Source organism: Comamonas sp. 4034 (genome assembly GCF_050434545.1).
In the GTDB taxonomy this organism is placed as follows: domain Bacteria; phylum Pseudomonadota; class Gammaproteobacteria; order Burkholderiales; family Burkholderiaceae_C; genus Comamonas; species Comamonas odontotermitis.
This window is the reverse complement of record NZ_JBNDIT010000018.1, coordinates 1-57671: the sequence shown is the minus strand read 5'-3', so window position 1 is coordinate 57671 and position 57671 is coordinate 1. Positions and strand designations below refer to the sequence as shown.

General features: G+C 57.8%; 48 protein-coding genes, 2 tRNA genes and 1 pseudogene (1 of these 51 running past the window's edge). 19 read left to right on the top strand and 32 right to left on the bottom strand.

The features are described from left to right. Together ABIE32_RS17545 and ABIE32_RS17540 are read left to right on the top strand one after the other, a co-directional pair. A protein-coding gene (locus ABIE32_RS17545) for a LysR family transcriptional regulator (RefSeq protein ID WP_429018015.1) crosses the window boundary here: on the top strand, nt 1-23 show its final stretch. Its footprint begins 931 nt before the window's first position; 23 of the gene's 954 nt are visible here — the last part of the coding sequence; its start codon lies off the left edge, out of view; the stop codon is at nt 21-23. A gap of 224 nt (nt 24-247) precedes the next feature. Then, entirely contained in the window at nt 248-1312 is a 1065-nt protein-coding gene (locus tag ABIE32_RS17540) for an MBL fold metallo-hydrolase (RefSeq protein ID WP_429018013.1), read from the top strand. Between the two features lie 122 nt (nt 1313-1434). On the opposite strand, the gene ABIE32_RS17535 is transcribed toward ABIE32_RS17540, so the two are convergent. The 18 genes and pseudogenes from ABIE32_RS17535 to ABIE32_RS17450 all read right to left on the bottom strand — a co-directional run bounded on the left by ABIE32_RS17535 (nt 1435) and on the right by ABIE32_RS17450 (nt 25512). Further along, nucleotides 1435-1836 (bottom strand): TssQ family T6SS-associated lipoprotein, encoded by a 402-nt coding sequence (locus ABIE32_RS17535; RefSeq protein WP_429018012.1) that lies wholly within the window; start codon nt 1834-1836, stop codon nt 1435-1437. A gap of 158 nt (nt 1837-1994) precedes the next feature. Next, the gene (locus tag ABIE32_RS17530) at nt 1995-4055 is read right to left on the bottom strand and encodes a protein kinase domain-containing protein (protein ID WP_429018010.1); all 2061 of its coding nucleotides are present in this window, start codon (nt 4053-4055) and stop codon (nt 1995-1997) included. Nucleotides 4056-4139: 84 nt separating this feature from the next. Next, nucleotides 4140-4871 carry a type VI secretion system-associated protein TagF gene (gene tagF / locus ABIE32_RS17525; RefSeq protein WP_429018009.1) on the bottom strand — a complete coding sequence of 244 codons (732 nt, stop codon included), beginning with the start codon at nt 4869-4871 and terminating at the stop codon, nt 4140-4142. Between the two features lie 47 nt (nt 4872-4918). Then, the gene (tssM, locus tag ABIE32_RS17520; RefSeq protein WP_429018007.1) at nt 4919-8524 is read right to left on the bottom strand and encodes a type VI secretion system membrane subunit TssM; all 3606 of its coding nucleotides are present in this window, start codon (nt 8522-8524) and stop codon (nt 4919-4921) included. Then, nucleotides 8524-9777: a DotU family type VI secretion system protein gene (locus tag ABIE32_RS17515; protein WP_429018006.1), complete on the bottom strand. Its 1254-nt coding sequence runs from the start codon at nt 9775-9777 to the stop codon at nt 8524-8526. The genes tssM and ABIE32_RS17515 overlap by 1 nt, the downstream gene beginning before the upstream one ends. A 102-nt stretch (nt 9778-9879) precedes the next feature. Beyond that, the gene (gene tssK / locus ABIE32_RS17510) at nt 9880-11208 is read right to left on the bottom strand and encodes a type VI secretion system baseplate subunit TssK (RefSeq protein WP_429018004.1); all 1329 of its coding nucleotides are present in this window, start codon (nt 11206-11208) and stop codon (nt 9880-9882) included. Nucleotides 11209-11229: 21 nt separating this feature from the next. After that, nucleotides 11230-11799, bottom strand: a complete 570-nt coding sequence (gene tssJ, locus ABIE32_RS17505) for a type VI secretion system lipoprotein TssJ (RefSeq protein WP_429018002.1) — start codon at nt 11797-11799, stop codon at nt 11230-11232. A gap of 545 nt (nt 11800-12344) precedes the next feature. Beyond that, on the bottom strand, nt 12345-12782 hold the full coding sequence (locus tag ABIE32_RS17500; protein ID WP_429018000.1) for a hypothetical protein: 438 nt from the start codon (nt 12780-12782) through the stop codon (nt 12345-12347). Nucleotides 12783-12794: 12 nt separating this feature from the next. Beyond that, nucleotides 12795-13562, bottom strand: a complete 768-nt coding sequence (locus tag ABIE32_RS17495) for a M35 family metallo-endopeptidase (RefSeq protein WP_429017998.1) — start codon at nt 13560-13562, stop codon at nt 12795-12797. Nucleotides 13563-13648: 86 nt separating this feature from the next. Further along, nucleotides 13649-14014, bottom strand: coding sequence for an RHS domain-containing protein (locus ABIE32_RS17490; protein ID WP_429017996.1), 366 nt, complete (start codon nt 14012-14014; stop codon nt 13649-13651). 456 nt (nt 14015-14470) lie between these two features. Beyond that, nucleotides 14471-14803 carry a hypothetical protein gene (locus tag ABIE32_RS17485; protein ID WP_429017994.1) on the bottom strand — a complete coding sequence of 111 codons (333 nt, stop codon included), beginning with the start codon at nt 14801-14803 and terminating at the stop codon, nt 14471-14473. Between the two features lie 12 nt (nt 14804-14815). Continuing rightward, nucleotides 14816-15190, bottom strand: coding sequence for a hypothetical protein (locus ABIE32_RS17480; RefSeq protein WP_429017993.1), 375 nt, complete (start codon nt 15188-15190; stop codon nt 14816-14818). Next, nucleotides 15167-15352 (bottom strand): annotated as a pseudogene (locus ABIE32_RS17475) (RHS repeat-associated core domain-containing protein); the annotation flags it as partial. The gene ABIE32_RS17480 and the pseudogene ABIE32_RS17475, both read right to left, overlap by 24 nt. A 163-nt stretch (nt 15353-15515) precedes the next feature. Further along, a complete protein-coding gene (locus ABIE32_RS17470; RefSeq protein ID WP_429017991.1) occupies nt 15516-16463 on the bottom strand; it encodes an IS481 family transposase in 948 nt (315 codons plus the stop codon). 241 nt (nt 16464-16704) lie between these two features. After that, nucleotides 16705-17346 carry a hypothetical protein gene (locus ABIE32_RS17465; RefSeq protein WP_429017989.1) on the bottom strand — a complete coding sequence of 214 codons (642 nt, stop codon included), beginning with the start codon at nt 17344-17346 and terminating at the stop codon, nt 16705-16707. Nucleotides 17347-17354: 8 nt separating this feature from the next. Then, nucleotides 17355-22412: an RHS repeat-associated core domain-containing protein gene (locus ABIE32_RS17460; RefSeq protein ID WP_429017988.1), complete on the bottom strand. Its 5058-nt coding sequence runs from the start codon at nt 22410-22412 to the stop codon at nt 17355-17357. Beyond that, nucleotides 22412-22852, bottom strand: coding sequence for a DcrB-related protein (locus ABIE32_RS17455; RefSeq protein ID WP_429017986.1), 441 nt, complete (start codon nt 22850-22852; stop codon nt 22412-22414). The genes ABIE32_RS17460 and ABIE32_RS17455 overlap by 1 nt, the downstream gene beginning before the upstream one ends. 29 nt (nt 22853-22881) lie before the next feature. Continuing rightward, on the bottom strand, nt 22882-25512 hold the full coding sequence (locus ABIE32_RS17450; protein ID WP_429017984.1) for a type VI secretion system Vgr family protein: 2631 nt from the start codon (nt 25510-25512) through the stop codon (nt 22882-22884). A 231-nt stretch (nt 25513-25743) separates the two neighbouring features. Between ABIE32_RS17450 and tssB the strand changes: the two genes are divergently transcribed. The 8 genes from tssB (at nt 25744) to ABIE32_RS17410 (ending at nt 33834) form a co-directional block, all read left to right on the top strand. After that, entirely contained in the window at nt 25744-26304 is a 561-nt protein-coding gene (gene tssB / locus ABIE32_RS17445) for a type VI secretion system contractile sheath small subunit (RefSeq protein WP_429017982.1), read from the top strand. A 38-nt stretch (nt 26305-26342) separates the two neighbouring features. Further along, on the top strand, nt 26343-27842 hold the full coding sequence (gene tssC, locus ABIE32_RS17440) for a type VI secretion system contractile sheath large subunit (protein ID WP_429017980.1): 1500 nt from the start codon (nt 26343-26345) through the stop codon (nt 27840-27842). Nucleotides 27843-27887: 45 nt separating this feature from the next. Continuing rightward, the gene (locus tag ABIE32_RS17435; RefSeq protein ID WP_429017978.1) at nt 27888-28427 is read left to right on the top strand and encodes an Hcp family type VI secretion system effector; all 540 of its coding nucleotides are present in this window, start codon (nt 27888-27890) and stop codon (nt 28425-28427) included. A 79-nt stretch (nt 28428-28506) separates the two neighbouring features. Beyond that, nucleotides 28507-29292: a type VI secretion system accessory protein TagJ gene (locus tag ABIE32_RS17430; protein WP_429017976.1), complete on the top strand. Its 786-nt coding sequence runs from the start codon at nt 28507-28509 to the stop codon at nt 29290-29292. Nucleotides 29293-29306: 14 nt separating this feature from the next. Next, complete coding sequence (gene tssE, locus ABIE32_RS17425; protein WP_429017975.1) at nt 29307-29840, top strand: type VI secretion system baseplate subunit TssE; 534 nt, start codon at nt 29307-29309, stop codon at nt 29838-29840. After that, a complete protein-coding gene (tssF, locus tag ABIE32_RS17420) occupies nt 29840-31708 on the top strand; it encodes a type VI secretion system baseplate subunit TssF (RefSeq protein WP_429017973.1) in 1869 nt (622 codons plus the stop codon). Before tssE ends, tssF begins: the two co-directional genes overlap by 1 nt. A gap of 13 nt (nt 31709-31721) precedes the next feature. Next, the gene (gene tssG / locus ABIE32_RS17415; RefSeq protein ID WP_429017971.1) at nt 31722-32807 is read left to right on the top strand and encodes a type VI secretion system baseplate subunit TssG; all 1086 of its coding nucleotides are present in this window, start codon (nt 31722-31724) and stop codon (nt 32805-32807) included. Between the two features lie 76 nt (nt 32808-32883). Continuing rightward, complete coding sequence (locus tag ABIE32_RS17410; RefSeq protein ID WP_429017969.1) at nt 32884-33834, top strand: IS481 family transposase; 951 nt, start codon at nt 32884-32886, stop codon at nt 33832-33834. Here the strand turns inward: ABIE32_RS17410 and tssH are convergent. After that, entirely contained in the window at nt 33831-36605 is a 2775-nt protein-coding gene (gene tssH / locus ABIE32_RS17405) for a type VI secretion system ATPase TssH (RefSeq protein WP_429017967.1), read from the bottom strand. The two genes, ABIE32_RS17410 and tssH, sit on opposite strands and share 4 nt — an antisense overlap. A gap of 236 nt (nt 36606-36841) precedes the next feature. On the opposite strand from tssH, the gene tssA reads away from it, so the two are divergent. From tssA to ABIE32_RS17390, 3 genes are read left to right on the top strand one after another with little or no spacing between them, the layout of a single operon-like run. After that, nucleotides 36842-37867 (top strand): type VI secretion system protein TssA, encoded by a 1026-nt coding sequence (tssA, locus tag ABIE32_RS17400; protein WP_429017965.1) that lies wholly within the window; start codon nt 36842-36844, stop codon nt 37865-37867. 59 nt (nt 37868-37926) lie between these two features. Beyond that, complete coding sequence (gene tagH / locus ABIE32_RS17395; RefSeq protein ID WP_429017964.1) at nt 37927-40050, top strand: type VI secretion system-associated FHA domain protein TagH; 2124 nt, start codon at nt 37927-37929, stop codon at nt 40048-40050. Next, a complete protein-coding gene (locus tag ABIE32_RS17390; RefSeq protein WP_429017963.1) occupies nt 40047-40877 on the top strand; it encodes a PP2C family protein-serine/threonine phosphatase in 831 nt (276 codons plus the stop codon). The genes tagH and ABIE32_RS17390 overlap by 4 nt, the downstream gene beginning before the upstream one ends. Nucleotides 40878-41080: 203 nt before the next feature. On the opposite strand, the gene ABIE32_RS17385 is transcribed toward ABIE32_RS17390, so the two are convergent. From ABIE32_RS17385 to infA, 9 genes are all read right to left on the bottom strand, one after another. Continuing rightward, nucleotides 41081-42367 (bottom strand): complex I 51 kDa subunit family protein, encoded by a 1287-nt coding sequence (locus ABIE32_RS17385; protein WP_429017961.1) that lies wholly within the window; start codon nt 42365-42367, stop codon nt 41081-41083. Further along, a complete protein-coding gene (locus ABIE32_RS17380; RefSeq protein WP_429017959.1) occupies nt 42364-43965 on the bottom strand; it encodes an FAD-dependent oxidoreductase in 1602 nt (533 codons plus the stop codon). The genes ABIE32_RS17385 and ABIE32_RS17380 overlap by 4 nt, the downstream gene beginning before the upstream one ends. 20 nt (nt 43966-43985) lie before the next feature. Further along, complete coding sequence (locus tag ABIE32_RS17375; protein WP_429017957.1) at nt 43986-44681, bottom strand: 2Fe-2S iron-sulfur cluster-binding protein; 696 nt, start codon at nt 44679-44681, stop codon at nt 43986-43988. 13 nt (nt 44682-44694) lie between these two features. Beyond that, nucleotides 44695-46203 (bottom strand): DASS family sodium-coupled anion symporter, encoded by a 1509-nt coding sequence (locus ABIE32_RS17370; protein WP_429017955.1) that lies wholly within the window; start codon nt 46201-46203, stop codon nt 44695-44697. A gap of 110 nt (nt 46204-46313) precedes the next feature. Then, the gene (locus ABIE32_RS17365; protein WP_429017954.1) at nt 46314-46763 is read right to left on the bottom strand and encodes a universal stress protein; all 450 of its coding nucleotides are present in this window, start codon (nt 46761-46763) and stop codon (nt 46314-46316) included. Between the two features lie 380 nt (nt 46764-47143). Then, on the bottom strand, nt 47144-47362 hold the full coding sequence (locus ABIE32_RS17360; protein WP_429017952.1) for a YdcH family protein: 219 nt from the start codon (nt 47360-47362) through the stop codon (nt 47144-47146). A gap of 714 nt (nt 47363-48076) precedes the next feature. Further along, a tRNA-Pro gene (locus tag ABIE32_RS17355) sits at nt 48077-48153 on the bottom strand. A 114-nt stretch (nt 48154-48267) separates the two neighbouring features. After that, nucleotides 48268-48344 (bottom strand) — tRNA-Pro (locus tag ABIE32_RS17350). 133 nt (nt 48345-48477) lie between these two features. Beyond that, nucleotides 48478-48729 carry a translation initiation factor IF-1 gene (gene infA, locus ABIE32_RS17345; protein ID WP_395027583.1) on the bottom strand — a complete coding sequence of 84 codons (252 nt, stop codon included), beginning with the start codon at nt 48727-48729 and terminating at the stop codon, nt 48478-48480. 384 nt (nt 48730-49113) lie between these two features. Between infA and ABIE32_RS17340 the strand changes: the two genes are divergently transcribed. From ABIE32_RS17340 to ABIE32_RS17325, 4 genes are all read left to right on the top strand, one after another. Then, complete coding sequence (locus ABIE32_RS17340) at nt 49114-49908, top strand: hypothetical protein (protein ID WP_429017950.1); 795 nt, start codon at nt 49114-49116, stop codon at nt 49906-49908. A 113-nt stretch (nt 49909-50021) separates the two neighbouring features. Beyond that, nucleotides 50022-50510 carry an EVE domain-containing protein gene (locus tag ABIE32_RS17335; protein WP_429017948.1) on the top strand — a complete coding sequence of 163 codons (489 nt, stop codon included), beginning with the start codon at nt 50022-50024 and terminating at the stop codon, nt 50508-50510. Nucleotides 50511-50714: 204 nt separating this feature from the next. Next, nucleotides 50715-51968 (top strand): chromate efflux transporter, encoded by a 1254-nt coding sequence (chrA, locus tag ABIE32_RS17330; protein WP_429017947.1) that lies wholly within the window; start codon nt 50715-50717, stop codon nt 51966-51968. A gap of 76 nt (nt 51969-52044) precedes the next feature. Next, nucleotides 52045-52359 carry a DUF2322 family protein gene (locus ABIE32_RS17325; RefSeq protein ID WP_429017945.1) on the top strand — a complete coding sequence of 105 codons (315 nt, stop codon included), beginning with the start codon at nt 52045-52047 and terminating at the stop codon, nt 52357-52359. A gap of 90 nt (nt 52360-52449) precedes the next feature. Here the strand turns inward: ABIE32_RS17325 and ABIE32_RS17320 are convergent, their stop codons facing one another. Next, nucleotides 52450-53568 (bottom strand): YbdK family carboxylate-amine ligase, encoded by a 1119-nt coding sequence (locus tag ABIE32_RS17320; RefSeq protein WP_429017944.1) that lies wholly within the window; start codon nt 53566-53568, stop codon nt 52450-52452. After that, nucleotides 53558-54880 (bottom strand): cation:proton antiporter, encoded by a 1323-nt coding sequence (locus ABIE32_RS17315; RefSeq protein ID WP_429017942.1) that lies wholly within the window; start codon nt 54878-54880, stop codon nt 53558-53560. The genes ABIE32_RS17320 and ABIE32_RS17315 overlap by 11 nt, the downstream gene beginning before the upstream one ends. A gap of 150 nt (nt 54881-55030) precedes the next feature. Between ABIE32_RS17315 and ABIE32_RS17310 the strand changes: the two genes are divergently transcribed. Next, nucleotides 55031-55264, top strand: a complete 234-nt coding sequence (locus ABIE32_RS17310) for a hypothetical protein (protein WP_429017940.1) — start codon at nt 55031-55033, stop codon at nt 55262-55264. A gap of 363 nt (nt 55265-55627) precedes the next feature. After that, nucleotides 55628-56602 (top strand): Bug family tripartite tricarboxylate transporter substrate binding protein, encoded by a 975-nt coding sequence (locus ABIE32_RS17305; RefSeq protein ID WP_429017939.1) that lies wholly within the window; start codon nt 55628-55630, stop codon nt 56600-56602. A 40-nt stretch (nt 56603-56642) separates the two neighbouring features. Here ABIE32_RS17305 and ABIE32_RS17300 read toward each other — a convergent pair whose 3' ends face one another. Together ABIE32_RS17300 and ABIE32_RS17295 are read right to left on the bottom strand one after the other, a co-directional pair. Next, nucleotides 56643-57233 carry a hypothetical protein gene (locus tag ABIE32_RS17300; RefSeq protein WP_429017937.1) on the bottom strand — a complete coding sequence of 197 codons (591 nt, stop codon included), beginning with the start codon at nt 57231-57233 and terminating at the stop codon, nt 56643-56645. A gap of 134 nt (nt 57234-57367) precedes the next feature. Beyond that, nucleotides 57368-57671: hypothetical protein (locus tag ABIE32_RS17295; protein ID WP_429017935.1), on the bottom strand; the 304-nt coding region annotated here is incomplete at its 5' end.

The window sequence follows — 57671 nt, the reverse complement described above, 5'->3', positions numbered from 1 at the left end:
CGCCCCCCCAGCCAACACCGTAGAGAAAGAGCCCTGCGAACATGGACCTTGCAGGACTCCACGGTCTGGCTCCAGCTTCCGCACATCCAGGCCGCCAGAGTTCATGCCACACCAAGATAAGGAGTGGCCGTGCGAGGCGTTTTTCCGCAAAGATACAAATTAAAACGAAATGAAAGGACGCAGCACAAAGTCATTAATGGTCAATAGCTGATAAATTCTTAGACGCGAATATCAATTGATTTAAGCAATGATCACCTGGACTCTGACTTTACAACGCGGTCGCCATTTCGTCTTCGTCGCTCTGGCTGCGTCACTGCTTGCTGGTTGCGCAAGCTTTGAGAGCGATAAAAAAGCCGACCCGGTTGACCTGAACAATCCTGCGGACGCTTCGGAGGCAGCGCCAAGCTTTGGCAAAGCGGATCAGAGCCCTGGTTTTTTCCGAATGAAGCTGGGCGACTACACGGTGACCTCTCTGTATGACGGGTATGTGGAGTTGAACGGCAAGCTGTTCAAAGGCCGTCCAACCGCCACCATCGCCAATTTGCTGAAACAGTCCAGGCAGACACAAAGTATCTACACCTCCATCAACGCCTTTTTGCTGGACACCGGCAAGCAGGTCGTATTGATCGATGCCGGCGGGTCTGCAGCCCTGAGTGGTTCGATGGGCAAACTGCTCAGCAGCCTGAAAATGTCCGGGTACGAGCCCGAGGACGTTTCCGTCATTTTCCTGACCCATTTGCATCCCGACCATATTGGTGCGCTGGCCCAGGACGGGAAGATGACCTTCCCCAACGCCCACCTCTATGTCTCCGAGGCGGAGGCCGCACATTGGCTCGCGCCCAGCAGAAACAGCGGAGAGTTGCCTTATTTCCAGGGCACGCAACAGGCAATCGCACCCTACCAGCAGGCCTCGCGGTTTCATACACTGCCTTCCTCGAACCGTACGCCGGTTGCCGGAGTGCAGGCCGTGAATCTCCCCGGCCACACGCCCGGGCATCTGGCTTACCGGGTCAGCTCCGGCAATGAATCGCTGCTGTTCTGGGGTGATGTGGTGCACAACTTTGTGCTCCAATTCAGCGACCCGGCCATTTATATTGATTTTGATCAAGATTCGAAAAAGGCCAGAATCTCCAGAACCAAGATTTTGCAGGACGCGCAAAAATCAGGAGAATGGATTGCCGGCGCGCACATGCCGTTCCCAGGTATTGGCCAGGTGCTGGCGGCGGGAAAGAACAGCTACCGCTGGCTCCCGATTGATTACTCAAGAACCCTGAACGGCCACCCCAAAGAGGCGCAGCCAGAGAAGAAATGACAATCTGAAAACCTGAAAGCTCGATTTTCCGATTGCCCGGTTTTCAATTCCCGCCCTCTCAAGCAAAAAAGCCTGACCGGTAGAACCAGTCAGGCTTTTGATTGTGTGCTGGTTGCTGCCAGTTACTTCGCAGATTTAGCAACCTCGGCCTTGGCCTCCTGAAATACCGGCCCCCACAATGGATGGCCGCGCTCCGCGCTCGACAGGTCAAAACCCGGCTCGAGCCTGAGTAGATCGACAAAGGTCTTTCTGCATTGGGCGCCATTGCCGCTTACACAGTAGCTGAATGCCAGGTATTTCAAGGACCGGTAGCGCAGCTCCGGCCAGGCGCGATCAAATGCGGGGTCCTTGAATATCTTGATTGCCTCGGGAAAATTGCCGTCGTTGTACTTCGCAAGGCCGTCTGCAAACCTGCGCTCCACAGCCGTCAGGTTGGGGTCGGCTGGATCGACCTCGTTGGTGATCTGAGCCGCGCGGGACTCGGGAGGCTTGGGTGGCGCTGGCTCTGCAGGCGCAATTGTCACTACCGGTTTGCTATCTCCGTCCTTTTTCGCTTCATTGGTTGTACAGGCTGACACTGCAATTGCAACGCCCAGAATCGCCAGCGTGGGTGCCAAATTTCTGCATTTCGACATAGGTAAATTTCCAATTGAACTCAATGTTAGCGGCTCTTAGAACGTGTTTAGAACTTGTGGGCCAGCACAACGTCTTTTTTATCCAGTATCTTGATGGACCCTGTGAACCTTGGAAGGTCGCCATTTTCAATGACCACACGGTGCTCTCCTTCCGGAAGCCAGATACGCACAACCGGGGGGGAGATTCCCTTGTCCTGCCCATCGATGACAATGCGGCCCCAAGGCTGAACCGAGAATTTGATGTAGGCCCCTGGTTTTTCCTGCCTCGTCTCTGCAGCGGCTCTTTGCTCGCCGCCGGCAGGAGGATGCGCCGGCACATTCTTTCCTGTGGCTGGCCGAGCGCCAGACAGAAGGTCTCCCACAGCGTCCTTGGTCTTGGGAGTTTCGGAGGCCTTGTTGGGCGGCTGGGTGGATGCAGAGGCAACGGTGCTTTCCGGCGCCTTGGGCGCCGTGGTAGGCAACGCAATCTCAGGAGTTTTTGCGGGCCCCGTTTTTTCAGGCTCTGCCTGCTTTACCTGGCTCTGCGCGGGCTCTTTGCCTGCGGCAGCCGTGACGGCCACAGGTTGGCCTGCGGGCGGATTCGCTGGCTGGCCCGCAGACGGGCCATTTGCGGGCGCGACCTGCCCTTCCCCTGTGGCATTGCCAGAATCCTTCGCGGCGGGGCGGCCTGCATTTGCGCCGTTGGCACCATTTGCGACAGCAGCGCCGGTTGCAGCAATTGCTCCAGCGGCTCCAATTGCACCACTTGTGCCGCCTGCAACTTCAGTCGCAGCCACCGGCGGAATGACGACAGGTGCGGCTTGCTGCGCGCTCTCTTGCGGTCTGGCCTCGGCCGGCGGTTCGGTTCCGCCTGAGGCTTGCGCCATGCCCGAGTGCGTGGTGGAGGCATCACCTCTTGTCGTCCACCACGACACGAGAGCACCGAGCACCAACACCCCGCCGACACCGGCGGCCACCAACGGCCAACGGCGAACCGGAGGAGTGACCCTGGGGGCCGCTACCGCAGCCGGGCGTTCAACAGGAGGAACGGGCGCCGGATCCATATCCGCCATGGGTGGCTGCTCGCTTGCAACAGGCTCGGCGCTGGGTACAGCCACAGGTTCATGGGGGATCGCCTCGCTGGAGGCGATTTCTTCCACAACGCTCTGTGGGGCCACTTCCGGGCCAACAACAGCAGATTCCAGGATTGCGTTCGTCTCTGCAAGGGGGCTTTCAACCGGTGTTTCTTCGGACGTCTGCGCCGCTGGTGACAGTCCGGCCTGGAAATCATCGATCGATTGAGGGCGGTCATTGGGGAATACCGCCAGCGAATGGTCAATTGCCTGGGCAAAGGATGGTGAAATCGGGTAATCGGCTGAAAGATGAAGTTTTTTCAGCGGGTCCTTCACCAGCCGGGCCACAGATGCCACTGGCGCCTTGCCCGTCACCACGAAGTACAGGACAGCGCCCACGCCGTAGATATCCGTCCAGGGGCCCTGGCGCATGGATTCATCATCCGCATACTGCTCGATCGGCGCAAATCCCGGTTTGAGGATGACGGTGAGGGCCTGCGTCATGTCCCCTATCACCTGCCTTGCCGCACCAAAATCGAGCAACATCGGAGCGCCGGTGTCCAGAACCATGATGTTGTCGGGCGACAGATCGCGGTGGTAGTAGTTTTTGGCATGCAGCAGGCGCAAGGCATCCAGAACCGGCGCTATCACCTGGTGCTTTATCCATGGCTCCTGGGTACGCCGGTCCGGCTCTTCCTGCAATACCTTGCGCAGGGTTCGGCCCTTGCAGTACTGCATGACCATGTACGCCGTCCCGTTCTGCTCCCAGAATCGGTGAATGCGGATCAGTGCAGGATGCTCGAACTGCGCCAGTATTCGTGCTTCATTGAGAAAGCTCTGCAGGCCAGTCTTGAAGGTTCCTTCGTATTTTTCAAATCGAGGGCGCACGATCCCTTCGCTGTCGCGAAAAGCAATTGCGCCGGGCAGATATTCCTTGATCGCCACCGTTCGCTGCAAGGAATGGTCGTAGGCCAGGTAGACGATGGAGAACCCGCCTTCACCGATGATGCTGAGAAGCTCAAACTCGCTCAGCCGGGTTCCGACGGGAAGGCTCATCGCCGCTCCTGCAGTGGGTGAGCCGTCAGGCATTTCTTGTTCCATATTCTTCAGTCAAGGTTCGTATTTCGATCGCTGCGCCGATCAGCGGGTATTGCGGCCAAACAGCCAGGTCATCAAGGTTCCATCCATTCCCGACTCGTAGGAGAATGCCTTCAGGCGGGCGCCTCCTGCAGGATGCGTCCACCAGAATGAGGGGCAGTCCTTTTCCAGCAGTGAACGGGCAATGTCCGGCCATGGATAGGATGCGCCACGCACCACCGGCCGCGTTCTCTGCTCTTCGCTCTCAAGGGTGGAGGCGTGCCCCAGAATCTCCAGAATATCGGAGCCCTCAGGCGGATCGACCGCTGCGGAAGCTGGAAACACGGAACTCCATTGCGCCATGACGTTCATCCAGACATCGTCGATGCCGCTTCTAGGCAAGGATCGCTGGATCACTGAATGAATATGGTGTCCCGTCATGTTCAGCAAGGAGGGAAGCTCCATCAGCACCGCCGTGGACGTCAGGACAACGGACTCGGGAAGCGCATAGCCCACAACAAATGGATATCTGCGCCCCACTCTGTCCATGCTGGGCGCTATGCAACCCACCATGATCCTGTTGTCGCCGGCAATCCTGCTGGGCAACAACATATTCCATGTGGGCGAATGCGCGAGCTGCTCCCCCCAGCCGTCGCCAAACTGGGAGCGGCCCTGCAGCATTCCTGCCTGCAACCATTCTTCCAGCACCACTCGGGCGCCGTCCCTTCGAGCGCTCCACACAAAATCACCGTGGCTCGGAAGCTTTCCGCCCCACACCACATCGATAGGTGCCATTCCCATGAAGTTCACGTTTCTGCGCTCCTCAGGCTTCAGAAAATTGTTCAAAACTGGCTCGGACAGCCAAATGTCTGCATCTGCGTGAGCCTGAACGGGTTTTGCACGCTGCTGGTGTGCACTTCGAACACGACCTTTTTCCCATTCACCATTGCAGTGGCCGTGAAGGAGTCGGGTCTCACGCCCGAAGCCAGTGTCAGCTTGTCGAAGAACCGGTGCAGGGCCCAGCTGCCATCTGCGCTCATGGCGCTCTGGCCACCGGTCTTGTCCGAAACCTGCAACGAGACCTGCTGCCGCCCCCTGGGGCCAGGCCAGACGACGTTCTGGCTCATTTGGGGGCCGTGCGCATAGCGAATCACCGTTCCATCCACATCCAGCGCCATGCTCGAAATAGCGGGGTCCATTTCCACCACCTTCATCTCCAGGCGAAGCTTGGGAATGGAATCACCATTTCCAAAGAACACACTGCGGATGACGCTGGCCTTCTGAAAGGCGCTGAGCGAGCCGTGGCCGCCAGTTTGACTTCCATCAATATTCTTCTTGAAGGTCCAGGTCGTGGTATCCACGATCGGCGCAAGCGTCTTGTTGAAAAAATCGTCCATCAGCCCCCCGGGCCCGAACAGCCGGGCGAAGTCCTGCGGCGTCACATCCTCTGATGCGCCCGGGTTGATGGGATAGCGCCCCGCCACGGCCTTGCGGCAGAAATCGCCTACGGTGGCGTTCAGGTTGGCGCCAATCTGGCTGCGCACCAGGCTCGTGGTCTGCTGGCTGCTTGCAGTGGCTATGCTGCCAATCATCTGCCCCAGCGGAACTGGCAGGCGGGATGCTTCCGTCTTCAACCGGATGGCAGCGTCTGGTGGCGGCGGAGTGCCGCCGGAGCGCACTGCGGCATCGGTCGCCACCAACGTTCCGTAGTACTCGTCCAGGGTTTTCATGATGGCGTCGATAGGCATGGAGCCGGGGTTCTGGGTTCCTGGGGCTCCTACCAGGCGGCGCAGTGGTTCAAAGTAGTTGTCGACGATCATCTCGTCCTTGTCTTCCTTGCGGGTATGCGCTGCAGCCACCGGGCCGATCACCCGCTCGATGTCGTCACGGGTGTTTTTGATGCTTTTGGTGACCTTGTCCACGACGGTCTGCTGCCCTTTGTCGGGCTCACGCAGCAAGGTAGTTTCCCGAACCACGCCCCGCAGGAAAAGAGGCAGCGGTGAATCGGGAGCCGACAATACGCTCAAGCGCTGAATCGACGCCTGCAACGATCCGCTGGGAATCAGCTGCACATCCTGGATGTACTGTGCCCAGGTCTGCTGGTATTCACGCAGATACAGCATGCGCACCTCCCGGACCAGCTTGCCCTGGGCTGCATCTCCCAGCTGGGTCTTGATGCTTTGCGCGGGCAGGCCAAGAACCCATCCCTCGTCGTCCGCCACTTCCGTCACGACGCTCCCGACCGACTTGTCGAACAGGTCCCAGTAGCCCTGGTAGGTAAAAAGGCCGGGAACGCCGCGGTTCAACGGCTGGCCGCCCTTGCGGACAAAGACATTGGCCGCCCGCGGACCGGCGACGTCCAGCACATTGAACTCCCTCAGGTCATTGCGCTGGAGGCGGCTGCGCAAGCGGTAGTAGGCACGCTGTGCCGTGGAGAGCGTCGAAAGCCTGCCACGCACCTGGCTTACCAGCGCGTCGTTCATGGGGTATGGCGAGCTGACGACTTTTTCGCTCGAGAACAGCGCGCTCAGATGCCTGTCTATGCTGGCCGCAGTCTTGGGGTCGGCATCCGGCAGTACAAAGCGCTTGAAATCGCTGCTCATCCACTGGCGCAGAAAGCCGGGTGAATAGTGCGCGCTTTGCTGCAGCATCAAGTAGGCCTTCAGTGCCTCGTACAAGTACTCCAGATTGTCGACCGGCGGGCGCTGGAGCTGCGCCTCCACACGCTTGGCCACAAACGGCAGCAGCCCGTTCTCCAGCATGCGCTGGTAGGCCAGGCTCGAAGCGGCTTCCACCTTTTCGCCCTGGAACAGGCCGTAGCGGTAGTCCATGGGCGGGTTCGTGATCGGGAAGTCAGGCATGTCGCCTATTCCCTTCACCTGTCCCAACAGCGCCATCAATCCAGCCAGATCGCCAGCATTGCTGTTGTATGCATCGACCGATTTCGAGACATCATCCGCATTGCTGCCGACATGATCCATATAGCCGTTGTTGTTGTTGTAGCTGATAAGCCATGCGGACAAGGCGCCAATCAACAACAGGACGGATGCCGCATATCCCAGGTAGGTAAAGAACCGGGTACGGCGCTCCCAGACCAGGTTGCGCCCCGCCAGATGCGATTCGGCAAAGATTACCTTCACCAGAAGGTCATACAGGAAATAGCTCTTGCCCCCCTCCTGGGCGCGGGCTACCGGCACGCTGCCTGCCGTGGCAAATGCCTTGCGCAAGCTGCCAAGCACCCGGTCAAAGACGGTGCCTTCCTGAGTGCCGCTGCTGAAGTACACGCCACGCAGCAGTGGCTGGTGCATGATGCGTGACTCCGCAAATACAAAGTCGACAGCCTTGGAAACCCGTGCCCGCAGCCCTGCAAATTGCTGTGGGAATGCATAGATGTAGTTGCGCCTGCGCTGGTCCATTTCCTGCGCCAGATGCGCATCCTGAACACTGAACAGCGTTTTTTCCAGGGCCGCCCATTCCTGGGCAAACAGCGATGGGGTGGGCCGGTTGTTCTTTGATTTCTCGGAGTACGGAAAGGTGAAACCCCAGACCTGATTGCGCTGCTCCCGGCTGTATCCGCCAAAGAACTCGTTGAAACCGGCCAGCAGATCGACCTTGGTCACCCACAGGTACACCGGCAGTTCGATAGAGAGGGCCTTTTGCAGCTCGTTCAGGCGCTCGCGCAGTGCCGTCAGATGCTGGATCAGTTCGTCATCCGTATAGGTGAGCAGATCCGACGCGCTCAGCGTCAGCATCACGCCATTGATGGGCTGGCGCGGGCGGTATTTCTTCAGAAGGCCAAGAAATCCCTCCCATTCGGTCTTGTCCACCGACTCGTTGCTGTCCTGCGTGGTGTAGCGCCCTGCCGTGTCGATCACCACCGCCTGGTCGGTGAACCACCAGTCGCAATTGCGTGTTCCCCCCACCCCTTGCAGCGCTGCTTTTCCGTACTGGCCGGCCAGCGGAAAATCAAGGCCGGAATTGATCAGGGCGGTTGTTTTGCCGGAGCCCGGTGCCCCCACAATGACGTACCACGGCAACTCGTAGATGAATTTGCGGCCCAGGCCGCTGCGCGACTGGCCTTCCACCCGCAAGGACTTGAGTGTCTTGGCAGCCTCCGAAAAACGGCCCTGCAGCTCCAGGACTTCATCGCTGACGTCGCCGCTCTTGCGCTGAGCATCCACGGATTCGCGCATCTGGCCGATGCGCTCAAACAGCAACCGGTTGATGCTGCGCCGACGCCAGAAGGACACCAGCAGCCACAGCACATACAGTGCCGCCAGAGTGCCGATACACCACCAGCGCACGCGCTCGGGCTCCAGTGGCCGGTACTCCGCAAAGGCAAACAGCGGCCCGGCAAACCAGATGAAAAGCGACAGCGCAATCACCCCCACCAGCACCCAGAACGCGCGACTCGCAAAAAAGCTGAAGAAACGTCGAATCCAATACATCATTTGTTGTCGCCCGCAGTTGGTGCAGCAAAAAGAACGACCTCTACCCGTCGATTGCGGGCACGTCCTTCTGCGGTCTTGTTATCGGCAACGGGTTGTGCATCGCCCATGCCCTGCGCCTGTAGCCGCTGGGGCGCCACTCCACGGCCGCGCAGGATGGAGGCAACCTGCTCCGCACGGTCCTTGGAAAGCTCGAAGTTGGATGGGTAGCGCGCAGTCCGGATGGGTACGTTGTCCGTATAGCCGCTCACCATCACATTTCCACGTTCGGCAACCAGGGCATCTGCCACGCGCTGCAGAACTGGCAGGTAGGCAGGAAGCACTGTGTTGGAGCCTGACGCAAACAAGCCATCTCCCCGCAACACGATCGTGCTGCGGTCAGCCTCGTCATGCACCGTGACCAGGCCTTCTCGAACCTCCGGCTCCAGGAATTTGCTGAATCTTGCGGGGCCTGGCCTGGAGACTGCGGCTACGGGCCGGTTCAGTTGCAAGCCACTGATCTTGTTGAAAAGCGCGTCAGAGCGCCCCGCCAGGGAAAAGGAAAACCAGAGGTAGCACCCCAGGCCGATCAGTGCCGCAAGGCACGCCACCACCCAGACCGGCAGCAACCGCCAGCCTTGGGGCCCGCCACCCACAGCACCGCGCCAATGAGGAGACAACTGGTCATCACTGCCCACGCCCAGATCACGCAGAATGGTCCAGAGGCGCTGGCGCAACGTCTCCAGCTGTGAGCGACCATTGTCGACGACCCGAAAGCGCCCTTCCAGCCCCAGTGAGATGCAGTAGTACATCAACTCCAGCAGATCGCGGTACTGCTGCGGGTTCTGGGCGAGTTTGGAGAGCAGTTGAAAGAACTTCTCCCCTCCCCAGGTCTCGTTGTGAAAGGTGACCAGCAGGCTGTGGCGCGACCAGACCCCCGAGCCTCCCCATGGCGTCTGCGCGGCGGATTCATCCACAAGGGTACAGAGGCAATAGCGCGCACCGACGATGGTCTCGGGCGGAACGCCAAGCTCCCGGGCCTTGCGCTCGAATTCGTGAATTCTTCCGATCAGGAACTCTCGCAGACTGGCTGCATCGGCCAGTTGCACCGTGCTTCTGATCTGCGGCACCAGATTGAGCACCGGGTTTGCTGCAACAACCAAGGGGTTGGAGCCGCTCACGACATCGGGCAGATCCAGCACCTGCGGGGCAGCACCGGCGAGAGGGTTGTGCGAAGATGGCGCGCCACCGGCCCCCTCACCGGAGGGAAACATGTCTGTGATTATTGTCGTCGTTGGATTGGACACAGCTTCTCTTTGTTAATTACTTGGCAACCGGGCCGGCCGCTTCGCCGCGACGGCCTTCTTGGAGGACGATCAAGGCTTGATGGCCCAAAACTCCATACGCAACCCCGGAAAATCACCCGCCACATGCATGGCTACGCCGCCTGAGCGCTCCAACTGCTCCCAGAGCTCATTGGTGGTATCGAGCTGGAAATAGTTGTAATTTGCGTGGTATGGAAGCTCCCGCGGCGCGATGGGCATGGGATTGATGCGTACCCCTGGCAAATGCAGATTGACCAGATCGCGAATCTTTTCCACCGGGCCGATCTTGACCTGTGTAGGAAAGCGTGCGCGCACCACATCCGTTGGCAGTTCTGCAAACACAGCCAGAACAAAATTCGCCTGCCTGACCAACCCAAGGTCTGGAATCACCCCGACCCGCACCCCATACTGGCGCTCGTGCAGTTCGATCGGAATGGCGTTCTGCTCCAGCACCATCGACAACGAACGGCGGATGTCGTTCACAACCGTTGTAAACGGTGGGCTTGGTTCGTCATGGTTGTAGACCGGATACGCAATCGGCCTGCGATCATCCCGCGTGAAAGTGGACAACTCTCCGGCCAGCTCCAGCAGATGACCGTAGACCCGCTCGGGGTGCAGGATCTTGTGATCGCGCAAATGGGTGATCCTGGGCTGCCAGCGATTGATGATGTTCAGCATCATGAAATCGCCCACTTCGGCAATGCCGCCCCGCCCGGGTTGCAGCACCCGCATGGCCAGTGCCTCTCCCCGCTGCTGCAGCAGGCCTGCGATGTCGTCCACCATGGCGTGCAGCAGCCGGCTCTGACCATAGGTGATGGACGGCTGGATGAAGCGCTCGTCCAGCACCACGGTGCCGTCGTTCCGCCGCTCCAGCACATGCACGACGCCCAGGCGCAGCCAGTTGTCCGAGATATCGGACTCGGAAATCAGCCGCGCACGCATATGCGCCACCTGTGCAAGTGCTGGCTCGCCCGCACCTTCGTTGGAGTCGGCCAGTTCCGCATCTTCGGCCACATAGCGGGCCAATGCCTCATCACCCTCAAAGCTCAGCTCGGTGGCGAGCGGACGGCGCATAGGCAAGGCCAGATAAATACGTTCGTCCTTGCAGGCCTTGTCGATCTCCAAGGGCTCCACCATGGAATCCTGCCCGGGAAAACTGAAAGGCGTTCCGTCGGGAAACACTCCCACAGCCTTCAGCAAGGCCAGCTTGCCCAGCGCCAAGGCTTCGACATCCAGGACCAGCTCCCGGAATCCCCAGAAATAAGGCTCGGCAGCCAATGCCCTGGCATGCGAGAAAAACTCCAGATACCGCTCTTGCTGCTGGAAATGCTGGGGGCGCAAAAACATGCCCTCCGACCACACGACCTTGCGCGTAAACATCTTGTGATCCCCTCGACCTTGTTAAAACGGCAACCGTATGCCACCAGGCAGGCTGGGCATGCTTGGCATGCCGCCACCCGTTGGCACCGGTACCTCGGTAACGTTGGAGCTCACCGAGACCTTGTTGGGCCCCACATAAACTTTCACGTAGGACGATTCGAACGACGGATTGAACACCGAAAAGCGCCCCATCTCCTTGGGCGCCGGCAACGGTGCAATTCCGCGCCAAACCGCCGTATCCAGATCGCGATAGGCCACGAACACACCGAGTACACGCTCATCCACGGAAGCCTTTCCAAGCACCACCTTCGCCTCACCGGGCTGCAGGATGAAGCTCTCCTTGGACACCAACTCGGACGCCAGGATCTGGTCGTCCTTCTCATACATGCTGAAGAAATCGCTGCCGTTGAAAGCCGTGACGCCCTTCAAACGGTAAATCTTTACCTGCACCGGCGTTGGTTTGCCATTGCGGTCGGGGTTAAGCTTGTCATCGGCAGTGATCACCACCGTATAGGGCGCAGGCATGACGGGGCCCTGGCCTGCGCAGCCAACCAACACAACACTCGCCAGAATCGCAATCAGACTTTTCATAGCAGACACTTCTATGGATGAAGTTTTACCAATAGACAATCATTATTCTGCCAGAGCAATGTGCCATCGGGGCGCTATCTGCATGAATACAGGGGTTTGTTGTCAGAATTCAACCGCGTCGGGTTGTACGCTCACGATGAGTGCCCGGGATGAACGAAGCACACGGAAAGCTCCGCGGCTTGAGCCCATCGATGCCATTGGTGTGTGCCAGATGCACAGGCGACTTCCCTGCCCTGAGAACGTGTTTACGATCTCCTTGCGCCACAACAGCGGCTTTGCGGGGCGCCCCTAGCCGGGCGCCCCTGGCCGGGTGCCCCAAAATCCACTGTCCCCCTACGGGTTGGAGTGAAATCGGGCGATTTCTGTGCAAGGCCCGCAGAAACGAAAAGGATGCACGATGCCTGCTATCAGCCATCCTGACCGTATTGGCCCCGAAAACGCCGCGTATCGGCATCGACTGCGCGCTTCTTCGGCGAATCATCCCATTGCACAAGAGCTCTGGAGCCCCCGCCTTGCCCCAACCATCCACCTGCGGGCAAGGCCTTCTATCGAATCTCTGCGTTGCTGCCCCGGCAGCATGTTCCAGACTTCAAACAAGCAGGCTGAACGCTGACATCGAGGGAATTCAGGTACCGAGTATCCGGAAACGCCTCGCTGCGAAGTTCGACCTCGTAGCTGATGGGGGCCTTGCCGGTATTCAGTCCCTCCAGAATTCTGGAAACATTTTGGAGCCGTGCATCAGCAATTTGTTTTTGAGGCTTGACAGCGGGTGCTACAACAATCAGCGATTCAATACCGAGACCGTCGCGCCACTGGACGAACCACTCCGCCAGAACACGCGCATTCTGTGCGCCCAACTCTGCGCGCCCATGGTCCAGTTGAATGGTCAGCTGACGATCACCGAGACTGCAAGCCTGTGCATTCAGCGGCGCTCCCAAAACAAGTCCCATGAACAACCCTGGTAGCACGGTCAGCAAACGCATCGTCGATTCCTGCTACTTGATGGTGATTCCCAAGACATAGGCCGCCAGCGAGTCGGCATTGACTTTGGCTGCTTCCGTCTTGTCGGAAATGGACTTCGCATTGCGGATACCGTAGTAGGCATCGTTCGAGCTGGCCACATCGTTGAAATGCGTAACCTCATGGAGCAGGATCGATAGCTGCGAGTCTCTCGGCAGAAACTCCTTGGTGCCATGGATGCGATTGAATGCATCTCTCTTGAAGAACTTGGCCGCCAAAAGAATCCGGTGTCCCTTGGTGTCGACCGGGCAAGCAGCAGCATCTGCATTCTGATCAACCTGGGGGGAACAGCCTACCGATTGTGCGCTTTCACTGTTGTGGGGCAAGAAGCTCTTGGGGCTGAGGCCACGTAGCACGCGCAGGATGGAGGCCATGATGGGGATCAGGTGCGCCTTGATTGCATCGTCCGAGGCACCAAACCAGTACTGGGTCAACTTCCTGGCCTCGGCATCCCAGCGCGCCAGACTGGCCTGCCGCACCTCTGCCAGCGCAATTGCTTCCTTGACCAATCCCATGATGTGCTCGGCAAAACGCTCATCCGACAGGCTTTCGCTCACCAGATCAGGCATCTCTGGCGCGGCTTCCTGGGGCCACTCCTTGGTCCCGGACTTCTTGTTTGCCAGCTCAGGCGCATTCAGGTTGCTGCGGCTGAGCAAATGATCGTGCCACCCCAGCCCTGGCTCCTGGTGCCAGACCGGCGACCTTGCAGCATTGGAACTACCACCGCTGGAGAATTTTCTCATTGGCGCAATGCCATTCACAGGCCCTGGAACTTTGAAAAATGGCATGGCTTGTCACCTTCTTCCTCAACATGCAGATCTCGCTAGTCTCACCCAACAAATGCACCGCAAAACTGCGATAGATAAAATTCATAAAAGAACCTCGGCGTTGCGCATTGGCAGCTTGATCTTCTTCCTCTTTCAAATTTATTGCCTGTCTCATCTGTCAGCACTTTGGTTTCTCCGCTAGTTGCCCCAACGGCCCAGCTCAGGCATGTTGTCGCCCAGTCAGGCACCTGCCCTTGGGCATTGGTCAGCTCTTGCGGCATGCCTACCTGGTCGGTGTGGAAGTAGTAGACCTTGCATAGCTGGGCTCGGCCAGCGCTTGCCGCCAGCCCCTCTGTCCCTGTACGCGCCGCATTTCCCCAGTCCTGGATTTGCAGCGCTTGCGCCTTTTGCCGCGCCGTTTCGTTCAATGATGCCCAGTAGCGGCTTTCCGGCTGGGGGTTGTAGTCGCTTGCGTCCAGGCGCCGGCAAGGCACCCTATAAAGTCGTGACTGTAGCGGGTGTGGACTCGGCCCTAACTACGCAGTATTTCTTGGTGCAAGTCATCACGCTCGATGTCGCAGATAAGTTGGAGCATTGCCGCGCATCTGCAGCCGCAGTGTTCTGCTGGCTGTAGTTGATCTGATGCAGATGGCTTGAGCCATAGTAAATGGTTGCCAATATTTACTGAAAATCAATAGATTGCAATACCGATTGATTTTATTGCCACTTAAATACCACTAAAAGCAAAGACTGCAAACTTCGGTTTGTGTTTTTTGCTTTTTGGGTATTGACCTCTTGGCATCAGAGTAGTGCAGGATATTCCATTTACTGCAAGGCATCAATAAATAGTGCCCCCTACAGCAATGATCACGCCCTGCGTGATACTACTCAATAGAATTCTTTTCTTTGATATTATTTAATCCATTTTTCAATATAGATACATTTTCAAGATTTCCATCTTTATCCCTTGCTTTCTGCCAATTAGGTATGATTTTATTAAACATTTCATCACCAACATCTGTTAAATGCGACCTCATAAGCGATAACTCCATATTAACTTCTCCGTTTTTCAAAAATGGATCAATCAAAATTAAATTATTATCTTTTAAAAATTGAAAAATAACCCTTCTCTTATCGAGAACCTGTTTTCTCCAGGTCAAATTTTTAGAGGATTGATAGATTTCATTAACGGGTGGACAAACGAGATAATCTTGCATATATATCCTATATTAGTTAACCCTAGCAACTCTAGAACTGCCTCCAACCGGTATCAATTTTTTTGTTTTGGGATCTCTTACGTAGACACCTCCAGCAGCCCTAATTCTGCCTTCTTTATCTAGCTGGGATTGCTTGTCAGCGGTGCGACTTGTCACTTCTACGGCAGTTCCTTTTCCATTCTTATCTGTAATGACGAAATCAACCCTTCGCGCCTCCCCCGTCTTTGGGTCTCGCACAATCTTACCATTTGCATCTCGCAAATATCTCTCTCTTAATACATTGGATTCACCGAATTTTCCGTCTAGTTTTTCACCAACTCGTTTTTCTCGCGCTGTTCCTGCTTCTTTGTTGGGAATACAAGCCCACCCCCAAGGATCAATCCACATCAGCGGATTAGGCGAATAACTCCCTAAATTGATCCCACCAGCCAACCCAATCGGATCAGGGCAGATGAACCGCCCTACATCCGGGTCATAGTACCGGAATGTGTTGTAGTGCAGCCCGGTGTCGCGGTCAAGGTACTGGCCCTGGAAGCGCAGGTTTTGCTGATGATCGGCTTTGGCAGGGCTGTCGCCTTCATCGAGTTTGTGAACCGGGTTGCCTGCAAGTGTCTTGACCTCCCACTCTTCCGCAACCGTCGAGCCCCAGGTTTTAGCTGGCCTGCCAAATCACCTGCCCTTGGGCATTGGTCATGCTTTGCGGAATACCTAGCTAGTTGTGTACTGTTAGGAAGCTGTTTGCAGATTTGAGTCTGGCCATCGGGGCAATTCGACCAATGCCGCTGTGAGGCCTGTGCCAGTTGTAGTGATGCTGCCAGCTATGTAAGGCTTGTGTTCGCTCAGCTGAATTTTGGTATGTCCAACCATAGGCCCACTCGCGCAGCGCCGATTGGATGAAGCCCTCGGCCTTGCCGTTGGTCTGTGGCCGGTACGGCCTGGTGAACTTGTGCTGCACGCCCAAGGCCTTGCAGGCCGCAGCGAATTCTCTCGAACGGAATGCCGCGCCGTTGTCGGTCAGCAGGCGTTTGATGCTCACTCCAAGCCCCTCGTAGTACGCCATGGCGTTGCGCAGGAAGACGACGGCTTGCGGCGTTTTCTCGTCCGGATGCATAGCTGTAAAGGCAATGCGTGCGTGGTCGTCAATGGCCACGAACAGTATCTCCCATCCCGCACCATCGACCGAATCGCGCCGATTGCCTGTGACGCGGTGGCTGGGCCGAACGATGCGCCCGAGCTTCTTGGTATCGATGTGCAGCATGTCTCCAGGCGCATCGTGCTCGTATCGAACCACGGGCTCGGTGGGCTGCAGATCGCTGAGTCGAGACAGGCCCGCACGGGCCAATACCCGACTCACGGTGGGCGCCGAGACGCCTGCGTAGCTGGCAATGCGCGATTGCAGCATGCGGCGTTTGCGTAACTCAACAATGAGCAAGGCCTTGGACTCGCAGATGGCTTTGGGAGAGCAAATGAGCCTGGAGGAAGCATCGGCCAGGGCGGCTTCGCCGCCCGAGAGGTAGCGGCCCAGCCACTTGCGAGCGGTCTGTGCGGTGACGCCTTGAAGGGCTCCGGCCAGAGAGGCATCCAGGCCTTGCAAGGTCATCTGTTTGACCATCTCCAGTCGCCGGGCAAAGGTAAGTCGGGCATGCTTATGAGTGTTCATCCGGTTGACTATCCTGAGTGGGTTGGGTGTTTGGCGACTTCCAGTCTCTCAAATCCAACCCGGCTGAACACCAGATACAACCTATTGAAGCTTCACACCTAGTCGGTTAAAAAGCAGTAGAGCCAATTTGATCGCTATTATTGCCAACCACTCTACATCTCTGTAGTCCTCAATGTGCAAGGTTTACATCTTCTGCCTAATTATTCTAAAAATAAAAATCGCTCAATCTTAATTATATTTATTACTTCATTAGCCCCAATTTTACCAACTCATTAAAAATAGAATTCACTTTATCCATCTCACCCGGCCTAGGTTGAAATTTATCCTTCAACAGCTTGACTTTTTCATAGGCAAAATTAATCTTACTCAAATCATTATTCTTAATTGCATATCCAATCATAAAAAGAACAAACTGCATATATGGCTGAGATGGCCATTTCCAATGAAAAGAGCTCATATTTTTCTTTACCACATTAGATTCATCAGAATATGGTTCATAAAAGGTAGATTCAGCCTCTTTAATTTTATCCCTAAAAAAATCAACCAACAACTTCACATCAGATTCTGTTGTTAACTTAAAAGAACTAAAATCAATATTCCTGGAAACAACTCCAATGATCAAAGGATTGTCTTGGGTAAAAATTGAATCGAGTTTGGTTTTTAAAATAGAACTATATTCGTTATAGGAAACATCCTGAGATGAATATATGGAATACTCTTCCCTGCCAGATAAATTAAAGCTCACCCCCCATGTGTTTGCGCCATTTTTTTTTCTTAACCCATAAATTTCTGGATTACCCAAATCTTTCTCCCACCCACTTTTCTTTAACTCATCGAAGAGTAAATCACCTATTTTTCTTTGAAAATCACCCCTTTTACTCATGGCAACTCCTATTTTCTTAATATCTTTCCTGTAGCAGGGTCAACAGTAACTTCAACTGTTCGCACAGGACCTGTTGAATCTCCCTTTTTTATTCCCGTAGATGGTTCTCCTGGTCGACCCTCTACACGTCGGCTACCCCATACTGTTCCCTCGCCAGAAGCAATTTCTTTATCTCGTGCGATTTGCTTCGGGTCTCTTGTTGCATTTCCTGTCTTGGTTTCAATCTGAATAATCTCACCTGTCTTACGGTCTCTAACGATAATATCCCCTTGCCTCCAATTCCCCTCTTTGGGGGTCCTTATTCTAACTTCTGTATTGATCAATTCATATCTTCTAGAGCGACTTAGTCGATCTGCCAATTTATCTCTACCTGCATCGCCTTGTATTTTATTATCGGTGCAATTTAATCCCAAAGGATCAATCCACCCTATCGGGTTGAATCCATAAGAACTTAAATTAATACCTCCCATTAACCCAATCGGATCAGGGCAGATGAACCGCCCTACATCCGGGTCATAGTACCGGAATGTGTTGTAGTGCAGCCCGGTGTCGCGGTCAAGGTACTGGCCCTGGAAGCGCAGGTTTTGCTGTTGATCGGCTTTGGCAGGGCTGTCGCCTTCATCGAGTTTGTGAACCGGGTTGCCTGCAAGTGTCTTGACCTCCCACTCTTCCGCAACCGTCGAGCCCCAGGTTTTGTAGCTGGCCTGCCAGATCACCTGCCCTTGGGCATTAGTCAGCTCTTGCGGCATGCCTACCTGGTCGGCGTGGAAGTAGTAGACCTTGCATAGCTGGGCTCGGCCAGTGCTTGCCGCCAGCCCCTCTGTCCCTGTACTCGCCGCATTTCCCCAGTCCTGGATTTGCAACGCTTGCGCCTTTTGCCGCGCTGTTTCGTTCAGCGATTCCCAGTAGCGGCTTTCCGCATCGTTGGCCGCAGATTTTGAATAGTTTTTGGCTCTTGCGCTTTCAGAGCTTGCACTAGGTGCTATTGTTTCTGATGCAGTGTTGTTACCTGCTCCCTCAACCCTGCCCTCTCCCGCAGGCGAGTGAGGGAGCAAGGCTGCATCGGCCTGGGTGCCCAGCCCCCCTTGGTCTGTTATCTCTCCGTCTGCATCCAGCCTTGCCAGTGGCACGTAGCTGCCAGGCTCGTACACATAGCTGATCGTGTTGCCGCCCCGCCTCTCTTCGATCAGCCGCATCCCCTCCCAGATGAAGGTGGTGGTGCCAAAGCTGTCATGTTTGGCGACTCTGCGGCCTATGGCGTCATAGTCAAACCGTGTGGTTTGTGTTGCCTGGTGTTCGGTGCCAGGGCGTCGGGTTGTGATGACTTCGATCAGGTGGTTTTCTTCATCCCACCTGAATTGCTGATCGGTGTGTCTGCCTGCGAGTTTGCGGATCAATCTGCCATGGCCATCGTAGAAGTAGCGCTTGTCTTCAAACACCCGCACCAGATTGTCACGCACGTAGCCGCGTTGTGACAGCGCCGTGCTGCTGCGCACCGCCTGCTGTGTAGCGGTATCCTGGATGTTGCCAGCCGGATCGTAGCCAAAGCTTTCATTGGCCGCCTGCGCAAATGGCTGGCGTACACCGGCCAGAGGGGCGTGCTGGGTGTGCAGGATGCGGCCCGTGGCGTCGTACTGGTGGCCGGTGTCGCCTTGCAGGCTGTGGCGGCTGGCTCGCAGCTCTCCTACCTTGTCGTACTGCCAGGCCTTGAGCAGCCCTTGCGGGCGTTGTACCTGGCTGGCGGGATCTTGCTGCAACGCGGCCAGCGCGCTGCGCCATTGGCCTGCTGCAGCATCGTGGGGCCCAAACGGCTGGCTGGGCGTGTCGGCCGCTTGTGTCCAGGCGCCGGCAAGGCGCCCTACAGGGTCGTGGCTGTAGCGGGTATGGGCGCGGCCCTGGCTGCGCAGTATTTCCTGGTGCAGGTCATCACGCTCGATATCGCAGATGAGTTGGTGTATGGATTGCGCGTCTGCCGCTGCCGTGTTTTGCTGGCTGTAGTTGACCTGGTGGAGGTGGCCCGAGCCATAGTAGAGGTAGTTGAGGGCTCGCTTGTACAGCGGCTGATGAGGCAACTGCGGCAGCACGGTCTGCGTGCGGTTGCCCAGAAGGTCGTGCTGGTGCCCAAGGGTGTGGCACTGGCCAGTGGTGTGGTCAATGCTCTCTTCCTGCACCACGTCGCCCATCAGGTTGTAGGCAATGCGTGTGGTGTGCAGGGGTTGGGTTTGCGGACTGCTGCCGGGGGAGATAGCGTCTGCGGGGCCGGTGTCGATGATTTTGAGTTTGACAGCCTCCACCAGTTGGTCAAGCAGGTCGTACTGATAGCGGTAGATGTATTCTGCAGTTCGCTTTTCTACCAGCCTGCCTACTTTGTCGCGCACCAGCTCGATGCGACGAGGCTGAGCGCCTGGCGCGGCAGCCTGGCCAGCATGGGTTGTCCCCCAACCGGGCACCTCGGGCGTCGCACCTGCGCCAGTGGTGCCAGTTGCGCTGCCGATGTCATCGCCCAGCCCTGGGTGGTAGGTGACAGCAATGGGCATGCCTGTCAGGTTGTATTCGATGTCCACCTTGACACCGCCAACGCGCGTTTCCTGTACCAAGCGATCGGCCTGGTCGTAGGCAAATTCAAAGGATTCACCGTTTTCGTTGACGAGCCTTTGCAGCCGCAGCGCGCTGTCGTAACCAAAGTTGACTTCTCGCTGCTCCTTGTCGATGGTGCGCAGCAACTGGCCGCGGCTGTTGAACGAGAAGCCGGTGACGCGGCTCAATGCGTCGGCAATGCTTTGCAGCATGCCGCTTTCGTCGTAACCATAGTTGGTGTTGGCGCCGTCTGCCGTGGTGGATGCCAGCAGGCGCCCTTGTGCATCGTGCACATAGCGCGTGACTGCGCCGCGCGCATCGGTGGCAGTGCTCAGGTTTCCCCAGCCGTCATAGGTGAAGCGCGTGGTTTTGTCGGAGCAATCGGTGTATGACGCAAGCTGGGCCCTGGGCGTCCAGGTCAGATACTTGACGCCGCCTTTGGCATCCACGATCTTGGTGGCCAGGCCTTTGTCGTCGTACACATACTGGGTAAGACTGCCATCGGGTGCTTTGATGCTGGTGAGATCGCCCGAATCGCTATAGGTGTAGAGGTAGGATTGGCCACTCGGGAGGCCTCGAAGCCAAGGCAGGCCCATGTCGTTCCAACCCGTGGCGGTAATCCGGCCAATGGGGTCGGTCACGCCGCTGACGTTGCCTTTGGCATCATAGCGTACCAGCGAGGTATTGCCACCGGGCTCTGTGTATTTGCTAACCAGCCAGCGGTCGTTGTATTCGAGCTTCCAGTGCTGCTGCTCTGGCCGGATGGCCTCCAATAATTCGTAGTGCGGATTCCAGGTGCACAGGTAGCGCCTGCCCAGGTGATCCACGACCTCGGTTCCCCCAAAGACGTCGTTGGGCCCAGGAGCCTGCGCGCCCCACTGGTCCTGGAGCAGTCGATAGGCAAAATGGTAGGTTTCACCATCGTTGGTCCAGTTCTTGACGACCCGGGGCCTGTCTTCAAACTGCTGCCATTCGTAGTAACTCTCCAGTCCCGAAGCATGCGCGTGCATGCTCATCAGCCGTTGGGTGTTGTAGGCAAAGCGCCGTGAGATTTTCTGGGTGCGGTCAATAACATGTTGCAGCTGACCGTGAGCATCGTAGCGGTACTGTACGAGCGGGCCCACATTCTCGCCAGGTGCTGCCTTGGTGATGGCAATGCTTTGGAGCTTGCCGCCGGGCTGGGGGGCATAGTTGAAACGCAGAACGCGCCCGGTACTATCCGTGCATTCCTCCAGCTTACCTGTGCCTGGTTGGCGGCGTAGCGATATGTAGTTGGCATGCCGGTCTTCGATGCGTTCCAGATCGTGAACCAGCGCATTTTTGGTTGAGTCGGCATGTGCCTGTTCTTCGAACAGGTAGTACATGCCATCGGCTGCGGACACAAAATACCGGTCGCCCTCTGTGCGGTACAGAGACAGTTGCTCTACCTCGTGGTACCACCCTTGTGCGCGCGGGAGATCAGGAAATTCGATTTCCCGTCCGCCATAGCTGATGAACTTGAGCGTACGCTCGCCATCTTGGGCCGTTTCGATCTTGAGCTGCAGGCACAAAGGGGAGCTCCAGCCTTGGCCGAGCAGCGGGTTGTCTCTTGTATCCGCACTGCTGTAGATGCGGTGCCAGTCAAGCGGCAGGGGACCTGGCAATGAAAAATCCACTTCAGGTTGCAAGACCTTGATGCCTGTCGCCAGATGCACCGGGTTGCCCATGACTTGCTCGACCTCGGTCAAGATACCGTTGACGGCAAAACCAACTGACGCACCAGCCTGAAAAAGGCACGGCAGGTTTTTGGCGAGCCGCGGTACTGCAGTCAAGCACTTCCAGGCCTTTCTGAGGTTATGCAACTGCCATAACACATTGGCAACCCGCAGGATCGTAGACACCTCGCTCGCAACATCGCGCACGCGGGCCTTGGGATCCCCTATGAATACATCCGGAGAGCCACTCTCGATACGCGCGCCGCATTCAACTTTGTCTCCAACCCGAGATGCCACGCAGGTGTTGACGAATACCGTCTCCGCTCCTTCGGCAATCAGTATCTGCGGGGTATGCTTGCTACAAATAACTTCGTCGATGGGAGCGTCGGGCGTTGCTCTTGCCGCGCCGGTGGATTCGCTGTTGATGAATACATCCAGCGAAGCCGTAATGATCTCTCCAGTGATCTCGTATTCTTCGGGGCATAGCTCGTCGACGAGCGGCTCCATGGCCTCAGCCCCTAACGACGCCCCATACACGCTGCCAGCCACTCGTGCCGCTACCACCACCAGACCCACGGCGACCACCGCGCCGGTACCCAGCGAGATCCCGGTCAAGAAAGTACCCAGGGCCACAGCACCCGTCACCAGTGCCGCTGCGGCAATTCCCCCCAGCATGCCGCCTATGGCTCCGCCGATACCGCCGACGACAAGTTTGGTAAGGTAACGCCAATTGGGGTTTTTCTGGTGCGCAATCGGATCGTGCAGCCGCGCTGCTGGGTGGCTGGCTACCGACATCAAGCACCCTCTCTAAGCCTGAAGCTATGAAGTATTTTTTGCCAATACTCTTCATCGGCTGCAGACGTCGCACCTCCCGTGCTGGCCGTGAAAATGAGCAAGTCATCGGATGCAGGCAGCTGCATTACCACCTGCTGCTGAAAAGTTGCCACCCCGCTTTGCTTGAATTGCAGTTTCAGCAAATAGCCCTGCATCTTCTTGGTGGATGAGGCTTGCATCGCCAAAGGCACCTGACCATTCGATTTGAAGCCACTCAAATAGGATTTCATCTTCTTGAGCTGCCGCTCAATGAACAGCTCCAGGCTCTCACCAGCTTCAAGCACATCCCTGGTCACCACGATGGAGATACCTACGCCATCTGCGGGCATCAACACATTGGTGGTGCGATCGATATGCGGTTTAGGCAGGTCAAGCGTGCCTTCTTGGATATGGAATTTCATAGACATCAACTGGTCCCAAATATCGGTCTTCAGCCGGCCGCCCCGCCCCCGCCGCCGCCTTCTTCCTGAATCGCAACGGTCACGGGAGTTGCACAATTGAGCAGAATTTTTCCCGCCCGCTCATCCAGCTGCTCCGTAAAACTGATGAGGCCGCTTTTCTTGCCCACAATCTCGATCTCTCCAGTATCTTTGAGCGTCAACGATGCGGCGCCTTTTCCAACGACCAAGGTGATACTGTTGCCCGCCTCCAGCCGGATGTGCTGGCCCGCCTTGATAAGCACCGAGTCATCATTGGCCCGGATATTGACGTTTTGCTTGGCCAGGACAGATGCATCGTTGTTTGTCGACGCCATGGTGATGCGCTCTTTGGCGGTGAGATTGAAGTTGCCCGTTTGTGCGTCGTGAGCAATATCGCCGCCCGTCACCGTCGTGCGCTGCCCACCAGCAGTGACGTGAGTGAGCATGCCTGCTTTTGCAAGCAAACTCAGCTGATCCTGCGTGGAAGAGACAGTGACGCTGCCCGTGCCACGCATCGTGACAGACTGCCCCGAACTGATCACCACGGGCTTGGGACTGATCATGGAATGCCCTTCGGGGCTCACGATCGACACAATGGGTTTATTGATGTCCTTGGATCGCGCATGCAAGTCATTGGCGCCCGGCAGCGCCGGGTCGGTATTGAGCGGCATCTGCATCTCAGGCCCGGTTCCCGATTTGCTCCCTGCTGCCGCAAAAGCCTGCATGGCAGCAGCCATGCCGCCCAGTGAGGTCTTGGCCGCCGCTTGCCCAACCATCGAAAGGATGCCGGATGCAAGCTCCGACATGTGCTCCTTCTTGACTTCGTTGAGACTGCTGATGACGGCGTCCATGGCAGAAACTGCCGATGATGCTTCCTGCATCAGGGTCTTGCTGTCTGCCAGATGTTCGCCCAGATGCTCAAAGCCGTCCGGATTGTCATGGGTGATTTTGTTCTTGAAATCCTGCGTATAGGTGGTGATCAGAAGCCCTTTGTCTGCTCGGATGGCCCCCCACTCATTGGTCCGCAACTCAAAGCCGTAACTGCGTTTGGCCTCGGTACCTTGGTTCATCAGGTAGCCCATGTGCAGATGGGTGTTGCCATGGTCGCTGGACAGTTCCAGATGCTCAATGCCTTTCTGGTCCTCAAAGCGCAGCATGTTCTTGCCCCCGCCGCCCTTGCTCCAGTTGGTTTGCGTGCCCGATTGGGTCTTGTGCTTGGGCAGCTCCCACGGCGGCATCTGCATGGCGTTGTACACGCGCCCGGTGATGATGGGGTAGTCCGGGTCACCGTTCAGAAAGTCCACAATCACTTCCTGCCCGATGCGCGGGATGTGCATGCTGCCGTAGTTGCTGCCCGCCCAGGTCTGGGAGACGCGTATCCAGCAGCTGCTGTTTTCATCAAAGCTGCCGTACCGGTCCCAGTGGAACTGCACTTTGACCCGCCCGTATTTGTCCGTGTAGATTTCCTCGCCCGCCGGGCCTGTGATGACCGCCGTCTGCGGCCCCGTGGTGTGGGGCTTGGGGGTTGCGCGCTGGCTGCGGTAGGCCGTGCTTTTGGGCATGACCGCAAAGCTGATGCGATACGTGGTGCCGCTGTCGATGCCCCCGCGCTTGGCTGCCCCCGAGCCCCCTGCTCCGTCGCTTCTGCGCACGTTCTCTTCAAACCGGTAGTGGGCCGATTCGATGAGGTATTCCTTGTTCTGGTCCCCCCGCGGGTATTTGCTGAAGGTAAAGAGGTAGCCGGGGGCGATGTTGCGGGCATTGCCCTCGCCTTGGGCTATTTCCCGCTGGGCCTTTTGCTGCTCGATGCGGATGCGCGCATAGTTCTCGCCGTCCCCGGACTCGGTGTAGCCCCCCGGCCACTCGTATTGCTCTCTGCTGTCTTCGCTGTGGCCTGCGGGCTGCTGCTGGCGGGTGTCCAGAATGGCCTTGGGCTTTTCGAAGTCGTAGTCGTCAGCGGCAAAGTTTCCGCTGGCTATGTCTTCTGCAAAGGCCCAGCCGTCGATGAAGTCTTCGTCGTGGACGTGCGCTGCCCGACTTTCGGGGTAGTACGCGATGGTGCTGGGGCCATTGGGCAGCGGGCTGTGGCTGCCGATGTCATCGGCCAGCACCAGGGTGTGGCTGCCCATGCTGTGGCTGAAGTAGTAGTAGCCGCCTTCGAGTTCCAAGAGGCGCGAGATGAAGTTGAAGTCGCTCTCTCCGTACTGAACGATGTAGGGCCACTCGCGGTAGCTGCCGGTGAGCTTGTCTTCGATGGAGAAGCCGTACTTGCCCAGCACTTCCTTGATGATGTCGGGCGCTTTTCTGAACTGGAAGATTTTGAAATCAGAACGGCGTGTGGCATGCCACAGCCAAGGGCGCAATATGCTTTCGTAGAGGTAGAAGTCACCATCTCGCCCGATGTAGGTGAACTGGGTGACTTGCCCGGAGATGAACCGCTTGCCCCCGCCGCCCTTCTCCGTGGTGAGGTCCACCTCGATGCTCATGTCCTTGCCCAGCAGGCTTTTGGCAGAGATGGATGAGTTCTGGCTGATCAGCCGCACCCGGAACTCGAACAGCCGTGACATCTGCTCGGTCCCCTCCATCGAGCGAAATTCCAGCTGTTCGCCCAATGGGCTGTGGGCAACAAAGGTGCGCTTCATGTACCGAAACTCCTCAAAGCTATGCTATCAATTTATTTAACTTCATGGCCCCTATCGAAAGGATTGAAGCAATAAATAATTGATCTTATGATAGCTAAAAAATTTTGGAAAATTTCCAACGATAGCCAGTGGTCTAGTTGCAATTTTTGAACGAAAATGATGTAAATTGCAAACTCAATTGCAGATAGCTATCAAGAATTTTGACTTGGCCAATCACTGCGGGGCACAGATATGACGACAAGCATGAACATCAAGCAGCGCCTGGCTGCACGAGGCAAAAGCGGGCAAAAATTCATCGCCCGCAACCGCGCCCCACGCGTTCAGATCGAGTACGACGTTGAGGTCTACGGGTCTGAAAAGAAAATACAGCTTCCCTTTGTCATGGGCGTGATGGCCGACTTGTCAGGCAAGCCTGCAGAGCCACTGCCTGAGATCGGTGATCGCAAATTTCTTGAAATCGATGTCGACAACTTCGACAGCCGCATGAAGGCCATCAAGCCCCGTGTGTCCTTTCAGGTTCCCAACACCCTGACTGGCGAAGGCAACATGGCCATCGACATCACGTTCGACAGCATGGACGACTTCTCTCCCGATGCCGTTGCAAAGAAGGTGGACTCGCTCAACAAGTTGCTGGAAGCGCGCACGCAACTGGCCAATCTGCTGTCGTACATGGATGGTAAATCCGGCGCAGAAGACCTGATCGCAAAGGTACTCGCCGACCCCGCACTGATGAAGGCGCTGTCTTCCACCCCTAATCAGTCAACCGACAAGCCTGCAACCGAAGAGCAGTAAACGCGCTTCGCTGCCAGCAACCAATTAGAGGACGAAGTATGGCGACCACTGAAAAACAAGGCCTGAGTCAGACCGTGGCTTTGGAGCGCGATGAATTCGCAGCCTTGCTCAACAAGGAATTCAAGCCAAAGACCGACCAGGCGCAAGAAGCGGTTGTCTCTGCCGTGCGCACCTTGGCCGAGCATGCATTGGCCAATACCAACATCATCTCCGGAGACGCGTATCGAACCGTCGAAGGAATGATTGCCGAGATCGACCGCAAGCTGTCCGAGCAGGTCAACCAGATCATTCATCACCAGGATTTCCAGCGCCTCGAAGGCAGCTGGCGTGGCCTGCACTACCTGGTTAACAACACCGAAACTGATGAGATGCTGAAGATCCAGATCTTCAACATCAGCAAGAAGGAGCTGGGGCGCACATTGCAGCGCCACAAAGGCATCCTGTGGGATCAGAGCCCGATCTTCAAGAAGGTCTATGAAGCCGAGTATGGCCAGTTCGGTGGCGAGCCCTTTGGCTGCCTCGTCGGCGACTATTTCTTTGACCACAATCCGCAAGACGTCGCATTGCTGACGGAGATGTCCAAGATTGCAGCTTCTGCGCATTGCCCGTTCATCTCCGGCGCAGATTCCAGCCTGATGCAGATGGAATCCTGGCAGGAGCTTGCAAACCCGCGCGATCTGACCAAGATCTTTGGAAACACCGAGTACATCAAATGGCGTGCTCTGCGGGACTCCGATGACTCCCGCTATCTGGGCCTGACCATGCCGCGCTATCTTGCGCGTCTGCCTTACAGCACCAAGGACAATCCGGTAGACGGCTTCGACTTCGAAGAAGATACGGCAGGCGCCCACCACAACAATTTCTGCTGGTCGAATTCTGCCTACGCCATGGCGACCAATATCAACCGTTCTTTCAAATACTACGGTTGGTGTACCTCCATTCGAGGCGTCGAGTCCGGCGGCATTGTGGAAGACCTGCCCGTTCATATCTTCCCCAGCGATGATGGTGGGGTCGACATCAAATGTCCTACCGAGATTGCCATCAGTGATCGCCGCGAAGCAGAACTGGCCAAGAACGGTCTGATGCCTCTGGTCTATCGCAAGAACAGCGATGTGGCAGCCTTCATTGGCGCCCAGTCGCTGCAAAAACCTGCCGAATACTACGACGCGGATGCGACTGCCAATGCCAATCTGTCCGCCCGGCTCCCCTATCTGTTCGCCTGCTGCCGGTTTGCGCACTATCTCAAATGCATCGTCCGCGACAAGATTGGCTCGTTCAAGGAACGCGACGATGTGGAGCGCTGGCTGAACAACTGGATCATGAACTATGTCGATGGGGATCCAGCCAACTCTTCCGAAGGCATCAAGGCCATGAAGCCACTGGCTGCTGCTGAAGTTGTGGTGGAGGAGATTGAAGACAACCCCGGCTATTACGCCGCCAAGTTCTTCCTGCGTCCTCACTATCAGCTTGAAGGCCTCACCGTCTCCTTGAGACTAGTCTCGAAGCTGCCTTCGGTCAAACAAGCAGTTACCCAATAATTTTCCCGCTAGCAGTTATTAATCAATTTATCTGGAGGTTGAGAGATGGCAATTAATCGTTTGAACAGCCCTGTCGCCAATGTAGCGCCTGAGCAGCGCCTGGGCGGCATTGTTGATATCTATTGCAAGATTGATGGCGTTGATGGCGAGTCGCAAGACGCAAAGCACCAGGGCTGGATCCATGTAGAAGCTATCGCCGGTGGCGTTGCCAATGCCGGTGCCTTTGCATACGGCGGTGGTGGCGGTTCGGGCAAGGCTCAGTGGCAGGACATCACCGTCCGCGGCAAGTTCGACAAGTGCTTTGCGACCCTGATGCAGAAGTGCGCAACCGGCGAGCATATCGGCAAAGTTGAAATCTCTGCCTGCAAGGCTGGCGGTGAGCAACAGGAGTTCCTGAACATCAAGATGGAAGATGTGATCATCTCTTCTCTGAATCTGTCGGGTGCTGAATCCACTGAGCCTATGTTCGACTGCGGCTTCAACTTTGCCAAGGTGACCGTCACCGGCAAGGGCCAGGACAACAAGGGCAGCATGGGCGGTGCAGTCACTGCTGGCTACAACGTCAAGCTCAACCAGAAGATTTGAGCGCATCACACTCCCGCTCGATGGAGGGGCTTTATGCCCCTCTTTTTTTCTTATCACGTCTCACACCACTGCACACACCATGTCCGAACAATCACTTGTAGAAAAGGTCTCGCAGGTTCAAGGCTTGATCCGTCAAAGGCCTTCGGACGACAAACTGCGAATCCATCTTTTTCAGTTGTATGTTCAGGATGGCAAGTGGCAGAAGGCGCTGGCACAGTTGCAGATGGCCGCGCAACTCAATGCCGCACACAAGATGATGGCGCAAGCATATCGCCTCGCCATCCGGGCAGAAATGCTGCGTGAAGATGTGTTCCGGGGGAATCGGTCGCCCAATGTACTGGGCCAGCCTCTGCAGTGGATCAGCTATCTCATCGAGGCGCTGCAAGAAGATGCCAAGGGCAATGCCGAGCCTGCGCTGGAGTTGCGGCTTGAGGCCCTCGACGAAGCCAATGCAGTATCGGGCAGGCTGGATGACCAGCCGTTTGGCTGGATTGCCGACACCGACTCTCGGCTTGGCCCCATCCTGGAAGTATTTGTCAACGGCGACTACTACTGGCTGCCGTTTGAGGCCATCAGTGAAGTCAAGATCGATGCGCCAGCGGACCTGCGGGATCTGGTGTGGATTCCTGCACACGTGAAGCTGGTGAATGAGGGGCACCACCCCATGCTTTTGCCTGCGCGCTACCCGCTTCTTGAGGCAAACCCGGAGGACGCGCACCTCCAGTCGAGAATTTCAACCTGGACTTCCATGGAAGGAGACCTGCTGCGTGGTCTGGGAGTGAAGGTTCTTTCAACGGATACCTGTGAAGCCTCGCTTCTGGACGTTCGGTCCATTCACCTGCAAAGCGCATTGCCAGAGAACTGAAGGCAGCTCCGTTCATGAGTCAGAACGATCATTCGCTTCCCAGCCACGGAAATGCAGACAACCTGCTTCCGACGCTGCTGGATCGCCTCACAGACCATGCCCCGCAGCGTGAAAAGGATACGTTGTCGGAAATAGTCGTCTCTCGCAAACAGCTACGACAGATCATTCTGCGAGACCTCTCCTGGCTGCTCAACGCGACCAATGCGGATTCCGATTCCGCGTTTCAAGAATTTCCGCAGGTACGGCTTTCCGCACTGAACTTCGGGCTGCCGGCGTTTTCGGGCAAGCGCGCGTCGGATGTGAAGCTGGGGGACCTGGAAGAAGAGATTCGCCGGGCGATCGCACTGTTTGAACCCCGCGTGATGAGCAGCACGCTCTCCGTCCGGGGAATTGTGTCTTCGGACAATGAAGCGGCCCACAACATGGTGGTGTTCGAGATTCGCGGCCAGATCTGGGCGCACCCCTACCCGATTGAAATGCTACTCAAATCAAGCATTGATCTGGAGACGGGGTCCGTATCGCTGCTGGATCAGTTAGGAGACAACTGATGGATCCCCGCCTGCTGGATTACTACAACCGCGAGCTGTCCTATATGCGTGAGCTGGGGCAGGAGTTCGCGCAGGAACATCCCAAGATCGCCGGGCGTCTGGGAATAAAGGGGATGGAGGTGTCCGACCCCTTCGTCGAGCGGCTGCTGGAAGGTTTTGCGCTGCTGACGGGCCGTATCCAGCTGAAGATGGATGCCGAGTTCCCCCGATTCTCGCAGCGTCTGCTCGAACTCATCTACCCGCACTATCTCGCGCCAACACCCTCCATGGGCATCGTGCGCATGCATCCTGGCAAGGCCGACAGCGGAATCACGGGACCCTTTCTAGTCCCGCGCCATACGCTCCTGCGAGCCCCCATCTCTCCCGGCCAAGTGACTGCCTGCCAGTTTCGGACTGCACACGATGTGGAGTTGCTCCCCATCTCCATCCAACAGGCCTGGGTCGAGGGGAAAGCAAGCGACGTACGCATTCCCCAAAGCAGCAAGAAGGTCGCCAGCAGCCTGCACCTGAGCTTTGCATCCGTTGACAACCGTCCCATCAGCAAAGCAGGGTTTGACAGGCTTCCCATCTATATTGGTGGCCCGTTGGAGCGTGCACTCTTCATTCTCGAGCTCATCTGCGGCCGCAGGGTCGCAGCAGCCCTTCAGTGGAGCGAGGGTGGCAAGGAGCAGCAGATCTGGCTGTCACCCGATCAGATCGAAGGCATGGGATTCGACGCAGACGAGGCACTGATACCCTATGGCGCCCAGGGCTTCAGCGGTTACCGCGTTCTGCAGGAGTTCTTTGCGTGTCCTGATCGGTACCGGTTCTTCAATATCAAGGGGCTCGGGCCGCTGCTGCACAGGATTTCGGGTTCCCAGTTCAGGCTGGTGCTGCATTTCGACCGGCCCGCAACAGAGCTGGAAAAGCTCATTGACGAGCATAGCTTTCACCTTTTCTGTACGCCCGTCATCAACCTGTTTCCCAAGCGCGGTGATCGCATCGATATTTCGATGGCTCACTTTGAGCATCATCTTCTGGGAGACAGAACCCGGCCGCTCGACTATGAGGTGTACTCCGTATCGGCGATCCATGGTTTTTCCGCGAACAATACCGAAATTCAGACATTCCTGCCGATTTACGAGACACTCGGCTCGCTCCAGCAAACCGATTCCCAGGCCTATTTCTCACTGCGCAGAGAGCCACGCAAGCTCTCTGAAGTGGCAAAACGGCATGGTCCGCGAACGGGGTACATCGGCAGCGAAATCTTTGCACAGTTGGTGGACCGGCAAGATACGCCCTATCCCCAGGCGCTCAACCGGATTGCTCCCGACATGCTCTGCACCAACAGAGATTTGGCTTTATTGATCAGTGCTTCGGGAGAGCGGGATCTGCAGCTGGCCGTTTCCGCGCCGGTCAAACAAGTGGAGCTGGTGACGAATCTGACCCGGCCAGCGCCTGCGATTGCTGAAATGCGTGCCACGTGGCGCCTGCTGAGCCATCTGCAACTGAACTACCAGACCCTGACGGATTCAAGCCCGGAAGAAGGTGCAAAGGTTATGCGCGAGCTGCTGAACCTGTATGCACTGCTGAGCCAGCAGGACGGGATGCAGCAGGCCGATTCAGTCTCGTCGATGCGTGTCTCTCCCATGCATGTCAGAGCGCCGCAGCCCGGCCCCATTCTCTTTGGCCGAGGGGTCGAGATTCAGGTCGTGATTGACCAATCGAAATTTGGCGGAAGCAGCCCGTGGCTGTTTGGCGCGGTGCTGGAGCGGTTTCTGTCTCGCCATGTCAGCATCAACTGTGCGACCCGTCTGAAGATGGACACGCTGCAGCATGGCTCCTTTGCAACCTGGCCCACACGGATGGGCTTGCGCCCCAACGCATGAAGCCACCCCTGCCATGCCTGTAGATATCGATCCACCACCGCCCCGCCCCGACTCCAGGGCGGACAAGTTCGGTCCCGTTGCACAGATGCTGGCACGCAACACCCTGCCTGCAGAGGCCCTGGATCTGTTTGCGCTCCTGCGGCATATCGATGCGTCCAGCAAAGGGGCCAAGCTCGGCTACTCGCATACGCCACGCGAAGATGGCGTACGCCTTGGCCAGAACCCCTCCACCTTGTTTGCACCATCCACCATCTACAGCATCGGTGGCACCAGGCGCGACCAGCGTCCCGTCGTCAAGATCCTGAGCTTTGGCGTGTTTGGCCCCAATGGTGCCTTGCCACTGCACCTGACGGAGTACATACGGGAGCGTCTCCATAACAATCTGGACAGCTCGCCAGCAGACTTCATTGATATTTTCCACCACCGCCTCATTTCGCTGTTCTACCGCGCCTGGTCCGATTCGCAATCCGTCGTCCAGCTGGACCAGCCAGGAATCGACAAGTTCAGCTTCTATGCCGGGGCATTGGTTGGAATGGGGTTTGAGGGCAGCTGGAAGCGGAACACCATCGAAGACAGCGCCAAGCTCTATGCGGCAGGCCATCTTTTGCGCCTGACGCGAAATCCGGAGGGGCTGGAGAACCTGTTGGCCCACTATTTCGGCACATCAGCCGGAATCACGGAGTTCAACCGCACCTGGATTCGCATTGACGAAAGCGAGCAGACGCGCCTGTCAGGGCTGGGCATGAACAACCAGCTGGGCGTGAATGCGGTTGCCGGGGCCAGGGTACAGGACGTACAGAGCAAGTTCAGGATCGCACTGGGCGCCATGCCGCTTTCCCTGTACGAGAGCTTTCTGCCGACGTTCCGCAACAACCGAAAGATCAGGGACTGGGTTCGGGACTATATAGGCATTGAGCTGGACTGGGATTTGCAGCTGCTTCTTGCGCCCGAGGAGGTTCCTCCAAGCAAGCTGGGCGGTTCTACACGCCTGGGGTGGACGAGCTGGCTTGGGGAGAGAAAAACCAGGATGCCGGCAGACGATCTGCGCCTGAACCCCGAAAAGGATGCGACACGGTTCGCCAAGCCAGCACCCGCTTGACGAACCGCCGAGTGCCTAGGTGTATGGTCCCAGATTTTGATGGTGCAATCTTCTCTCATGAATGGAAGGAAGCACTATGGGCCAGGTTCTGCACGGCAGCGCCACAACGACGGAGGCGATCCGTCGAGCGATACAACATAGTCAAGAGAGCCTGAGAACGCTTTCTGCACGCTATGGCATCAATCAGAAGACGGTGGTGAAGTGGAAGAATCGGCCTTCGGTCACCGATCTGCCGACAGGGCCCAGGCAGCCGCGCTCCACCGTTTTGTCCGTTGAGGATGAGGCAGCGATCGTCGCCTTTCGCAGGCATACCATGCTGCCGCTGGACGACTGTCTCTACGCGCTGCAGCCGACTATCCCGCATCTGACGCGCTCGTCTCTGCACCGCTGCTTGCAGCGGCAGGGTATCTCGCGGCTGCCCGAGGTGCAGGGCGATAAGCCAGCCAAGAAGCGGTTCAAGAGCTACCCCATTGGCTACTTCCATGTCGACATCGCCGAAGTGCAGACAGCCGAGGGCAAGCTCTATCTCTTCGTGGCCATCGACAGGACGTCCAAGTTCGCACTCACCGAACTCCATCCCTCGGCTGACAAGATGACTGCGGCGCAGTTCTTGCGCAATGTGATCGCAGCGGTGCCGTACACCCTCCATACGGTGCTCACCGATAACGGTATTCAGTTTGCCAACCGCAGTTCAGACCGGTACGCCTTCCAGCACATCTTTGGTCGAGTCTGCGAGGAACACGGTATCGAACATCGCCTCACCAAGGTCAAGCATCCGTGGACCAATGGGCAGGTCGAGCGAATGAACCGGACCATCAAGGAAGCCACCGTCAAGCGCTTCCACTATGACGATCACGCGCAGTTGCGGCAGCACCTCGCCAACTTCATCGATGCATACAACTTCGGCCGCAGGCTCAAGACCCTCAAAGGCCTGACACCCTACGAATTCATCTGCAAACAGTGGACATCCGAACCTGAACGGTTCAGGATAGATCCGATCCATCAAATGCCGGGACTGAACACCTAGTCGAACTGCAGCACCAGCCCCTGGTCCGCTGTAGCGGCGAGCTGCACGTTGGAGAGCGCTTGCCCGTTCATCGTCCGGTGCAGAACCTCTTTGCTGATTCCGGCCAGTACATGGGTTGAGAGGATGGCATCGACCATCCGCCCCCCCGACTCGATATCGGATGCCCGCCCGATGATGGCCTTCACTGCGTCCTCCTGCCAATGGAAGTGCGCACCGTGATTGTCGAGAATTCGAGACTGGATACGCCCCAGCTTGAGCGCCACGATCTTCGCCATGACATCGGGAGCCAGCGGGAAGTACGGGACCACGGTCATGCGGCCCAGGAAGGCAGCCGGAAACACTTTCAGCAAGGGCTCGCGCATGGAGCTGGCGAGCACCCCGGGGTCAGGAATCAGATCCGGATCACCGCACATGTTCATGATCAGGTCGGACCCGACGTTGGAGGTCAGAATGATGACCGTGTTCTTGAAGTCGATGAGACGACCCTCACCATCTTCCATGAAACCCTTGTCAAAAACCTGGAAGAAGATTTCGTGAACGTCCTGGTGGGCCTTCTCGATTTCATCCAGCAGCACCACACTGTACGGTTTGCGGCGAACCGCTTCCGTCAGCACGCCGCCTTCACCGTACCCGACATAGCCCGGCGGCGCCCCCTTGAGGGTTGATACCGTATGGGCCTCCTGGAATTCGCTCATATTGATGGTGATCAGGTTTTGCTCACCACCATACAAGGACTCTGCCAGCGCCAAGGCAGTTTCCGTCTTGCCCACGCCACTGGGGCCCACCAGCATGAAGACTCCGATGGGCTTGGAAGCATCCTCCACCCGGGCACGCGAGATCTGGATGCGCTCTGCAATGGTTTCAAGACTGTGGCCCTGCCCCACCACGCGCCTGCCCAAGGTGTCGGCCAAGGCAAGTACTGCGGCGATCTCGTCTTTGACCATGCGGCCAACGGGAATCCCCGTCCACTCGGAAACCACTGTCGCCACGGCCTGTTCATCGACCGATGGCAGAACCAGCGGCTGCTCGCCCTGTACCTGGGCAAGTTCCGCCTGCGCCTGCTCCAACTGCTCCACCAGTTGCGCACGCTCCTCTTCGGACAACGGCAGCTCCACGGCCATGTCAGGATCACCCGGGACGGATGCAGCCGATGTCGGCGTGGGCGCAGCATCCGAAGCCGCGTCCGTCTCCGGTCTGGGGATCGGCGAAAGGCTTCCGAACGCAGCCTGCGGATTGAGTTTCTGGCGCAGCTCGAAGACCCTGGCTACGACGGCATGCTCCCGCTCCCAGCGTTCTCTGCTCTCGCGCAGAGCACCGTCCAACGCACCGAGCCGGGAGGCGATGAACTGCGCGCGCTCTGCATGCCCGATGCCGATCGATTCCTCACGCAGAAGAATGTCTCTTTCCGTGCGAAGCAATGCGATTTCGCGCTCAATGGCCTCGATGGGAACGGGCGTGGCATGCTGCGTCAATGAGACACGCGCGCACGCAGTGTCCAGCAGGCTGACGGCTTTGTCCGGCAACTGACGCGCAGGAATATAGCGATGCGATAGCTGCACTGCCGCTGCAATGGCCTCATCCAGAATCAATATCTTGTGGTGCGCTTCCATCTGCTCGGTGATGCCTCGCAGCATCGCAATGGCCTTCTCTTCGGAAGGCTCATGAATCTGCACCACCTGGAAGCGGCGGGTCAGTGCCGGATCCTTTTCGATGTATTTCTTGTACTCCGCCCAGGTGGTTGCACCAATCGTGCGCAGATTGCCACGGGCCAATGCGGGTTTGAGCAAGTTTGCGGCGTCTCCTGTGCCCTGCGCGCCACCTGCGCCCACCAGCGTATGCACCTCGTCGATGAACAGGATAATCTTGTTGGCACTTGCCTGGACTTCGTCGATAACCTGGCGCAACCGTTGTTCGAACTCGCCTTTCATGCTCGCGCCGGCCTGGAGCAAGCCCACATCGAGCGTGTATACCGAGACATCTCTGAGCGGTGGAGGCACATCCCCGGCCGCAACGCGGGCGGCAAAGCCCTCCACCACGGCCGTCTTGCCAACGCCTGCCTCGCCTGTCAGCAATGGATTGTTCTGCCGGCGGCGGAGCAATATATCCACAATCTGGCGAATTTCATCATCACGCCCGGTGATCGGGTCGAGCTTGCCCTCTTTGGCCTTGGCGGTCAGATCCACCGCATATTTCTTCAGCGCGCTACCTTTGGAATGAGCGGCGCCGAGCGCCTGACTCGCTTCCCCAGGCTGGACGCCCGACGCGCCGGAGCCATCGGTGGCCGGCTGTGCGTCCTCGGGAGAGCCTTGGGCCCATTGCGTCAGCCCATCTGCAACCTGATCGGGCTGGAGTTTGCGAAACTCCGCAGACATCCGGTGCAGAACGGCTCGGAGGTTGGTCGTTTTCAGGATGCCGACCAGCAGGTATCCGCTTCGGATGACCTCATCGCCATACAGCAAGGTCGAATAGATCCACGAACGCTCGATGGCCAGATCGATATGCTCGGAAAAATCCACGATGGCGGTGGCGCCCCGGGGAAGGCGATCGAGTTCGACAACGATGTCCTTTTCCAGTGCCGCCGGGTTGACGCCAAAGTGCTTCAAGGCACGGCGGAAATCCGAATCCTGATCCTGCAGGATTTGCTGAATCCAGTGCACGAGTTCCACATACGGGTTGCCCCGGATCTTGCATGCAACAGTAGCAGCCTCAGCCGCGCGAAAGAGTTGCTCGTTCAACTTACCAAACAAATGGCTTCGGCTGATCTCCGACATTTCGTCCCCCAAAAAATGTCTCTCCACAAACATGGCACCCTGCTACCCGTTCACTGGAGCGGGAATGGACCGCTCCGGTCTCGGTTGCAGGCGCTCTACCCGGCAGATGCATGCGGTGCTTCTGCCCCTGTTCAAAATAAACATCGGCTATTGAATCAACAAACCAACATACATCTACACTATCATATTCGAATCTAGGCATTGAGCGCACGTGGCGCGCGGCGGGAGCAAGCAAAGTGGAAGATTTCAATGTAGACGTCAATTGGGCAGTGCCTATTTCGGACACTGAGCCAGCAGGAAAGAACACTGAATTCGAAACGAAGTACGCAGAACTGGAGACTGCGGCGCTTTTCAGCCCGGAGCAGCAATACGGCGATACCGTGATCGCCGGCAAGGAGCCAGACTGGCAGCAGGTACTCAGACTGGCCACCGATCTCTCGGCGGAAACAAAAGACCTGAGAGTCATGCTCCTCCTCACCCGCGCACTGACACGCATGCACGGTCTGCAGGGACTGCACTACGGGCTCAAGAGCGTGAACACGGTGTGCCAGCTTTTCTGGTTCTCCCTGCATCCACAACTGGAGGTTGACGGCGCTCAAGATCCTCAGATGCGCTATAGCGTATTCAGCGACTTTGGTGACATCGGCGCCCTTGTGGCAGATATGCGCCAAAGCGTCGTGCTCCCAAGCCATATAGGTGCTTTCAGCATCAAGGATCTGGAGCGGCTGTCAGACAACGGCTCCATCGATATCAACGGCATATCTGTCACCCCCACCCAGATCTCGCACATCGTGCAGGAGCAGGCAAAGACTTCCGATGCCGGCTTGCTGGGTTTGCCCGAGCAGATCATCGCGGAAATTGCGGCAATACAGCACAGATGCCAGCAGGAGCTTGGAAGCGAATTCGAGCCGGATCTCCAGGCCCTGTCCCGCCCGCTTCAAAAGATTCTGAAGCTGATTCGCGCAGACGGCGCGGGCGCGGATACAGCCCTGGCAGGCGACACAGGTATACCCGGGGCGGCAGAGGCGATGCCGATGCCTGTGGCCCACGGAGATATCCGGTCCCGCAAGGATGCGGTCAGGCAACTGGAACTGGTTTGCCAGTACCTCGAAAGGAATGAACCGACCAACCCGGCGCCGCTGCTGATCCAGCGAGCGATCAAGGTCATGGAGATGAGCTTCATGGACATTGTGAAGAACATGGCGCCCGATGGGCTCAACCAGGCCATGTTCATCACCGGTGCCGAGGCCTCGGAGGACTGAATGCCGCGCTCTGCCGCCCTCGCCCTTTCAGAGACCGCAGATGGACATAGGGAATCGCCATGTTTTTGCAGTTAAGAGCCAATGTCGTCTATGCCAATGGTGCCGAGAACATCGTTCAGTATGTCTTCGACTCCCAAGGCGGCACCATTGGACGCGACACGCACTGCCAAATGGTTCTCCAGGACCCGTTCCGCAGAATTTCCCGCATTCAGGCGCAGATCGTTTTTGATTCCGGACAGTTCTCGCTTATCAATGCAAGCACGTCCAATCCCATCTACGTGGATGGCCAGGAACTGAGTCCGGGTCAGACCTGCGCGATTCGTTCCAGCTCCAGTTGGCAGACGGGCAATTACACGATCACCGTGGAGCATATCGGAGAGACACGACAAGCCAGCCAGCACCCGGCTCAGGCTCTAGCACCGAGGCAGCCCGATGCACTGCCTGCGGCAGGCACCCCTCCATCTCATGTCCCTCGCGGTCCCTTCGATGATCTGCTTGGTGCGCCGGTTCAAGCGCCTCCTGAGCCCTCGTCTCCTCCAGAAACATTGGCTGGTGGCGCTAGTCTTCCTTCGGCTTTTTCCGATCCGCTTGCGCCAACCGCCAGCCCTGCGCCCCCGCCCGTGCAGCCATCTGCAGGCATTCAGCACCTTGGAGCCGATCCATTCGCCGATCTGCTGGCGACGCCGCTGAGCAACCAGCTTGCATCGGCACCTGCACGTTTGCATGCGGGTGCTGCAGCCAATGGCCAGTCCCTGATTCCAGAAGACTTCAACCCATTGGCGCTGCACGGCATATCGCCCCGCAATACTGCGGACCCGCTTGCGCATGTGCACGATGAGCAGAGCTTTCAGGAAATGTTCCCTGGCCGTTCTGTCGATGCGATTTTTCAGCCGACAGAAGGCAACATCGGAGAGCTGATTCAAGACCCGCTGAATGCCAGCCAGAACCAGGCGCTTGTGGATGCCAATCTTCATCTCGATCCGCTCGAACTCTTTGCCAGTCATACATCGCAAGACCGGCTTGATCCGTCCGTCCTGTTTCAGGAGCGTACCGAGCAGTCTCACTCCGTCTCGGACCACCGGGTGGAAGTCGGGTCGTTCTTCCGAGCGCCACGCGCCTACGACCCATCCCTGGGCAACACCACCCCGCAACCGCCTCCTGCTGAGCTGGTTGCGGCGCCCCCTGAGTCCCACCAGGCATATGCGCCTGCCGTTGATCCAACGCTCCCCAGGAAGGACTCCCTGGAGTCACTTTTCAATATCGACTCGGCGCCCATCGATCTGGGTTTGCAGAGCATCGCATCCGTTGAATCTCCACAAGGCGGCAATGGCGCGCAGAGCATAGGCCAATCCGGGGTGGAGCACTCCGCGCCCAGCTTCCAGCCTCGCCCGCAGGCGCATCCCCTTGTCGCACCAGCCGAGCAGGCACCACAACCGGTGGCGATACCTGTTGCGGATGCAACGGCTGCGCCGCCTACACTGCCTGTACCGGCTGGAAGTGCACCTGTTCCCGATCCCGCAGTGGCCGGCACAGAGGCAAACAGCAATGGCACCCTGGCCCACAGCCCTGTGCATTCTCATTCTGCGGAAGACCTGCTCAACAGTTTCAAGGCCGGAGCGGGTCTTGCCGACTGCAGGTATCCGGAAAACCTGACCCCTGAGCTGATGCACATGATCGGGCAAATGCTCGGCGCCTCGGTACAGGGCTGCATGGACCTTCTTAGCTCACGCGCTGCAGCCAAGCAGGAAGTCCGGGTTTCAGTGACGCTCATCAATGCAGAAGCCAACAACCCGCTGAAATTTCTCCCTGCGGGCCCTTCGGCGCTTGCGCAGATCTTTGGACCACGCATGCCCGGCTTCCAGGCCGGACCTGCCGCCATAGAAAGTGCCTTTCAAGACCTGCGTGGCCATGAAATGGCCATGATGGCGGGCATTCAGGCTGCAGTGCAGGGGTTGTTTGATCGATTTGATCCTGCACAGCTTGAAGAACAGCTTCAGGCCCTGGGCAGATCCAAGGCGCTTTTCAGCAGCCAGCGCAATGCACGGCTGTGGGAACTGTATTGCAGCCGCTATGAATGGCTCAAGGAAGAGATGAAGAACCAGAGCCCAGCAGCATGGGGCACGGAATTCCTGAGCGCCTACCAGGCCGAAGTATCACAAAACAGAGAAGGCAATATCACGTGAGTCAACAAGAAAATAGCCCTTCGGGATCGTCGCTGGGGCTGGTGCACCATTCGCAGACCCACAAGGGGGACCGCAGCTATAACGAAGACGCCTATTGCCACGCCAGGGACAAGCATATCGTGTCATTCGCGGTGGCAGATGGCATGGGCGGTGCAGCGGGCGGACTGCAAGCCTCTCACCTCGCCATGCAGGCGGTAAGAACCTATCCACTGACCATGGTGCCGGAGGCATTCAATGACCAGCTATTGGCTATCTCGGACATGATTCAGGCCGAGCAGCTGGCCAACCCGAAACATGGCAGCATGAGTACGACCGTGGTGGAATTGCGGATCGACACCTATGCCCAAAAGGCCGTATGGGGGCACTGGGGGGATTCGCGGGTCTACTGGTTCCGAGCCAAGGAGCTCGTGAGCATGACCGTCGACCATAGTGTCGTGCAAAGCCTTGTCAGTGCAGGACTGCTGTCTGAAGAAGAGGCAAAGACCTACCCGCAGAGAAACATCCTGCTGGGCGCTGCTGGTGCCAACAGCGAAGTCGGGCCGGAAGTGCTGCATCAGCCGATTGACATCTCGACTGAAGATGCCTTCCTGCTGTGCACGGACGGCGTCTGGAACTGCCTCAGCCCGGATGAAATCGAACAATCCCTGAAGCAATCGCCTTCCGTGCAGGATTGGATATCGGACCTCATGGCGCGGGTGGAGCGATCGGCGCAAGGGCCGAACGACAATTTCACAGCCACCGGAATCTGGATCACCAGTGACAGCGAGAAGACCTTGCTGCTGAAACGAGAAACAAGGGACGATATTGCCGACAGCAGGACTCTGTAGCCGCTACGGTTTGTCAGTCACGCTTGCTGGAGCGAATCTACAAACCTGTCTCGTGTGGCAGATGTTCCTGCTGCTTATACCTGGCTCGTGACAATTGATTTTCTCTCGCGCCATTTCATTGGTGGGTTAATGAGGCGTCGCTTTAATGCCATTGCCAAGAGCTTCCTCATGCTGCTCAAACCTGCACGAATGCAGCAACAGGTCTAACCCATATGCGAGCGGCCCTCGTTACGGCCCCCTGATGACTGACTCCGCAGAGCCCCTTCATACTCGCTGCGAAAGGTCGCCAACGAGCTTCCCAAAACTGTTGCGGCACCATCGACAAGGCCGCATCGCCCAGATCCTGGCAATAAGCGTGCGAGGTTCTCCAGGGCCGCCAGATCTGTAGGGCGTCCGGCGCCCGTTTCGATGCGCTCCAATATGCGAGATACTTGGTAGGTACCGATTTTGCAGGACGGGCACTGCCCGCAGGAATTCGCTGCAAAAAAGCCAACATATTCAGCCGTCTTGCGCAAAATACTGGTTCCAACCCCAACCACGATCATCGCGCCAGTGCCCAGCCTCGATCCACGGGCACACAGGCTGTCAAAGTCCAGAGCAACATCAAGCTCGCGCTCCGTAAGCAATGTGTTGGACGGACCACCGGTGAAAACAGCTTTGAACTGCTTGCCAGCCAATATGCCGCCGCCATGGTCAAAAACCAATTCGCGCAAGGTCGTTCCCATGGGCAATTCATGCAGACCCGGGCGCAGAACATCGCCTGACAGAGAATAAAGCTTGGTTCCCACAGCCTTGCCGACGCCAAGCGCTTGGTACCAGGTGGGCCCATGCCGCAGGATATGCGTCACATGTGCAAAGGTCTCCACATTGTTCAGCAAGGTGGGGGCACCGTGTACCCCCTTTTCTGCCGGAAATGGCGGTTTGAGAGAAGGAAAGGGAAATTTCCCCATAACGCTTGAGACCGCCGCTGTCTCCTCTCCGCCGACGTAGAGGCCGGAGCTAGGACAGACCTGCAACTGCACCGACGCACCTACCACCTGGGCCACTCGCGCCAGAATCGGATGCCCACGCCACGCATCTACGGCAGCGCGAAGCGCCGACAGCATCTTCGCCTCATGCGCATTGACGTACAGCACAATCTGGTTGGCCTTCACAGCCACAGCACCAATCAAAGCGCCCTCGATCACCTGATGTGGTGTACTGGAAAGCAGAAATCTATCCTTGAATGTACCTGGCTCATCTTCATTGCCATTGCAGACGAGCCATTTGCCACCACCATCAGGGCATGGTGGTTGAGCCGCCACGGCGGCCCATTTTTTCCACGTTGGAAAGCCAGCCCCTCCCAGCCCGCGCAGGCCGGCAGATTCCAGGCAGGAAATGATGCCTGTCGGATTAGCCAGGGCTTGCTCCAGTCCCTGGCCTCCACCAGCGTCAAACCAGGCAGCCAGATCGGATCCGACTTGTACGGATTTTGCGGTAAGCACCTTCATTGTGTTGTCCCGCTTCGGCAACTGGTGGGATCGAAATTGCCATAAGGCGGAAAGAGAAGCGGCGCTTTTTTCTCCAGCGGCAGTGAATGTGCGATGAGACCACGGCGCCAGTTGGCCAAATGGGAAAGCCCGATGTTGCACGGTAGCCCGGCTCGCGCCTGTGCTGCTGCAGCTGCACCAGCGCGCCTACCAAACACCACCAGCTCCAGCAGCGCATTCCCCATCATTCGATTGCGACCGTGCAGTCCGCCAGTCATCTCTCCGGCGCAAAGCAGACCGGGAACGCTGGTGTGACCAGCTTCGTCGATTGCAACACCACCGTTTTGATAATGAAGCGTGGGCCGAATCAACAACGGCTCCAGGGCGGGGTCGATGCCGCAGCGCTGCGCCAGATGAGAAAGCGTCACCAGACTGTCCTTCAGAATGCCGGGATGGCTGCGCTCCAGCGTAGGGGTATCCAGAAAAATACCAAGTTTGCCATCGCGATCAACGCCACGTCCTTCCGCAAGCTCACGCAGAATGGCCGAGGCGACGACGTCGCGTGGCTGCAGTTCATCTACGAAGCGCTCGCCTTGGCCATTGACCAGATAGGCACCCGCCGAGCGCGCAGCCTCGCTCACCAGGGCGCCCTCCATGTGCAGGGGCCAGGCAATTCCTGTTGGATGGTATTGGAAGCTGTCCATTTCGCGCAGCCTTGCGCCGAGCCTGTAGGCCATGACCAGTCCATCGGCCATCGCTCCGTAATGGTTGGACGTCGGAAACCCACCAAGATGGAGCCGTCCTGCTCCTCCTGTCGCCAGGAGTGTGGCACTTGCGCGCGCCAATATCGGACGGGTCCGGGCAAGGTCGTGCAGAACAGCTCCTGCGCAGCGCCCGTGGTCATCCGCCAGCAATTCCAGTGCCGGGTGGCGATCCAGCACCTTGATACCTGGTTGCAGCAGCACTGCTTCGCGAAGCGTCCGCATCAATTCCAGACCCGTAAAGTCCTTATATGAGAGCAGCCGTGCCGCCGTGGCCCCTCCCGGGGTTTTGCGCAAAAGCGTTCCCCCCATATGAGGGCTGTCCTTGGTCAGATCAAAGCTCATGCCTTCCTGAATCAGCCAGCGAATCGCAGCCGGCCCTTCGGAGACCAGTGCCGCAACCAATGCCTTGTCGGCAGCAAAGTGCCCTGTACGCAATGTGTCTTCAAAATGCCGCTGCAGGCTGTCTTCTGCACCGACTGCAGCCTGAATACCCCCCTCCGCCATCACCGTGTTGCTGTCACCGATGCGTAGCTTGGTCGCCAGCAATACCCTCGCCCCTGCGCGTGCAGCAGTCAAGGCCGCCACGCACCCTGCCCCGCCTCCGCCAATGATCAGCACATCGGCGTCCAAAGCAGGCGCACCTGCGATATCCACATCTTCCAGCAACGAATCGGCCTGCAACAATTCAGCCAACGCCGCAGGACACCGCGCTCCCGCACTGACACCTACGCGCAGAGTCTCCATGGCACCAGCCTGGTGATCGGGGTGGTATCGCGCCAGCAATTCCGGTATAGGGAGATTCAGGGCCTTGGGAGCGACCGGGTAAGCCGCACGCCAGGCTTGCAGGGCCTGCAAAATGGGAACTCCAACCTGTTTCAAGAGGCAATCTCCTTCACCAAGGGAAGATTCGCTCCTTCTGCATCGAGTTGTATGGGTTGAAACCCCGCTTCAATTTCATGAATGCGCATGATCAGGTCTGACGGGCGCAGAGTGAGTGCAGCGTTCATTCGCCGCACAAACTGCCCCAGATGGGCAGGATCGATATGCTCTGGACAAGCGGCTACGCACAAATTGCACAGCACGCATTGCTCAAACAGCGCTCCAGCAGCGCTGGCCTGACCCGTGCAAGCCAAATTGACCATGCGCTGCACCTCCACCCCTTTCGGGCACGCACGGTCACAGCCGCCACAATGCCTGCAATGCTGCGCTTCCGGGAAGGCGGTGTTGATCTGGCGAATGGCCTCCCAACTGTCCGTCATGGCGTGCAGGTCATATGGATGCTGGCGACGCGCCGGGAAATGGTCAATGAATGCAACCTGCATTCCATCCTCAGCAAGCGTTGTGCAGGCGAGTGCTGCCGTGGCCAGCCGCATGCCGGGCCGGCTGACCAGCACACGGCATGCACCGCATACGCCCTGCCCCAAACAACCAACGTTTTCAGTGAGTGGCAGCCCTGCAGCCATCCAGGCTTCAAGCAGCGAAGCGCCTCTGCTTGCCTGGATGTGATGACCATCGAAATGCAATCCGATCGAATCGGGTTGCGCATTTTTGGCACTTTTTTTGGCTTGCATTCTTGCTACCGCCTCACCACAGTCCGAGAAGCTTCCACCAGGAATTACCCAGGACTGCATACATCGCCAATTCGCCAATGCACATCAAAAATCCGACACGCCACCACTGCCCCAGCGGCACATAGCCGCTGCCGAAAATAATGGGTGAAGTTCCTGTCGCATAGTGCGTCAGGGTCATCATGATGGTGGACGCTGCCACCATCATCAGCAGGAACGGCACCAGATACGCTGGAGGAACAAGCGCTGCACCGACGGTGAGAAAGGCCAGCATCATGGCGCTGATATGGGCTGTGGTACTGGCAAAGCAATAGTGAGAAAACACGAAAAGCAGCACAAGAAGCGAGGCTGCTGCCTGCCAGCTCAACCCTGAGGCCAACAGGCTATCGCGCAGCAGGTTGGAAAACCACGCGATAACGCCGGTCTTGTTCAATTGCTCAGCCATCATGACCAGAGCGCCAAACCAGATCAAAGTGTCCCAGGCGCTCTTTTCTGAAAGCACATCGTCCCAGTCAATCGTACCGGTGATGATCAGGACAAAAAGACCGACGAAGGCCACAACGGTTGGGTCCAGCAGGAAGGCCGGACCAAAGATCATGGCCGGCACATTGGCCCAGAGCAACAGCAGCAAGACAAAGGTGCCGATCATGACCTTTTCGCTACCTGCCAGTTTGCCCATACGCTTGAGCTCAGTCTTCGCATACTCGACTGCATGCGGTGTGACCTTGACCTCGGGAGGTGCTATCACAGCCAGTGCCAATGGCATCAGCAGCAGGCATGCGAGGCCTGGAACAAGCATGTACAAAGCCCAGGTAGTCCAAGATAGATGAAAGCTCTGATTCGTTACCTTGGCGAGGTAATCAACCACCAGTGGATTGGGTGCGGTCGCTGTGAGAAACATGCCCGAGGTGATTGTGTTGGCATGCATGTTCACCAGTGACAGGTAGGTGCCCATCTTGCGCTCGGTGCCACTCGCTGGGTCGGAGTTGAATGCGGAGGCGATCGATTTCATGATTGGATGAACGATCCCACCGCCGCGCGCGGTGTTGCTGGGCGTAAAAGGTGCCAGGACGAGCTCACATATCGCGATACCGTAACCGATACCAATGGTTCGCCGACCAAGCAAAGAAATAAAGAGCAAGCCAATACGGTTGCCGAGCCCGGTCTTTTTCAGACCTCGCGAGATAAGAATCGCGACAACGATCAACCAGATCAGCGGGTTGGAGAGACTGGCCAGCGCGTCACTGATGGCGCCTTTGGATGAGGTGGACGTCACCTGCGTCAGCGCAACAATGGTCATGGCCATCATGGCCATTACACCTATTGGCATGACTTTGAGAATGATGGCAACAATAGTGGTCAAAAAGATTGCCAAGAGTGTCCAAGCTTTGGTACTAAGACCATCTGGAGCTGGAATCAGAAGCAGTGTGACGAGAACTGCTGTGGTGACAAGGGCGGGCTTAATACGAAATGGCACAACCTGTTCAAAGTATCGGAACAGTGCGCTTGGTCGGCTCCGTTGCATGGGGACCTTCTTCAATTAAAAATTATTCTGACCCTGCCTGATACGGCAAGGCTGTATTTGTGGGAGACCGCTGTCGCCCCTTTATTGATTTCTGACCAATACCGAACCTTTCAGTCTTCTAGCGCGCTGCGTACCAGCAACACAGGTTTGGCGGTCTTGCTGATGACACCCTCTGACACACTGCCCAAGACCATTCGGTTTACACCGCGACGACCGTGGGTCCCCATCACGACAAGGTCTGCATTCCACGCATCAGCCTCGGCGACGATGACCTCATGGATTTGGTCCGGCAAAACATGGCTCTCGCTCAATTTCGTGAGATGGATGATTCCAGCGGCCTGAAGCAATTTCGCGGCATCTGCAAGCGCGCGCTGGCCGGTAGCAGATATCTCCGGTTCCGTGGAGGTACCCTCCTTCCGGATCAAGCCCCCGGTCTCGCTGCTCACCACAAACAATGCCTTCACCTCGCTGCCTGTCGACCTGGCCAAAATGATTGCCTGAGACAAGGCCAACTCCGAGGCATGGCTGTCATCGACGGCGAGCAATATCTTTTGGTACATGGGGATTACTTCGTTGTTTGAATAAAAAGACGCGCAGACTGGAAACCTCTGGCATCCTGGGCCGCATGCGGAGAGACATACGCCCCCTGCGCGAGATTCTGCAAATCTGCCCTCGATCGCTGTTGCTTCATGGAAGCCTAGACCTGACGGCGCCTGAACTTGTGTTGTACACGCCTGCTGCTCCACTTTGCCTCCCCTCCTTCCCGGCATTCATTTTTTCGTGATTGCTCAGGCTGAGTGGGTGAGTCTGAATCCGCAGGCAGAATCAGCAGCGAAAGATGAAGCACGGCGCACAATTGCTCAATCCACTTTGCATTCAGGCGCGAAAGTCCTTCTGCAATAGCGTGCCGATTGGCAGAGTGCAGCCCTTCCGCCTGCGCTCACATCCCCCGGGATTTGAGGAGAATCCCATAGAGCTCATCCTTGAGGTGGAGCTTTTCTTTCTTTAGCGTTTCGATGGTGCCCTGCGCTGCTGGCAAAAGGCTCGCCTCACTGTTTTTGATCTCTTGATCAAGCGCATTGTGGCGATGAAAGAGCTTGGCGAAACGGGCATCCTCGATCTTGAGACGGGAGATCTCTTCGCGAAGTTCTGGAAACATTCAATTACCCTTCAATTTAAGATACTGCACAGTCAATAGGTATTAATACCTGATTCCTGACGCAATTCTGAAGGGGCCCACCCTGTGAGGATTTGATATGCATCAGGTCTTGATCCACCAAAACACCATGGTGTTTTGGATCAAATAGATCCAAATAACTAATGCAAATTGACTCTTGAATTTGCAATGCTCGGTGACAGTTGCGGGATGAGCTCTGTCACTGGTAGCTAGAGTTGGAATCGATTGACGCAAGGCGTGCGCCCAACGCTCGGAGTCGGGAGAACCTTACAAGCAGCGCAATGGTGCACAGGAATTGCGCCTGGGACTCAATGGATTTTTGGCGCTGCCGACCGGCGTAGCCGATGTCATATCGTGTCATCCATCCCAAGCACTCCTCGTCGCTGCTCATATGCCCACAAGCGGAGCCCAAGACGGGCAGCGACTGCTACTTTTTTCACCTTGGTTGCAGTGAAGCGGTATTGGCGCGACAAAGACGGATTTCAATTTCGACGGCGGACGGAGAAGGGATTGGAGTTCCCCTGTCTTGAAGCTGGTGCGCTACCGTGCTGTTCCACACTCCGAAGAATGGCAACGCTGAATTCTCCACATCCCCATGGCGCATGTGCTGCCATGAACGACAAGTTGAATACATAGCAGTGCGGACAGTGCACATGAAAAAACCCGCTGCAATTGCTTGCAGCGGGCATTCAATGGTGGTCGGAGCGGCGGGATTCGAACTCGCGACCCTCTGCTCCCAAAGCAGATGCGCTACCAGACTGCGCTACGCTCCGACAAGCCGCTATTCTAATCGCTGCAAGGCAGCCTCAAGACAAAATCGAGGCCCTTCTTCAAATATTTTGGCAAAGAAAAACCCGCTGCAACTGCTTGCAGCGGGTGTTCAATAGTGGTCGGAGCGGCGGGATTCGAACTCGCGACCCTCTGCTCCCAAAGCAGATGCGCTACCAGACTGCGCTACGCTCCGACATGTGATGATTGTAACCAGCTTCCGGGCTGCTTTTGGGAAAACTTGCCACAATTTTTGCAGCATGCTTTGCAGCACTGGTTTACGCTACAGACCCAAAAGACCTCGGTTCTTCCGGCGCTGCAGCTCTCCATTAACGGTTGGAGGTAGGCGCCGGGCCACGGCCTGGCAGATGGCGGAACGTGATACGACCCTTGGTCAGGTCGTAGGGCGACATTTCCAGCGACACCTTGTCACCGGCCAGAATGCGGATGTGGTGTTTGCGCATCTTGCCACCGGTGTATGCAATCAGCTCGTGGCCATTGTCCAGAGTCACGCGAAAGCGTGAATCGGGCAACACTTCGGTCACAGAGCCTTGCATCTCGATCAGTTCTTCTTTAGCCATAAAAGTCGATGAATCCTTGTCCTAGTTGTGCAGTACAGCGCCTGCTCCGTTGCATGCCTACCGGCTGACGCTCCTTGGACCAGCCCATCTGACACAGCGATGGGCGGTTGGCGGGGCGCGGTAGGCAACGGACGCGGCATGTTCTAAAGCATTCATGGCCGCAGGCGAATCAGGAGCAGCACACTCCCTAAAATCCGTCTGCAGGCACTGGAACTACGCCGTAAGCTGCCGCACTCCTAAATGCATTAGTTTGCAAAGCCCTATATTGTACTATGCATGCGGTTTTTATGCATGCGCGGCATGCGGCATTTCCGTATGGGCCTTTGATTTTTCAGCCCTTTGCCGCTGTGCTGTGTTGCAATGCGGCAATACCGGTTCAATCCCATGCGCAACTCTCTTGATTTCAGTTCCTGGCAATCGCTGCTGTCGACCGTGCTCGGGCTTTTGTTTGCGACATTGCTGATGCTGGGCATTCGCCTCGTATTCATGCAGACCATGCAGCGCAAGCGAGAGCGGGAAAACCGCCAGATCAACGAGAGGCTTAAGACGCTGATTGCCGCGTACAAGACCTTGGGCAGTTCATTCACCGGCGAGTTGTCGGTGGACCCGAGCCACCTGAAGGAGCTGCGCTCCTCAGGCGAGACGGACGAAGCCCCCATTGAGGACTGGGAAGCGTTCAAGGCCCAGACGGAGCGCCGCAGGCGCATGCGTGATGCAGTAGAGGCGGCGTTGTCCGACATCATCTTGCTGGGCACGGAGGAACAGGTGGCACTCGCAGCCCGAGCTGCGCAAGACATGGTGGCAGGCCGCACCGTGCGCACGAGCGAGTTGGTGATGTCGCTGCGCAACTTCATCCGGCAGGCGCTCGATCTGGAAGCAATCGCAGAGTCCACCGACATTCCCGAGCAGGGCCCGCAGCGCATTGCAGCAGGTAGTGGATCGGGTCGACGCAACGGTGGAAACGGAGGCAGCACCGCCAGCGGCGGTGCCGGGGGCGGCCGTGGTAGTGGTGGTGGAAGTAACGGTAGTGGGGCCGGAATGGGCGCCGGAGGCCTCGCTGTGGGCGCAGGTGCGGGCGTACATGCAGCCAGCACATCCTCGTCAGACGCTGCTCAAGCCCCCGCAACCCCTTTGGCGGTTGAGGCCGATCCATTGGTCTGGGTAGATAATCCGCGCTAGGGAGGCTCTGCCGAACCCTATCCAGCAAGAGGGATGTGGATCGCCCGATGCCGCGCTCCGATTCACTGCCAGCAGTTTTGCAAAGAATTCCCTGGCCCCGCAACCAGCGCTCAATGACCATGAACTCTCTCACCCCCCGCTACTGGCTGATGAAAAATGAGCCGGACGAGTACTCGATTGACCATGCACTGGCTGCGCCCCACCAGACCATCCCCTGGGACGGTGTGCGCAACTACCAGGCGCGCAACTTCATGCGCGATGACATGCAGGTAGGCGACGGTGCGCTGTACTGGCATTCCAGTTGCGCCGAGCCCGGTATCTATGGCATTGCCCGCATTGCAGGCAATTTACGCACCGACGCCAGCCAGTTCGACCCCGCGTCCCCCTACTTCGACGCTAAATCCAGCCCGGACAAGCCGCGCTGGTTGACGCTGGATGTGCAGGCACTGCGCAAGGTTGGCCCCATCTCTGTAGCAGCGTTGCGCCAATACCCGCAGCTCGAAGACATGCGCGTGCTACAAAAGGGCAACCGCCTGTCGATCACCCCAGTGGATGCCCGCCATTGGGATTTCATCCTGGGATTGATCGACGGCCGCGCCTGAGTCTTGTTGTCTCCAGGCATGGGAGCGCATTGTCGTCAGACTGGAGCACATCGCCGCCTTCCACGCCCGCCAGCCAAAGACCTCCCTATCCAGCCCGGGTATGGGAATGCACCACGCATGGGGCACAAAACGCGAGGCAACTTCCACCGTGCAACACGGTTCCGTTCATGGCAGCAGCACATTCAGCAGCTATGCTTGCAGGCCATGACTGCTACCCCCGCCTCGCCCCAACCTCTTGATACCAGGCCACCGCGCCATAGCGCCTGGCAGGTGTTCTGGGTGTTTCTACAGTTGGGGCTGACTTCGTTTGGCGGGCCAGTGGCGCATCTGGGTTACTTTCGCCAGGCTCTGGTCGAGCGGCGCCAGTGGCTTTCGGATGCGCAGTATGCCGATCTGGTGGCGCTGTGCCAGTTTCTGCCTGGGCCTGCCAGCAGCCAGGTCGGCATGGCCCTGGGTCTGATGCGCGCGGGGTGGCTTGGCTGCCTTGCCGCTTGGCTGGGCTTTACCATGCCCAGCGCCATCGCCTTGGTGGGCCTGGCTGCTGGTCTGAACCATTGGCCACATCTCGCAGACAGCGCCATCGTGCACGGCCTCAAGCTGGTCGCCGTTGCGGTGGTAGCGCATGCGGTATGGGGTATGTGGCGCAATCTGTGCAAAGGCTGGCTGCGCAAATGCCTCGCAGTGGGTGGCGCAATCGTGCTGCTCGCATGGCCTGGGGCTGCCCCCCAGTTGCTGGTGCTTGCCGTTGGTGCCTTGGTGGGGTGGCGCTTTGTGCCCCTGACGCCCGTCAATGCACAGCAAGCAGGCCCCGCCTTGGCGCTTGCGCTGAGCCGCAAGGCAGGGCTGTGCCTCTTGCTCGCGTGCGGCCTGCTGCTGTTATGTTTGCCTGTGGCCGCACAGTTGTGGCCCGGCGTCGCCATGCGAGCGTTTGCGGCCTTCTACCAGGCAGGGGCGCTGGTGTTTGGCGGTGGCCACGTGGTATTGCCACTGTTGCAGGCCAGCGTTGTTCCCCCAGGCTGGGTGAGCGATGCGCAGTTTTTGACCGGTTATGCCGCCGCGCAGGCCGTACCGGGCCCCCTGTTCACGCTCGCGGCATACCTGGGTGCATTGCTTCCTTTGCCTGCGCCGTGGGCTGGCTGGGCCGGCGGCGTTTTGATGCTGGCTGCCATATTCCTGCCCGCCTTCTTGCTGGTGGCCGGTGCCCTGCCCTGGTGGCAACAGTTGCGCCAGAACCTCGCGGCCCAGCGCGCGCTGGCGGGCATCAATGCGGCGGTAGTGGGCGTGCTGCTTGCTGCCTTTGTCCACCCGGTATGGTCCAGCGCGATTCGCCAGCCCAGCGATGCATGCATTGCAGCCATTGGCTTTGCCCTGCTGCAGTGGTTGCGGGTACCGCCCGTTGTTGTGGTGCTGCTGACGGCCATGGCCGCTTGGAGCATGCAGCTACTGCATAATGCCTGAAGTGACCGCGGCGCCCATCCAACAAGCGCCTACAGCTATTGATTTGATACCAACCTGCTCTTCAAGGACGACCACCATGGCTTTTGCCGACAACCTCAAGACCCTGCCTTCCATCGCCCATGTTGCCGAGATTCAATTGATCGATGCAGACGGCAACTGGGTCGCCAGCATTCCCAACGCTCCCGGCAAGGCAGGTTCGGTCACCGTCTACAACGCATTGGCAGCCAGGCACGGCAGTATCAACGTGGCGGCGGCCCAGGAAGGCCTGCAGCTGTTTGCCGAGCACACCGAAGACGCCAAGGCCCGCCCGGGCGCCCACCCCAATATCGACCGCCTGCTGGAGGTGATCACCACCGGCAAGGGCTATACGGTAAAAGTGATTGCAGCCTGAAAAGGATTGGTGGCAGCACCCGTCTGGTCGTCAGGCGCCCAAAGCTGCTGCCTCCTGAAAAGCGAAACTGCGACCTGATCCGGCCCCGCCCTATTCCGTGCCTCGGAACCGCAGCGTGGACTGCCGCACCACCTCCGGCAATTGCTGGGCCTCGCCATAGGCATCGCGCAGGCGGCGGGCGTCGTTCATGCCGTCGTTCACGGTCTTGCGCAATCGCTGCAGGGCCTCGCGGCTGCCCTCGGGCACATGGCTCTGAATCTTCTGCATCGTGAGCAGAATATGCTCGCGCAGGCCAAACTGCTCGCTGGTAGCAGGGTCCACATAAGTGCCCTCCAGCCCGAAACGGCAGGCCTGGAAGCGGTTGTAGGTGTAGACCAGGTAATCATCTTCCTGGGGCTCGAAGGGGCTCTCGCTCAGGAACCAACTGCCCAGCGCCTGCACATAGGCGGCCAGCGCAGCGGCCCGCTCAATGGACAGCGGGGTATCGAACACCCGCACCTCCACCGTGCCAAACTCGGGCTTGGGGCGGATGTCCCAATAGAAATCCTTCATGCTGTGGATCACGCCAGTGGCCGTCATCTTGTCAAAGTAGCGTTCAAAATCCTCCCAGTGCAGCGCAAACGGCGCCCGGCCCGACAGCGGAAATGCAAAAACCGAGTTGAGCCGCGCCGAATCGAATGCCGTGTCCTGCCCCTGCACGAAGGGGCTGGACGCCGACAGCGCAATGAAATGCGGAATGTAGCGCGACAGCCGGTGCAGCATCAATAGCGCATCGTCTGCGCTCGGGCAGCCCACGTGCACGTGCTGGCCAAAAATGGTGAACTGTTTGGTCAGGTAGCCATAGAGCGCCGTGATCTCCTTGAAGCGCGGCTTGTCGTAAATGCGCTGCTGGTGCCACTGCTGAAACGGATGCGTGCCGCCCCCTGCCAGCGCAATATTGAGCCGGTCTGCGGCCTTGACCAGCGCGTCGCGCGTGGTCGTCAGCTGCTGCAGCGCGTCCTGCGCATCGCGGCAGATGCCGGTCGAAATTTCGATCATGCTGGTTGTCACTTCGGGCACGATCGAGCCGGGCACCTGCGCATTCTTGAGCAAGGCCAGCATATCGGGCGCATAAGGCGTCAGGTTGTAGTGGTTGGTGTTGACCAGCTGCAGCTCCAGCTCCACGCCCAGCGTCAATGCATCGGATTGTTGGAAGGCTTCAAGCGTCATGGCGTTTCTCCTTGGCGTTCAGGGCAGACAGGCCAATGCCGCGATGCGCCTCGCCGCAGCGCCACAGGGCCAGCGATGCCAGCAGTACGCCCAGCACCTCGCACAGCACCACCATCGGCAACGCAATGGCCGTCAGCGCCCCTGCCACGCCCGTATTCACCACCGCCCACTGCATGGCCAGGGCAGACGCCAGCACCAGTGCAAGGCCCGAGCTTGGCGACTGCGCACAGGCCACCGGCCACTGCCGCTGCCACCCCAGGCCCGTACCCAGGCCCAGCAGCAGTACACCGCCCATCTTGCCCACCAGCCGGGCCAGCGCAGCGGCTGCGATCACGCTCACCAGACCTACCGAGGGAACCACCTGGCCCGCCATGCTGGCAACCAGTACGAACATCAGCAGGCTGAGCATGGTATTGGCTGCCATGAAGGCGCTGGGCCATACCAGCGGCTTGGGGCTCATGTTGCGCAGCAACAGCCCCGCCACCAGAAAGCCCAGCGCGGCCGATCCGCCCCAGCGCGTGGCCAGCAGGCTCACCGCCACCAGCGCCGCCAGCATGTAGAGCGCGGTCGAATCGCTACGCGAAGACTGCCAGCGCAACACCGGCCACAATGCCACCGTGGTCAGCACTGACCATAGCACGGTCAGCCCCAGGCTCAGCAACAACTGGCCCAGGCCAGCGGCGGTGAGCACCAGGCTGGCCAGCGCGTCCTCCGCCCCTGCTCCCACCGCCGCAGCAGGCGACCAGGCCACGGTAATCACCAGGCCCAGGACCAGCGCATACACGCCGCTCAAGGTGGCCAGTAACAGGCTGCGGTCGGTGACGGCGCCACTCGCGCGCAGATCGGCCACCACACGCAGCAGCACGGCAGGTGATGCGGCCATGGCCACCACGCCGACACCCAGCGACACGGCCCAGCCCATGCCCAGCAACTGCAGCACGCCCGTTACCAAAACCAAGGCAGCCACCGATTCGGCAAGGCTTTGCAGCAGCAGCCAAGGCTGGCGCAGCAGCCATGACAGTGAAATCTGCGACGCAGCCATCAGCAGGCTGGTGCCCACCGCCGTCTGCAGCAGCACCTGCGTGTTGCCCTGCAACGGCCAGGGCAGATCGCCAAAGCCCAGCCAACCTGCCAGCAGCCCCACCACCGTATAGCCCAGCATGCGCGGAAAACCGCTGAGCCGGAACACCAGATGGCCCGCAATGGCGGCGGCAGCGACCAGCACACACCAGCTCATCAGTGGGCCAGCGTGCGCATCAAGCCAGCTGCCGATGTGCGGCGACGGCAAGATCGGTAGGGAATTCGGAGCCATAGGCGCCCTCCTGTATCGGATGCTGCGGCCGCTTCAGGCAGCGCCACAGACGGGTTGGTGCAGACAGTGTTGCGGAAAGTGACGACCTCGGTCGCAAGACATGGCCGGCCGGCAGCCAGAAGACGCAACACCTGCAAGACAGCGGCTGACATGGCAGTACAGATCACAAGACGCGCCGCACTTGCCACGGCGGTCAGCCCGCAAATGGAAACAAACCGGAAACTCACTTACATAATAAGAGGCAAGATTCAAACACCTGCCCAAAACCTTTCGAGAAAAGGCTTTGTCTTACAGCAGTGCTGCACATTTCGCCCAGAAATTGCCCAATATCAAAAATGCTGCCAGCGCGCACTCAATGGGCATCTTCAGCTCTATAAACAATAGCAATCGAGCACCTCCCTGGTAATGCTTGCCAAGCCCTGTTGCAGCCAGTCGGCGATGAAATGCGCTGTGGGTGGTGCCCGCCAGGGCGCAATGGCAGCGGCGCTTTGCAATGCGGCCGGCAGCAGACACTGTCGTGCGCAAGACAGCCACCTGCACCGGCAACTCGGCCCACGGCTATTTTTCTGCACAATGGCATGCAGCTATGCGTCTGCATGGCCGTGCAGTTGCCAAATGCGCTGGGCCTGAAGTCCAAAATAGCCAAAAATAGCGAACACAACCGAACGCCCAAGCCACACCGCGAGCCATCAGGCCGCCCCAGGCGGTGCAGGCGTTCCACCAACGGATGACACAGGGGATACACACATGAAAAGACTGCTACTGGGTGGCGTGGCCGCCGTACTGACACTGGGCACCGCCATCCACACCCATGCGGCAGACGCCTGGCCTGCCAAGCCGCTGACACTGGTGGTGCCTTTTGGCGCGGGCTCCAGCCCCGACATCATGGCCCGCATCGTGGGCGAAGAGGCGGCCAAGACGCTCAAGCAGTCCATCATCGTGCAGAACAAACCCGGAGCCAGCGGCAACCTGGGCACCGATGTGATCGCCAAGGCCAAGCCCGATGGCTACACCTTTGGCGTCTCCATCACCGGCCCCATGGTCAACAACGCCGTCATCTACAAGAACCTGCCCTACAACCCGCAAACGGACCTGACGCCGCTCACCATGGGTTTGCACCAGTACAACGTGCTGGTGGTGGCCGCCAACTCGCCCATCCGATCGCTGGCCGACTTGGTGGCCGAATCTAAAAAGCCCAATGCACGCCTCAACTTCCCAAGCACCGGCGCAGGTACGGTATCGCACCTGGCGGTGGAACTGCTGCTTGACCGCGTAGGCGGCAAGGCAGTGCACGTACCCTACAAATCGTCGCCAGACGCAGTGACCTCGCTGCTGAGCGGCGACACCAGCTTTGCCGCACTGCCGCCGGTTGCCGTTGTGCCCATGATCCAGGACGGCCGCCTGCGGCCGCTGGCCGCCGTATCGGCCAAGCGCCTGGAGTTTCTGCCGGAGCTGCCCACGGTCGCCGAACTAGGCTACCCCGGCGTGGAAGGCTCGGGCTGGATCGGATTTTTCGCCCCCGCAGGCATTGCCCCCGCCACCAAGGCCCAGTTGAACGCAGCGCTCGTGAAGGCCCTGGAAACCCCTGAGGTGAAAACCCGTCTCAAGGGAATGAACATGGAAGCCGCCCCCTCCTCGCCAGAGGCATTCGCCAAATACATGGACGACGAACGCCAACGCTGGTGGCCACTGATCAAGCGCCTGGGCTTGAGCGAGAACTGACACGCCAAAGCAGCGGCGAATCAGGAATGGGCCGGTGGGTCTAGGTATCCCTTGTCCAGGCCCACTGCACCAAGGCCTCATCATCGGCGGGCGTCACTCCCAGCTTTGGGAAAAGCTCGCCCTGTTCCCGGTACACCAACCTGACTTCAGACTTGGCATAAAAAGACTGCATGGGGTGCCCGGCGGGTAACAGCGCTTCATACCACCCGTTGGCCGGGGCCAATGTACCCGCAGCGCTCAACCCAATATCTGACAACTTGGGTGACGGCAGAGTGTCAGCTATCAGCGGATTCTCGCCCTCGCCATTCAGAGGCTTCCACTCGTGCATCTTGACAAATGTCAGGTACTGAAGATGCCCTTCTTCCGTAAAAGCGCACTGTGCAACCCAGTCCTCACCCAATGGGCTCTTGATTTGGTAGAGCGCAATGCCTTGCGCATGAATCAAGGGCTCACCAAAGCATTCATTTGCATGGGCTACCCTGGCCTCGACTGCCGGCAGGCATGACGGCCATTCGCCCGGCCATGGACTTCCGGCCTCCGACAAGGCCGTATGCAAGGTAATGCTTTGAAGCCCCCACACGGTGGACTTATCGTCTTCACCCTTCTCCAGAACCTGCCAGTGGGGTTGCATGGCATGGACAGGTGCGTGTGATAAATGCGCCTCCCAAATGGCATGAGTGGCACTATGCCCCAGAAAATTTGCAATATATGCAGGCAATGCATTCCACAGATTCAAAATAACCTCTTATATATTTAATTAATAATTTATTTGTATTCCGAATTATATTTAGTGGGTCTAAATTTTTTTGTAATGACACCGTCGTTGTCAACATACCAATACCCTAATATTGCCTCATCTGGATAATTTGTAAAAAGATGTTCATATTCTCTCTTTACCTCGATTATCCACATATTTTGACAAAATTTCGCAGCCGCATGCATATACTGTGGTAATGTTTTTTTATTTTCTACTATAGGTCGGCTTTGTTGCACAAATCCGGGCCGCAGCGGTAGTAGGCTCGGATGATGAGTGAGACGAACTGGGGTCGGCGCAAGTACCGCACCACAA

Bases quoted from the DNA above. Each gene is read 5' to 3' on its own strand.
- ABIE32_RS17540 (WP_429018013.1), top strand. From the start codon at position 248: ATGATCACCTGGACTCTGACTTTACAACGCGGTCGCCATTTCGTCTTC.
- ABIE32_RS17530 (WP_429018010.1), bottom strand. From the start codon at position 4,055: ATGAGCCTTCCCGTCGGAACCCGGCTGAGCGAGTTTGAGCTTCTCAGC.
- tagF (WP_429018009.1), bottom strand. From the start codon at position 4,871: ATGGCACCTATCGATGTGGTGTGGGGCGGAAAGCTTCCGAGCCACGGT.
- tssM (WP_429018007.1), bottom strand. From the start codon at position 8,524: ATGTATTGGATTCGACGTTTCTTCAGCTTTTTTGCGAGTCGCGCGTTC.
- ABIE32_RS17515 (WP_429018006.1), bottom strand. From the start codon at position 9,777: ATGTTTCCCTCCGGTGAGGGGGCCGGTGGCGCGCCATCTTCGCACAAC.
- tssK (WP_429018004.1), bottom strand. From the start codon at position 11,208: ATGTTTACGCGCAAGGTCGTGTGGTCGGAGGGCATGTTTTTGCGCCCC.
- tssJ (WP_429018002.1), bottom strand. From the start codon at position 11,799: ATGAAAAGTCTGATTGCGATTCTGGCGAGTGTTGTGTTGGTTGGCTGC.
- ABIE32_RS17500 (WP_429018000.1), bottom strand. From the start codon at position 12,782: ATGCGTTTGCTGACCGTGCTACCAGGGTTGTTCATGGGACTTGTTTTG.
- ABIE32_RS17495 (WP_429017998.1), bottom strand. From the start codon at position 13,562: ATGAGAAAATTCTCCAGCGGTGGTAGTTCCAATGCTGCAAGGTCGCCG.
- ABIE32_RS17485 (WP_429017994.1), bottom strand. From the start codon at position 14,803: ATGCAAGATTATCTCGTTTGTCCACCCGTTAATGAAATCTATCAATCC.
- ABIE32_RS17480 (WP_429017993.1), bottom strand. From the start codon at position 15,190: ATGTGGATTGATCCTTGGGGGTGGGCTTGTATTCCCAACAAAGAAGCA.
- ABIE32_RS17470 (WP_429017991.1), bottom strand. From the start codon at position 16,463: ATGAACACTCATAAGCATGCCCGACTTACCTTTGCCCGGCGACTGGAG.
- ABIE32_RS17465 (WP_429017989.1), bottom strand. From the start codon at position 17,346: ATGAGTAAAAGGGGTGATTTTCAAAGAAAAATAGGTGATTTACTCTTC.
- ABIE32_RS17460 (WP_429017988.1), bottom strand. From the start codon at position 22,412: ATGTCGGTAGCCAGCCACCCAGCAGCGCGGCTGCACGATCCGATTGCG.
- ABIE32_RS17455 (WP_429017986.1), bottom strand. From the start codon at position 22,852: ATGAAATTCCATATCCAAGAAGGCACGCTTGACCTGCCTAAACCGCAT.
- ABIE32_RS17450 (WP_429017984.1), bottom strand. From the start codon at position 25,512: ATGAAGCGCACCTTTGTTGCCCACAGCCCATTGGGCGAACAGCTGGAA.
- tssB (WP_429017982.1), top strand. From the start codon at position 25,744: ATGACGACAAGCATGAACATCAAGCAGCGCCTGGCTGCACGAGGCAAA.
- tssC (WP_429017980.1), top strand. From the start codon at position 26,343: ATGGCGACCACTGAAAAACAAGGCCTGAGTCAGACCGTGGCTTTGGAG.
- ABIE32_RS17435 (WP_429017978.1), top strand. From the start codon at position 27,888: ATGGCAATTAATCGTTTGAACAGCCCTGTCGCCAATGTAGCGCCTGAG.
- ABIE32_RS17430 (WP_429017976.1), top strand. From the start codon at position 28,507: ATGTCCGAACAATCACTTGTAGAAAAGGTCTCGCAGGTTCAAGGCTTG.
- tssE (WP_429017975.1), top strand. From the start codon at position 29,307: ATGAGTCAGAACGATCATTCGCTTCCCAGCCACGGAAATGCAGACAAC.
- tssF (WP_429017973.1), top strand. From the start codon at position 29,840: ATGGATCCCCGCCTGCTGGATTACTACAACCGCGAGCTGTCCTATATG.
- tssG (WP_429017971.1), top strand. From the start codon at position 31,722: ATGCCTGTAGATATCGATCCACCACCGCCCCGCCCCGACTCCAGGGCG.
- ABIE32_RS17410 (WP_429017969.1), top strand. From the start codon at position 32,884: ATGGGCCAGGTTCTGCACGGCAGCGCCACAACGACGGAGGCGATCCGT.
- tssH (WP_429017967.1), bottom strand. From the start codon at position 36,605: ATGTCGGAGATCAGCCGAAGCCATTTGTTTGGTAAGTTGAACGAGCAA.
- tagH (WP_429017964.1), top strand. From the start codon at position 37,927: ATGTTTTTGCAGTTAAGAGCCAATGTCGTCTATGCCAATGGTGCCGAG.
- ABIE32_RS17385 (WP_429017961.1), bottom strand. From the start codon at position 42,367: ATGAAGGTGCTTACCGCAAAATCCGTACAAGTCGGATCCGATCTGGCT.
- ABIE32_RS17375 (WP_429017957.1), bottom strand. From the start codon at position 44,681: ATGCAAGCCAAAAAAAGTGCCAAAAATGCGCAACCCGATTCGATCGGA.
- ABIE32_RS17370 (WP_429017955.1), bottom strand. From the start codon at position 46,203: ATGCAACGGAGCCGACCAAGCGCACTGTTCCGATACTTTGAACAGGTT.
- ABIE32_RS17365 (WP_429017954.1), bottom strand. From the start codon at position 46,763: ATGTACCAAAAGATATTGCTCGCCGTCGATGACAGCCATGCCTCGGAG.
- ABIE32_RS17360 (WP_429017952.1), bottom strand. From the start codon at position 47,362: ATGTTTCCAGAACTTCGCGAAGAGATCTCCCGTCTCAAGATCGAGGAT.
- infA (WP_395027583.1), bottom strand. From the start codon at position 48,729: ATGGCTAAAGAAGAACTGATCGAGATGCAAGGCTCTGTGACCGAAGTG.
- ABIE32_RS17340 (WP_429017950.1), top strand. From the start codon at position 49,114: ATGCGCAACTCTCTTGATTTCAGTTCCTGGCAATCGCTGCTGTCGACC.
- ABIE32_RS17335 (WP_429017948.1), top strand. From the start codon at position 50,022: ATGACCATGAACTCTCTCACCCCCCGCTACTGGCTGATGAAAAATGAG.
- chrA (WP_429017947.1), top strand. From the start codon at position 50,715: ATGACTGCTACCCCCGCCTCGCCCCAACCTCTTGATACCAGGCCACCG.
- ABIE32_RS17325 (WP_429017945.1), top strand. From the start codon at position 52,045: ATGGCTTTTGCCGACAACCTCAAGACCCTGCCTTCCATCGCCCATGTT.
- ABIE32_RS17320 (WP_429017944.1), bottom strand. From the start codon at position 53,568: ATGACGCTTGAAGCCTTCCAACAATCCGATGCATTGACGCTGGGCGTG.
- ABIE32_RS17315 (WP_429017942.1), bottom strand. From the start codon at position 54,880: ATGGCTCCGAATTCCCTACCGATCTTGCCGTCGCCGCACATCGGCAGC.
- ABIE32_RS17310 (WP_429017940.1), top strand. From the start codon at position 55,031: ATGGCAGTACAGATCACAAGACGCGCCGCACTTGCCACGGCGGTCAGC.
- ABIE32_RS17305 (WP_429017939.1), top strand. From the start codon at position 55,628: ATGAAAAGACTGCTACTGGGTGGCGTGGCCGCCGTACTGACACTGGGC.
- ABIE32_RS17300 (WP_429017937.1), bottom strand. From the start codon at position 57,233: ATGCAACCCCACTGGCAGGTTCTGGAGAAGGGTGAAGACGATAAGTCC.